We start from the raw sequence: 54,402 nt of genomic DNA on the forward strand, positions 1-54,402 counted from the left end.
CGCGATCGGCAAGGGATTCCAGCGCATCGGCATCGGAATGCTCTTCGAACTCCTCCGCTACCGCTACGGCGAAGCGACGCGAGGCGATGAGTTCCGGCTGAACAACGACTTCCGCAGCCGCTACGTGCGCGAGCTCATCGGCGCCCGCCCCGACTGGGCGGACCTCTTCGAGACCCGCGCGCTGCGCGCTGCCTAACCCACCACGACCTCTTGGAGAGACGTGTCCCAGCAGCAGGCGCCGGCACGACCGGCGTCCCCCACGCTCAAGACCCGCAAGCCGACCGGCCAGGTCCCATACCCTCTCGTCCTCATCGAGGGCGAGGAAGGGAGCGGCAAGTCCTACTCCGCCGCCAAGTTCTCGGCCTCCCCGCTCACCGGGCAGACCTACTGGATTGACCTGTCCGAAGGGTCCGCCGACGAGTACGCCGCCATCGACGGCGCCGACTACTTGGTCATCGACCATGACGGCAGCTACCGCGACATCCTGGAGCAGGTAGAGGCCGTCCACGCAGAGGCTTGCCGTGCGGCCGGAGCTGGTGAGCCGCCCGTGGTCCTCGTCATCGACTCCGGATCCGCGCTGTGGCGCATGCTCACCAACTGGACCCAGGAGAGGGCCAGGCGGACGCGGAAGAACAAGGTCGTGCTTGCCTCGGACCCCGACGCCGGCATCGACATCCCCATGAACTTGTGGAACGACGCCGTGGACCGCTGGGGGCGGGTCATGCACCTCCTCCAGACCCTGCCCGGTATCGCGATCGTGCTTGCTCGCGGCAAGGAAGTCTCTGCCGTAGACGACAACGGCAACCCCATCTCGGGCCGTAAGGAATGGAAGGTCTCCGGCCACAAGGACCTCGGATTCGACTCCACCGTGTGGGTGCGCATGAAGCGCGACGAAGACCCGCACATCATCAAGGCGAGGTCACTTCGCCTCCGAGTCGAAAAGCGCCGCCCGCTGCGGCTGCCTGACTTCTCCATCGAGGACTTGGTCTTCAACCGGCTGGGCTGCTCCGCGAAGTCCCAACCGCGCGTCATGCCCGTGCTCGCCGGCGACAGGCTGGCGCCGTGGCTCAAGCGCGTGGAGGAGACCTCGGCGAAGGAAGCCCTTGCCGAGCTGTGGCGCGAGACGCGGCCGGACACCTCGGGCCTCACCAGGCAGGAGGCATCGACCATACAGGCGGCCATCAGCGACCGACTGGTGCAGATCGAGAACCCCCGCGACGACATGGACCAGGCGCTAGGCGACGACGTCGCCACAAAGCTGCGCGCAGCCGCCGAGCGCGCCAAGAGCGTCGACGGCGCGTCCGAAGGGCAGGCGGCCTGATGACCGCCCAGCCTGTGAGCAGCCCGTCTCTGTGGCCCGCAGCGCACATCCAGGACGCGCGGCGCCCCCGATCGCAACAGCGTCAGCTGGGAGCTTCCGACACCGTATGTGAGCGCCGAGCCGCCTACATCCTGTCGGGCGTCGAACGTACGGACACCTCCGACAAGCGAGCCGCGATCCTGGGTACCTACCTCCACGAGGGACTCCTCGGATCGGCCCGTACGGAGTACGGCTGGCTGGTGGAGACGGCGGTGGCCGACGACAGCATCCGTGGCCACGTCGACGCCGTCCACCTCGACGCGGCCACCGCCGCGCGACTTCCCAAGCGCCTGCGGCCGACGACGCCGGCCGACGTGGTCACCGTCGAGGACATCAAGACGAAGAGCACCTTCCTGTGGGACCGGGTGCTCCGGTACGGCGCCACCGGAGCCGAGATCCGCCAGGCGTACCTGTACGCCGACCTCCTGCGCACGGTGGGCTGGTTGGACATCCACGGGCAGAGGCCGATGGCCAGGCTCGGCCCGATCGACGTCGGCCGCATCCGGTTCCGCTTCGTCAACCGGGACAACGGGGCCGAGTACGTCCAGGAGTTCCCCTTCGACAAGGCCGAAGCCACCCGCGCACGGTGGTGGGTGCAGCGCGTCATGGAGTACGCGAACCCCGAGGAAGCCACCCGGTCGTTCGACGGGCCGGGGCTGGACCCCATCTGCGACAACTGCCCCTTCCGCACGCCCTGCTGGGGAGAGCCCAAGACCCCTGGAGCCGCCGTGCAAACGGTACTCGTCCACGACGACGCGGACCGCGAGACGGCTCTGTCCGAATACGTACGCGGACACGAGATGGAGGCCGAAGGCCAGCGGATCAAGAAGAAAGCCCGCGCGAAGCTCGACGACTCACCGGCGGGCATCTACGGCCCGAACCAGCTGAGATGGACCGGAGGCAACCCGGTCCAGGAAGTCGATCGCGAGGCCATGATCGACACCTTCGACACCCTCGGCGTACCGATACCCGAGAAGACCGGCGCCGACTTCCAGCGCATGGAGACCGTGATGAAGGAAGCCGGGGTCGCGATCCCCATGAGGACGGCCGCGAAGAAGACAACGCGCGCCATCCGGGTCACCGCCGTTCAGCGGTAGTCCAGGCCCCGCCCGCCTTCCAGCCCCGCCACCGCGACTGCCGCGGTGGCGGGGCCCCCCGTCCTGCCAGAAACACCGCCTCCGAGGGGCCCCGTGTCAATCCACCTGATGGTCGTTGCCAGCTACCTGCCGAAGGAAGTGATCACCCAGAGTCAGAAGCTCGCGCTGCAGAAGCTCGCCGACTCCGCCGACGACGAGACCCGTCTGTCCCGTCCGGGCCTGGCGCGGCTGGCCGCGTGGGTCGGCGTCAACGAGAAGCGGGCCATCACCCTGGTAACCGAGCTTGTCGCCAAGGGCCTCGTGGAGCGTGTCCAGACGGGCAAGGCTGGGCGGGCTGCGGTCTACCGCGTCTTCCCGAACGGCATCCCCCCGATCCCCAGCACCGCCGACCTCAAGGCACGCCTGGAGACCCAGCGGGCCGCCCCGAAGAACCCCGCCAAGGCGCGGACGGGCGTCAAACGGGCGGCTCCGGCCAAGCCGGCGATGACCGCCCAGGACGTCGAGGACCGCGTGAAAGACAAGGCGCAGGCCCCGCAGGAGAAGCCTCCACAGGCTGGGTTCCACGAGGGGAACCCTGAGGGAGGCGAGGGTCAGGTTCCACCGGTGGAACCCGGGGAGTTCCAAGCGGGGAACCCTGTCGGTTCCACCGGTGGAACCCCTTCCTTCCTTGGTTCTTCCTCTGTTCTTCCTTTCCCCCCTACCCCCGCGGCTGTCGCCGCAGGGGAGCCTTTCGGCGACGTTGGCACCACCGACCAGCAGGCTGCGCCACAGAAGTCGGGATGCTCCAAGCACGCGGGCAACCCCGCTTCCTCCTGCCGCGCTTGTGGCACGAACCCGCGCGCGGAACGCAAACGGCAGCAAGCCCGGGAGCGCGACGCCGAGCGGCGGGCCAACGATGACCACTGGGACCAGTGGCACCGGGACGCGGACGAGCGTCGGCGTCGCGCCGACCTCGGCGCCGGCACGGTGCTGGAGGCGCGGAGTGCTGCCAGGAGCGCGCTCCGGAACTGGAAGGACGCGGCCCGGGAAGAAGTTCCGTCCCAGGGGCGAAAGTCCCGCAGGAATGTGGACACCCCCACGAATGCCTATAAAATAGAAGAAGCAGGGGAGGGGTTCGGTTCTACGAAGGCGCCCTGAATCGCCTTCAAAGATAGATCCCAACTCTGTACTGTTGGCCACAACGACCTCTTGGAGAGATCATGAACAGCGAGGCTTCCCAGCTCGCCCCGTTGCCCGACCACGGCAACACCGACGACCGGGTGTGGCAGGCCATGTGGTCGGCCTACGAGCCGGTCATCACCCCGCTCCGCCGCATGGGGCTCGTCACCGACGTCGAGCTGGGTGGCGGGATGTACGGCATCACCGCCGAACTGAACGACGGCTCCTACCTGCTCATCACCTCCGAGCACCAGCTGCCCGCCGACCCCGCCGAGGTGGAGGGGTGGCACGTCCAGCGCATCAAGGACGACGTCGCGACGATCCAGGAGATCGTCTACGACTCCACCGAGATCGGAGCGCAGGCCGACCACGGCAATCAGCACCTGCCGCTGTTCGAGGCGATCGCCACCTTCGTCAAGCAGCGCGCCCTCGGGGTCCGCTTCAAGCCCCTCAAGGCGTTCAGCCTCACCGGCCTCAGGAACGACCACTCGACCGTCGAGCCCATCACCGACTTCTTCCCCAAGCCCGAGGGCGCGATCGCCCGGTACGGGCGGGAGGTCGCCGAGCTCCGCTCCATGGGCTGGCGGTGCCTTCACCAGCAGGGCGGCAACGACTGGCCGCTCTCGGTCTGGGCCGGTGACGGAGGCGTCGTCACGGTCGCCGTCGCCCTCATCGGCCAGACCCCGGAATAGGAGAGGGCGACATGACCGAGTCCCAGACTCAGAGTCCCGAGCCCTCCTGCAACCACCTCTTCGCGCACCCGCAGACCCCGGAGCAGCGCGAACGGGTTGAGGCCGCTCTCGAGAACGCGCGCCGGACCGGTGACGCACAGGGCGTGTTGGTCGCGATGGCTCAGCTCCTCGGCCCGTGCGACGTCCGCGACGGGAGGCAGTCGTGACCTGGCTTCTCGCCTTCGCCTGCGGCATCGCTGCCGGGCTCGCCGTGATCGTCGCGCAGGAGCTGCGATACGAGGCCCGCATGAGGGCCCCGCGCTGCATGACCTGCGGCGGACAGCACCGCATGCACGCCGCTCACAAGTAGCACCCCGCCCGGCCGCCACAACGGCGGCCGGGCCCCCATACCTCTTGGAGACCCTGATGACCCAGAACACCGGGCAGAGCTACCAGCTCCCCGACGGCCTGCACCTCGCGCAGGCACTCGACCGTGCCGAGGCACCAGGTGCGGCGAGCGGAGACGTAGCCCGCTCCATGTGCCTGCTGCTCGCGGCCACAGTGCGCGACATCCTCACCGACCACGACCACGACGCCGACTTTGACGCCTCCGCCCTGGAGCTCCACTTCACCCGCGGAGGCGTCAAGGCGAGCGGCTTCTACTGGACCGGCGACGGCAGCCGCCGCGAGTTCACGGGCACCGAGGACACCTACGACCTCGACGGATGGGCCCTGGGCCTCGGCGAGGAGAACCGCGACACGTGGGCCCCGCTGTGCGAAGTCCTCGGCAAGAACGGTCACACGGTCCGCTATCGCCTCGACCTGACCCGCGCCGCCGCGCTCTGACACCCCGCCCGGCCGCCGCGGCGGCCGGGCCCCAGACCTCTTGGAGACAGAACATGGGCTACGACTTCTACATCGTGGGCAAAGACCGGGCCATCAGGGGGACCGGCCCCCGCGACAACCTCAACCTGTCCGCCCTCCAAGGCGCCAGCGTTCTCGACACCATGGCCCACTTCGGCATGACGGTCGAGAAGGACCGGCCGCAGTGGCCGACCCTGGAGGCGTACGGCCTCCAGCTGGCGCACCTCTCGGACACGGCCGACCTCACCGAGGAGCAGCAGAAGGCGAAGGCCGCGTTCGTCGCGGCGTACCAGGGCGTCCGGGAAGCAGCTGACGACCAGCCCGAAGGCATCCCCGCGTACAAGCTCCGCTTCTGCGACGCGTTCTGGACCACACCGGACGAGATCGCCGCCGCCCTCGCCCGATACGAGGCACACCCCCGCTACGACTGCGCCGAACTGCCCTTCGGCGACCAGACCTGGTCACGGTTCATCGCCTTCCTCCGCGCCGCCCAGACCGCCGGCGGACTGCGCACCCTCTGACCGCCGCATCACCCGCCCCGCCCCGGTCCGAACCGGGGCGGGGCCCCCAAAGACCTCTTGGAGCACCACAACCGTGAACCGCGTCATAGATCTTCTGTGCGGCGCTGGCGGCAGCAGCACCGGCCTCACCGAAGCCGGGTACGAGCTCGTCCTCGGCGTCAACCACTGGCAGCTCGCCATCGACAGCCATGCCGCCAACCACCCCAAGGCCGACCACGCCTGCATCGACATCACCGGCTTCCCCATGAAGTACCTGCCGCGCGCAGACGTGCTGTGGGCGTCCGTCATCTGCACCGAGATCAGCCCCGCCGGCGGCCGCCGCCGCGAATCCGAACAGCTCGACATGCTCGACGGCCTCGAAGGCTGGAACTCCCTGCCCAAGGACGCCTTCGAACGGACCCGGGCTACCGCCTGGTGCGTCGTCCGCGCCGCCGAGGCCAAGAAGTTCAAGGCCGTCATCGTGGAGAACGTCGTCGAGTTCGGGCTGGACTGGATCCTCTTCTGGGTGTGGATCGACGCCATGGACAAGCTCGGCTACCGCGCACAGATCGTCTCCGTCTCCAGTGCCCACGTCGGAGACGAAACGAATCTGCGCGCCCCGCAATGGCGGGACCGCATGTACGTGGTCTTCACCCTCAAGACCATGCGTGCGCCGGACGTCGAGCCCCGCCCCCTTGCCTACTGCATGGACTGCGGCGAGGACGTGCACGCTCGCCAGTCGTGGAACAACCAGAACCAGCGCATCGGCAAGTACCGGCGCGACTACATCTATCGCTGCCCCAACACGGCCTGCCACCACGCCATGGTCGAGCCGTACGTCCGGCCAGCCAGCGACATCATCAACTGGGGCGACCTCGGAACCCGCATCGGCGACCGCCGCAGGCCGCTGGTGGAGACGACCATGGCCAGGATCCGCGCTGGCCTGACCAAGTTCCCCTACGAGCCGAGCGCCATCAACCTCGCCCACGGCAAAGACGGAGGCGATCGGGCGTTCGCCGTTGGCCGCCAGCCGCTGCCGACGCGCACCGTCAAGCAGGGCGACGCCCTCCTCGTTCCCACCGGCGGGTCCTGGAACACCGACGCCGCGTCCGTGGACGTCCCCCTGCGTACCCGCCTCACCAGGGAGAGCGAGGCCCTCGTCACCGTGGACCCGTTCATCATCGAGTACCGCAACAACGCCACGGCGTCCCGCGTCACCGACCCTCTGGCGGCCGTCACCGCCCAGGGCAACCACCACGGGCTCGTCGTGCCCGGCGGCGTGGCTCCGGCCATCGCCCGGAACACCCTCGTCATCCCCTACCGGAAGGCCGCCGTAAAGACCGCGGCCGAACCGATCCACACCCTCGCCACCCGCGACTCCGCCGGCCTCGTGCGCACCGCACCCGCCGTCGAGGACTGCTACTTCCGCATGTTGAACCCCCGCGAGCAGCTCCTCGGCCAGCGATTCCCTGAGAAGACCGTCATCTACGGCAACCAGGCCGAACAGACCATGCAGGCCGGGAACGCGGTCTCGGTGAACGTCGCGAAGTGGCTGGGCCAGCAACTGGAGGCCGTCCTGTGACCGGACCCCGGCAGACCACCGACACCCACGTGACCGACCACGCCCCCTGCTTCGGCGACGACGACTTCTCGCCCGCCGCAGACCGCTGGACGGACATCAGCGGCCTCCGCGACATCTGCGACCCGATCCTGTACGTCTGCGGCCGCTGCCCGTTCCGCGCCGCCTGCATCCGCCAGGTCAACCCGGCCAAGGCCGCGTTCGACGGCGTTTGCGGGGGCCGCATCTGGAACGACGGAACCATCCTCGCCGCGGTCGACGGAGCCGACGACAGCGAGCTCCTGCCGCCCGTCAACCGCCAGTCCTGCGGGAGCAAGCAGGGGGTGCGCGCCCACCGACGTGCCGCCGAACGCATGTGCACCAAGTGCGACAACCACCTCAACCGCCACGAGCAGCTCGCCCTCGTCCTCGACGAAGCATCCTGACAGGAGCCACCATGACCGACCTCACCATGCGCGATCTCCTCGCCCCCGTGGCCGCCATAGCCCTGATCGCCCAGGCCAACCCCGACCTGCCCGTCCCCCGGATCGACCTCGGCCCCGTCTACGACGACACCGACGCCCACCGGATCGGCGTTCAGCTCTACTTCGACAGGCCCTCCACTGGCACCTACGAGCGGTGGGCGGCCCTCATAGGCAGTGAGAACCCCGACTCCCACACCAGGCCCTCCAACGCGTACCCCAACGCGATCGTCCGGCGCACCTACGGCACATACGCCGGCGTCGTCATCGAGGCCGTCGCCCACCAGGACGACACCGCAGCAGCAGCCGTTACTGCTGACGCCGCCTGACCTGCTCAACGGCCGCCCCGGGCCAGCCCCGGGGCGGCCACCCGAAGGGGATCCCACCACCGATGACCGAACACGTCGACCCTGTCGCCGACCGGGAGACCAGAACCGTACGGATCTGCGCGGACCGATGCCCCACGTGCATCTTCCGCCCAGGCAACCTGATGCACCTGCCGCCCGGCCGCCTCGCCCAACTCATCGCCCAAGCCATCGCGCAAGAGGGGCACATCGTCTGCCACGACACCCTCGGCACCGGCGCCGGATCCATCTGCGCCGGCTACGCCTCCCACCCCGAGGGCCGGAAACGATCCCTGGCCCTGCGGCTCGTGCGCGCGGGGGCGTTGAGCGCCACCTTCACTGAGGCGGCTACCTCAGCCAGCAGCTGCCCTCCACTCCCGCCCAGCCCGAGTCAGACCCACATAGGCGCAGCCATGCACAAGGAGCAGTCATGACCCCCGCCCTCGTCACCATGATCCCGGCCGACGTCGTGGGATTCGACGGCCGGACCTACCCCGCCCTTGTCAGCGGTCCGGGCATGCACGGAGGCGTCAATCCGTACTTCTCACTCGACACGATGCGCGCCATCGCCGCTGACACGGCGGCCGACGTGGCCCAGTACGGCCATGACCGCGTAGACGCGGTCCACGTCATCGACGGAGGCACTGACTCCAGCGGCAATCCCCAGGCTGTCGTCGTGGCGATCTGCTGGAGCTACTACGACCAGGACGGCCCGGAGGGCATCACACGGGTCATCAACCCCACCGAGCACGGCCTGTACCCCGGCGCGGGCCTCGAATGGGTCTGGGACCTGGCTGACGACCCGTCCACCGAAACCCGCTGATACGCCCCGGGCGGGGGCGGCCGGTCTTCGCCCCCGCCCGGCACCACCACCAGCAAGGAGCTGACCATGACCCACATATGGACCGGCCGGACTTTCGTCTCCTGCCACCCCATGGACCTCGGAGACGTGCAGCTGAGGGTGGTCAGCTACACCGAAGGCGACGCGCGCGCCGTCGTCGTCGACGCCAACACCGGCAAGCGCCGCCGAGAGATCCTCACCGTGTCCCTGCACCCGACCGCACGAACCCGCACCGGCAAGCCGAGGCTGACCGGCTACGCGCCCGCCAGCGAAGACGAAGCCCCGGCCGACCTTCCCGATGCGGGAGCCACGGCGAAGGACTGGTTCGACGGCCTTCCCGGCCGACGCTTCCTCGTCCGCCTCCCGCCGGGCCTGGACCTGCTGAACGCCAACGATCGGCTGCACCACCATCAGCGTGCGCGGAAGACCCGCTCCCTGCGGCAGGCCGCGCGCTTCGCCTCGCGCGGCCTGCCGAAGTTCGATCGGGTCCACGTCATCGGCGTGTTCCACCCGCAGGACCGTCGGCGTCGCGACCCGGCCAACTGGTACCCGAGTTTCAAGGCGCTCCTGGACGGGCTGGTCGACCAGGGCGTGCTCCAAGACGACGACCACACACGGCTCGTCGGCCCCGACATGCGTATCGGAGACGTGGCGGCCGGGTCCAGGCTCGCCCTCCACATTCGGGATCTAGGGGCCTCTGACCTGGGTAAATAGTTCTGTCCCACGGTGAAATTCCTGCCTGGCGATCTTTGTCACCCCATCGAATGCATATAGAATAGAAGTAGAAGGAAGGGGAAGGCCCTTCCGAAAATAGGGGAGGTACGCACGATGATCGGCACCTACGAGCAGTACGACATCGAGGCCAAGCTGATCGCCGACGGCCGGCTCACCCGCCCGGAGGTCGAGGGGCTGCTGGACATCATCTACGAGGTTCTCGCCGAGGCGGCCCAGTGTGTGACCGGCTCCGACGAGGTCGACTGGCCGGGCCTCTTCGCCGACGAGGTCATCGACCTGCTCGTCGCGCTCCTCATCCCCATCGCCGACCGGCCGCACCTCGCCGAGGAGATGCACGCGGCCGCCGTCATCTTCCAGGCCCTGTGCGACACCCTCACCCGCCGCGGCTGACCCCCCACCCCTGGGTGGCCACCGCCGGCCGCCCGGGCCTCCACCCAACCGAAAGGCATCCAATGACCCTCCAGCAGATCGCCCTCGGCCTCCTGGGCTGGATCGGCATCGACATCCTCATTGTCACCGCGTACGCCTGCATCCGGGCCCGCGAACGCTCCTGACGCCCCGCCCCCCCGCATCCTTCCGTACGGCGCCCACCCTCATCCTCAATGCCTATAGAATAGGCATTTGGGCGGGGTGGGCGCCTCACCCACCCAGGAGTCACCGTGAAGCGGCACGAACCCGCCTCCATCCCCACCCACGAGCACCACCTCGGCGCCATGGCCCTGCTCCTCTTCGTTCACCAGCCGGACGAGCACCGCCTGAAGGCCGCACTGGGCAACGTCGAGAAGGCCCTCGACCGCAGCTGGCGAGACCGTCCCGACGACCTGGCAAACCTCCCCCTGGCTCACCACCGGGACCTGCTGCGCTACTTCGCCGCCCCACAACTGCTCGACCTCGCCTTGCAGCTCACCGGCCCCGACGCTGTCCCCCGCCTGGCCGGCGAAGCGCGCTCCCACCTTGCCGCACTCTTGGCCCTCTACCCTCCCCACCCCATCTGGTGGGTCATCTTCCGCGCCAACGGCAACGCCATGCGCCCCGTGACCGTCGAGCGCCCGCCGGTCGGAGAAGCCGCCCATGACAGCCGACTGCGGCAGATCGAGGACGACGGCCTCAGCGTCGCCGCGATCAACGCCGCCACCAATGAAGACGCCCTCCGCGAGATGACCCGCATGTGGGACCAGTTCGTGGCGAACGGAAGCTCCGCTCCCCGCCCCCTCGGCCGCCAGTAACCCCCAAGGGAGGGCGGCCACGGACAGGCCATCCTCCCCCTCATTGAGAGAGACGCCATGCAGCAGCTCGACATGTTCAGCGAAGACCAGCCCCGCAAGGCCCCCGCGCCGACCCCGCCGGCCACCACCCGCCTTGCGCTCGCCGACCTCCCCCCGGCGCCCACCCCCGTCACGATCGCCATTCCACCCAGCCGCCCCCACCAGCCCTCCACCCCCGCCCTGGTCGCACCCCGCCCGGCGAACCGCCGCTACTTCCCCCTCCAGCGCAACCCCCACCGCGCCGCACATGACATTGCCGAAGCCGTCGAGGCCGCCTGGCATGGGGCCCATGGCGGCAACCGAATCGAGATACCCGCAGGTGTTATCGCCGCCCTCGCCCTCTGGCCTCTACGCGGGCCGGATGCATCCCTTGCCGTCGACTGGTGGCTCGACCTCAACGACGAGGACTTCCTCGCTGCGCTCCGGGAGTGCTGGGCCAGGTGGTGGATCCAGCGCCCGGACCTCATCGATCGGGCCACCCCCCTCCATCGTTGGCTCGAAGACGAGCGCCCCGAGCGCACCCGAATCCAGGCCGTGCGCGCGGTGGCGCGCGCCGCCCTGACCGGCGGGCTGCTTCACCTCACCAGCGCCGCACCGGACTTCGGAGGCAACTCCGATGCGGACGTGCTCGGCGCGGTCATCACCGTGATGAGGTCCCGCGGCGCTCACGACGCTCTGGCGGAGATCCACACGCCGCCGGAGCTCAGCGAGCTCATGGCGCGCGTGCTGCTTGCTGATCAGCCGCCGACCCCTGGGATGAAGTTCAACGACCCGGCAAGCGGCACCGGCGGGCTGTACCGTGCCGCGGCTCAATCCCTGCGGGAGCTGGGGCTGAACCCCCACGACTTCGGGTGGGCCATGACCGATGTCGACCCCTTGGCGGCCGCCGGCGCCGCCGTGAATGCCATCCTGTGGGACCTCGGGCCGCACGTTCTGGTGGCGTGCGCCAACACGTTGACAGAAGGCGATCCGTACGTCCGCGCATCGGCGGAGTGGCGGGAGTCGCACGCGCGCCGGGATCGGATGGTGGAAGGTGCCCAGTTCCTGGCGCGCATCCGCCGTCTGGAAGTCAGCCTGAAGGCTGCCGTATAGGGCTCTGACCTGCTGAAACTTCTTCTGGCACGTTCTTGCGGCCCCCGTAAATGCCTATAGAATAGAAGTAGCGAAAGGGAGGGAATCACATGAACCGCAACCAGGCCGTCGCCGTCCAGATCCACGCCGACCGCTACACGATCATCGGCGACAACATCCTCATTACCCCAAGCGATGGCGACGTCCGCCGCGTCAAGGCCCACCTGGCGCCCAACCGAGACGGCGACGTCGCCATGCGCCTCACGCTCATCCACCCCCAGACCGGCCCCATCGACGCCATCGAGGCTGCCTACGGCCGCAACACCCCCGCCAGCCGCTTCGCCGGCATCGTCGACGACTACATCGGCTTCTGGTTCGGCGACCGGACCGGCACCTACCCCGAGCTCTGACCCAACCCGCGGGCCCGCCCCTCCCCGGGGCGGGCCCTCCCGTACGACCTCTTGGAGACCGAAATGCTCATCAACGACGAAGCCACCCGGCAGGTCGCCGAAACCGTCGGCAACGCCCTGGGTATCGGCTTCACCCTCCGCAACGCAGTCCTTGTCGGCGGTGCAGCCGAACTGGGGTACCCGGACGGCCGCGTCCTGGGCTTCCGCCCCATCTTCGGCGGCGCCTTCGTCCAGCTGTGGATCATCGGAAACGCCAAGGCCGCTGGCAAAGGCGAACCCCCCACCCTCGGCCTGCTCGACGGCCAGCTCTACCACGCAGCCATCTCCCTCATCGATGCCAAGGACACCGACCCGGCGGATCTCATCCTCGAGAAGCTCACCAACGACCTCCTGCCCGCCTTCGAGTTCAAGCCCTACTACGTTGGCCACCGCCCCTGGGAGGACGCCTTCAACAACGCACTCGCCGACGCCATCGCGGAGCAGGGCAGCCGCAGCCGCGACGCCGACCAAGGCCCGACCGGTGAGGAGTCGCCGACGGAGCCGCCCATCGACGCCGCCCCCGGCCCTGAGCCGGAGGAATCGGCCCCCGCGTCCACCGATGAACCGACAGCGGTCAGCGAGCCCGCGGCTGGGCCGGATACGTCCGAAGAGGAAGGGCAGGAACCGGCGGCCGAAGAAGCGGTGAAGGCGCCGGCCCGACCTCGCAGGTCCCGTCGCCGGACCCCGGCCGCGCCCAGCGCCAGCTGAGCCGACGGCGCTCGCCACGGGGGAGCCGTCCGAGATAGGCTGACCGAGACGTGAGGCCGAGCAGGCCATGAGGCTCCACCCCCTGGAACTGAGGGGGTGGAGCCTCTGCGCGTTGGAAGCGGAATCCGCTGCTCGGAAGTTTCGGGCCTGTCCCTGACCGTGGACTATCCGAGTTGGGGGTGCGCGGCGCGCCGCGCGAGGACCGTATGGGGACGCCAAGGGGACACAAGGGCAGGAAGAGACCGACAAAGACCGGAGCAGGTAGGACCGTCGCGGGCTATCTGACCTGCGAAAACGTCACAGATGCGCGTCCATGCGCAAGGGCCGCCAAGATCCCGAGAGGACTCATAATCCGTCGGCCGTGGGTTCGAGTCCCACCCGCCCCACCACAGGGTTGGTTTGCAGAAACGTTGCGACCAGCCGGTTCGGTGCCCGCCCGGGTCTCCTGGGCCGGGCACCTCCTCCTTTCCGGCCTTCGACCGCATTGGCCAGCCACACGATGAAGCCCATGGCTACGGCTCTGCTCGCCGTGTCAGCCGCCCTGCTCTGCACCTCGTGCGCGGGACCCCTGCCGCGCAGTGGTCCGGAGCTGAAGGCCGAGAGTGTCGCCGGGACATGGGAGGCCACCGGTTCGGTCTCCCTCGCGGTGCAGGCGGACGGCAGGTTCTCGACGAACGCCGTTCCGGCCTCCGGAGCCCTCGTCACGGGAGACGCGGCGCGCAGCGGCCGCTGGGAGCTCACCGACGACGGCAACGCCGAGCACACCGGTCTGATGCTGAGGTTCGACAGGCCGGAAGGCGAAACCGAGCCGATCCCGGTCCGTCTCGTCTCCCATGAGCAGGAGGGGAAGCTCTCGCTGTGCGTGTTCATCGAACCCGATGATCCGTGCACGGGATTCCTGCTGGTGAAGACCGAGGACTGACGGGGTACCGAGACCAGTTGACGTACGTACATACGTACGCGCATACGACGACGCCCGGCCGGTGTTCACCGGCCGGGCGTCGCCGTACGTGCCGGCCCGGGCTGTCTTCCTGCGGCTTTCGCTCGCTCAGAAGTCCTCCGTTTCGTCCGCGAGGTGGCGCAGTACGTCCGTCAGGTCCTGGCGGCGGGCGAAGGCCACCCGCTGGCGGTGGGCGCCCGAGCCGTCGCGCAGGAGGCCGCCCAGGGTCTTCGCCGCGTGGTCGAGGTCGCCGGAGGCGGCCAGTTCCGGAGCGACCAGGTCCAGCAGGGCCTCCGCGAGGTCGGCCGCGGGGAGTTCGGCCCCCGTGTACGGGTCGAGCCCGAACCCCTCCAGTCCGTCGTGTGCCGCCCGCCAGCGCGCGAGGCGCAGTACGTCGTCCCGTACGGGTGGATCGGGACGCTGCTCCGCGATCTCCCTGAGGGCCGTGGTCACCAGGGCGCGGGCCAGTTCGGCCTGGAGGATCGCCGAGTCGATGTCCGGGGACATGTCGGGCGCCCGGATTTCGAGCGTCGGCCAGTGCCCGGACGGGCGCAGGTCCCAATAGACCATCTTGGTGTCCAGGGCCGCCCCGGAGCCGAGCAGGGTCTGCACCGAGCGCCGGAAGTGGGCCGTGGACGTGAAGTGCGGGGGCAGCCCCGCCGAGGGCCAGCCGGACCAGGCCATCGCCCGCCAGCTCGCGTGACCCGTGTCACGGCCGCCCCAGAACGGCGAGTTGGCGGCCAGCGCGATCAGCGTGGGCAGCCAGGGTCTGATCCGGTTGGACACCGCCACCGCCGTGTCCACGTCGAGCGTGCCGATGTGGATGTGGCGGCCGCAGCTGACCAGCGTGTCGGTCAGCGCGCCGAAGCGGCGGTGCTGCTCGCGCTGGCGCGGTTCGTCGTCGGTCAGGTGCAGCGGCCCCTCCACGGACACGACCGGCGAGGGCGCGGCCAGCAGCCGGCAGCCGTGCGCGCGGGCCGCCCGGCCGAGGGTGCGCCGCAGGGCGGCCAGCTCCGTGCGCAGCGAAGCCGCCGAGTGGGCGATCGGGGTGGAGATCTCCACCTGGTAGCGGGTGCCCTCGGGGTGTATCTCGCCGGGCAGTCCGCCGGCCGTGGCGAGGACGAGCGGGGCGGCGGGGACCACCCGGAAGGTGCGGGAGTCGACGAGCAGGAACTCCTCCTCGACGCCGACGGTGAGGGGGACGGTGGGGCGCACCGTGTTCTGCGCGGTGCCGGTGCTCGTGGTGCTTTTGCCAGGTTCGATCACTACGCCTCCCTGGACATACGAGTCTTTTCATCATGAGCTGAACACGAGGTGAGGAGCGCACGTCGATTCAGTCAAATGTCAGGTGATAGTGGCGGGTTACCGGCAAGCGACCGCCCGCGGCGGGGTCCGGGGGCCGGATGGGGCGACTGTTGCCGGAGTACGGGGCCGCGGAAAATGCCCCGGGGGTCCGGACGGCCGACGGTTATCATCCGACGTGACCCGTACGACCGCGCCCACCCGCCCCCGGCGGCGAATATTCGCCGACCTCACCCCGATGCGCACGTCCCCGGACTACCGGCGCCTGTGGATCGGCGGAACCATCTCCTGGGTCGGCCAGGCGATGACCACCCTCGCGATCTCGCTCCAGGTCTACGACATCACCGACTCCAGTTTCTCCGTCGGGCTCGTCGGACTCTTCTCCCTCGTCCCGCTCGTCGTCTTCGGGCTCTACGGCGGGGCCATCGCCGACACCGTGGACCGGCGCAAGCTCGGCCTCTACAGCTCCATCGGCTCCGCCGGGCTCTCGGTCGCGCTCGCCGCGGCCGCGCTGCTCGACTACCACCGGGTCTGGTTCCTGTACGCCGTCGTCGCGCTCCAGGCGGTGTGCGGGGCGCTCACCGGACCGGCGCGGGCCGCGATGATCCCGAGGCTGCTGCCGGCCGAACAGCTGCCCGCCGCCAACGCGCTGAACTCCGTGACCATGACCTCCGGGACGATGGTCGGCCCCATGCTGGGCGGGCTGATCGTCGGCTGGTGGGGCTACCAGGCGGCGTACCTGATCGATGTGGTCACCTTCACCGCCGCGCTGTACGCGATGTGGCGGCTGCCGTCGATGAAGCCCGACCGGGCCGAGGGCACGCGGGGGAGGGCTTCCGTCGTCGACGGCCTGCGCTTCCTCGGGACCCGGCCCAACATCCGGATGACCTTCTTCTCCGACATGGCCGCGATGGTGCTGGCCCAGCCGAAGGCGGTGTTCCCCGCCGTTGCCGTGCTCTGGTTCGGCGGCGACGCCAAGACCGTCGGCCTGCTGGTGTCCGCGCTCGCCGCCGGGGCGCTGCTGGGCGGGCTGTTCTCCGGCTGGCAGGGACGAGTGCGCAGGCACGGGCTGGCGATCCTGATCTCGGTCGCCGCCTGGGGGCTGGCCATCGCCGTGTTCGGGCTGACCCGGAACCTGTGGCTCGGGCTGTTCTTCCTGGCCCTGGCCGGGTGTGCGGACACCATCTCGATGGTGTTCCGCAGCACGATGATGCAGGCCGCCACCCCGGACGAGATGCGCGGCCGCCTCCAGGGCGTCTTCATCGTGGTCGTCGCGGGCGGGCCCCGGCTCGGGGACTTCTTCGCCGGGACCGTCGCCGACCTGACCTCCCCGACCGTGGCCGTCACGGGCGGCGGGCTGGGGTGCGTGCTGGTGCTGGGCCTGCTCGCGCTCCGGTGGCGGGGCTTCGCCCGGTACGACTCGCGCTCCCCGCAGGCCTGACCGCCGGCCCGTCCTGCTTACGCGTCCACCGGCTCCCGGGTGCGCTCGCCGCCCACGTCACCGGTGTTGGTGGTGCCGGCCGGTTCGAACAGCAGGATCTGGGCCTCCTCGTCCGCCACCGGGCAGTGCTCCACGCCGCGCGGAACGACGTACATCTCGCTGGGCCCGAGGACCACGTCCCCGTCGCGCAGGCGGATGGTCAGGGTGCCGCCGATCACCAGGAAGAGCTCGTCGGTGTCCTCGTGGGTGTGCCAGACGAACTCGCCCAGGAGCCTGGCGACCTTGACCTCGTAGTCGTTGACGCGGGCGATGCGGCGCGGCGCCCACTGCTCGGTGAAACCGGCCAGCTTCTCCGCGATGTTGACCTTGTCGGCCTTCTGTGTCGTCATGCGGACAGACTGACGGGGCGGACGCGGGGCGGTCTTGTACGTTCCTGACATGGCCGCGATACGTCCGCGCAGCACCGTCTCCGCCTGGCAGCCGTCGGTGCCGGGCATCGCCGAGGTCTTCCACGCCCGCTTCACCGAGCACGCGTACCCGGCCCACGTGCACGACACCTGGGCGCTGATGATCGTGGACGGCGGGCGGGTGGACTTCGCCCTCGACCGCGAACGGCACGGCGCCGGGGTGTCGGATTCGGTGGTCCTGCTGCCGCCCGGGGTGGTCCACGACGGGCGGACGGTGACCGAAGGGGGCTTCCGCAAGCGCGTGCTGTACCTGGACACCTCGGTGCTGCCGGAGCGCCTGGCCGGAGCCGCCGTCGACGCCCCGCTGCTGGCCGACCCCGCGCTGCGCGAGCGGGTGCACGGGCTGCACCTGGCGCTCGGCGAGCGGGATCCCTTCGAGGCCGAGTCGCGGCTGGCGTTCGTACGGGAGCGGCTGCGCGGGTGGTTGGCGGGGCGGGGGGCGACGCCGGAGGGCGGGACGCCGGCGGGTGGGACGCCGGCGGGTGGGGCGCCGGTCTCCGGTCCGCCGGGTGCGGGGACCGCCGTACGGCTGCGCGAGCTGCTCGACGCCCGGGCCGTCGCGGGGATCACCCTGGAGGAGGCCTCGGCCGAGCTGGGGCACGTCCATCCCACCCAGCTGATCCGGAGCTTCCGGACGGCGTACGGGCTGCCGCCGCACGCGTATCTGACGGGGCGGCGGGTGGCGGCGGCGCGGCGGCTGCTGCTGGCGGGGATGGGGGCGGCCGAGGCGGCCACGGCGGCGGGATTCTACGACCAGGCGCACCTGACGCGGCACTTCGGGCGGCATGTCGGGATCAGCCCGGCGCGGTTCGCCCGGTCCGGCCGGGTGTGATGCGGTGCGGTGCGGTGTGGGGGGTGCGGTGCGGTGCGGGGGGTGCGGTGCCGCGCCGTTGCCGGGGGCGCTGCCCCGGACCCCCGCGCCTCAAACGCCGGCGGGGCTGAAGATCGGGGCTCCGCCCCGGGCCCGCGCCTCAAACGCCGGCGGGGCTGGGGGGTGTGGTTGGGGGAACGATGCCGCGGGCCAGGCCCAGGGAGACCAGGTCCTGGGGGCGGATGCGGAGTTGGTCGGCCGTGGCCGGGGCCGCCGACGGGGGGCGCTTGAGGATGGCTGCCGCCAGTTCCGGGGCGATCACCGAGAAGTAGCTGTCCGGGGTGACCCAGGTGTTCCCCGGCGCGGCCAGCGCGAGCGCGCCGCCCGAGCCGCCCTCGCCGATGAGGAGGGTGGTCACGGGGACGGCGGCCGCGGCCACCGCCGCGAAGGTGTCGGCGATGGCGGCGCCCGCGCCCGCGTGTTCGGCGGCGGCGTCGTTGGCCGCGCCCGGGGTGTCCACCAGGGTGAGCACGGGGAGGCCGAGCCGGTCGGCGAGGCGGATGACGCGGGCGGCCGTACGGTATCCCGCCGGGCGGGTGGCGGTGCCGCACTGGGCGGCGTACGCCACGGCCCGGCCCCCGCGCAGCCCGAAGCCGCACAGCATGCCGGGGTCGGTGCCGCCCGCGCGGTCCCCGGAGAGGGGCAGGCGGAGGTCGAAGTACGCGTCCAGGTACGCCTCGGCGCGCGGCCGGTCCGGGTGACGGGACTGCTGGACGGCGTCCCATCCGGTCGCGGGGAGCCGTACTCCCCCAGCCACCGCCGGGAGGTGCCCCCAGGCCAGCGCGGCCGGGGGCTCGACGGGCCCGGCGGATCGGGGCGCGGCGAGGACGCGGAGCCAGTCGGCCAGCGTCCCGGGGAGTACGGCCGGGGGGACGACGGCGTCCACGTGCCCGGCGGCGTACTGCCCCTCGGCGCAGTACGCCGCCGGGTCCGCGTCCGCCGGCCGCACCCGGGACCCGGCGAAGCCGACCTGGGCGCCGGGGAGCGCGAGGACGACATCGGCCCCGGCGCCGAGGGTGGCCCAGCCGCCGCCGGTGGTGGGATCGCGCAGGACGGCGACCTGGGGGAGTCCCGCGGCCCGGGTCAGGACGCACTGGCGGGCCACGCGCTGGAGTTGGGTCAGCGCGAGCATGCCCTCCTGCATGCGGGAGCCGCCCGTGGCGATGAGGGAGACGAGGGGGAGGCGGTGCTCGCGGGCGTGCGCGTAGGCGGCTTCGAGCCGGTCTCCGGTGCGTTCGCCGAGGGACCCGCCGAGGAAGCCGAACTCGAAGGAGATCAGGGTGGCTTCGCGGCCGCCGATGCGGGCGGTGCCGGTGACGACGGACTCCTGCTCGCCGGTCCGCTCGGCGGCGCGGGCCCGGGAGTCGTCGTAGCCGGCCCAGGCCAGGGGGCCGTCGGCCGGGGACTCCCGTCGGGGGGAGGGGAGTTCGGCGAAGCTGCCGGGGTCGGTCACGGAGGCGATGGCCGCGCGGGCCGAGAGGCGGGTCGTCGTCACGGGGCCACCCTAGGGGGTGACTTGCCGATCAGGCCGGGCTCGCGACGCCTGCCGCGCACGCTCGCCGCGTTGTCGTCACTCGCCGACGAGACACCTCCTGGGGAGTGCGGTGTCACGGCAACGGCAGGGCGATCTTGACGGCGTAGGCGGCGACCAGGCCGTAGCCGAGGCGGAAGGTCCAGACGCGGGCGGTGTCGGAGATGCGGGTGCCGGCGAGGACGCCGAGCGCGACCAGGGTCTCCTGCCAGAGGAGGGAGGCGCCGCCGAGGCCGAGGAGGAAGGCGGCTCCGGCCGCGCCGGTGGTGAGGGTGGCGCCCTGGGCGGTGGTGAGGGCGGCGAAGTAGAGGGCGGTGGTGGGGTTGATGGCGGTGAGGCCGACGTACCGCGCGAAGGCCTTCGCCGGCCGGGCCGTGGGCTCGGGGCTCCGCCCCGGACCCCGCGCCTCAAACGCCGGCGAGGCTGGATGGTGCGGCGAGGCTGGATGGTGCGGCGAGGCTGGATGGTGTGGCGGGGCCGGATGGTGTGGCGGGGCCGGATGGTGTGGCGGGGCTGGATGGTGTGCCGGAGCCCGGTCTGGGCGGTGGGCCTTTGTCAGGCCGTGGGTGGCGATGGTCAGGAGGATCGCCGCCGAGACCAGGCGGACCCAGGCCTCGACCGGGGAGACGTGGGAGGCCACCCAGGGGCCCAGGGCGGTGGCGAGGGCGGCGTAGCCGAGGTCGACCGTCGCGATGCCCGCGGCCGCGGCCACCGCCGTGCGGCGGTGCCGGATCGCTTCCTGGAGCAGCAGCACGCTCATCGCACCCATCGGCATCGCCACGCCCAGGCCCGCGACCGCGCCCGCCAGGGCCGGTGTCATCAGTTCGCTCATACGGCGAGGCTCGGCCCCCGCCCCCGAGGCACGAGCGTGAATACCGGACCCGGCTGCGAGAATCGCGGTATGGACCGCCTAGACAGGGAAATCCTCGGCATCCTGCAGCAGGATGCGCGGATCTCGTACCGGGACCTCGGCGTCCGCGTCGGGCTCAGCGCCAATGCCACCGCCGACCGGGTGCGACGGATGCGCCGGGACGGGGTGATCCGCGGGTTCACCGTCGTGGTGGATCCGGCGGCCGACACCGCGGGCGGGCTCGTCGTCTTCATCGACCTCACGCTGCGGCAGGACACCACCAACGAGGAGTTCGAGCAGCAGGTGGCCAAGCTGCCGGGGATCACGGAGGTGGTGCACGTGACGGGGCAGTACGACTACCTCGTACGCGCCCGGGCCGCCGACCCCGCCGCCCTCGACTGGCTGCTGCGGCGGCTCAAGCTGGAGGCCGGGGTCGCCCAGTCCAGCACCCGCATCGCCCTGCGCGCCGCCACCCGGCCTGCTCAACGGTGACCCCCACCCCGGCCCCGGCCCCGCCCCCACGAAGCCGGGCCCGGCCGACCGGCGGCCCAGGCCCGTACCGCCACCCCGCCCGGGAGGGCTAAAGCGCCGACTCCCACGTCACCGTCGTGCCCCGCGCCCCCGATTCCGTACGGCCGTCGTCCGCCACCGTCAGGCGGACCCGGGACGGGACCGCGTCCACCTCCACCTCGATCGAGGTGACCTCGCTGCGCCGGTGCGCCGCGGCCAGCGCGCCGCGCAGGGCGGACAGCAGGTCGCCCGCCACCGGCTCCGGGAGCAGGGCGTCCACCGCGCCCGCGAAGTGCACGGAGGGCTGGAAACCGAACAGGACCGCCGCCCCGCCCGTCTCGCGCAGGACCCGGCCCCGGAAGGTCGTCGGGGCGTCGGTCGGCGGCTGCTGGAGGGCGAAGATGGCCGTCCGGACCTCCTGGATGGTGGAGTCCAGCTCGTCGACGGCGCGGCTGAGTTCGTCGCCCACCGTGTCTCCGGACGGGGCGTTCGAGGAGCGCCGCCGGGTGCTTTCGAGCATCATCTCGGTGGCGAAGAGCCGCTGGACCACCAGGTCGTGGAGGTCCCGGGCGATCCGGTCGCGGTCCTCGTACACCGCGAGCTGCTCCCGGTCGTGCTGGGCGTCCGCCAGTACGAGGGCCAGCGCGGCCTGGGAGGCGAACTGCGAGGCGAGCAGCCGGTCCACCGCGTCGTACGGGGGGCCGCCGCGGGTGCGCGGCAGGGCCAGGGTGCCGATCAGCTGGCCGCCGCTCTGGAGCGGGAGCATCATGCTGGGCCCGAACCGCTCCCGGACGTGGGTGGTCATCCGGGGGTCCGTCGCCGAGTCCTCTATGAAGACCGGCTCGCCGCCGAGGAGTTGTTCCAGCACCGGGGAACCGGGGGCGATCGCCGTCCCCACCAGGTCCCCGGGGTCTCCGTGCGTGGAGGCGGCGACGATCTCCATGCCGCCCGCGGGGGTCGGCTGGAGCACCACCCCGGCGGCGGCGTCGGCCAGCAGCCGGGCCCGTTCGGCCACGCACATCAGGGCGTCCGCCGCCGGCCGTCCGGCCAGCAGGGTCGTGGTCACGGCGGCGGCGCCCTCGATCCAGCGCTCCCGGCGGCGCGCGGTCTCGTAGAGCCGGGCGTTGCCGATCGCTATGCCCGCCTGCGAGGCCAGGACGCGGAGCAGGGCGAGGTCCTCGTCCGTGAAGGGGCCGCCCCGCTTCTCGGTGAGGTAGAGGTTCCCGAAGACCTCCGTGTGCACCCGGATCGGGACGCCCAGGAAGCTGCGCATGGGTGGGTGGCCGGGCGGGAGCCCGGCGGCCAGGGGGTCCTGGGTGAGGTCGTCGAGCAGCAGCGGGCGCGGATCGTCGATGAGGACCCCGAGCAGGCCGGAGCGGCCGTCCGGCAGGCGGGGGATCGCGGCCCGCTGGGCCTCGGTCATCCCGGAGGTGAACAGCTCGGTCAGCCGGCCGCGCTCGGGGTCGACGACCCCGAGCGCTCCGTACCGCGCCGCGCACAGCTCGGTCGCCGAGTCCACGACGTGCTGGAGGGTGGCGCGCAGCTCCAGCTCGGAGCCGACGCTGAGCACCGCCTCCAGCAGGACCGGCAGGCTCGCGGTCTCGCCCTCGCCCTCGCCGGTCTCGCCCTCGCCGGTCTCGCCCTCGCCCGTCCCGCCCTCGTCGGTCTCTCCCTCGCCGGGCTGCTGCTCGTCGGGCTGCTGCCCGGCGTCCGTCATTCGGCCAGCGGGTTGAGAACCATGGGGGCGATCTTCCCTTCGAGCATCGCGCCGAGGCCGAGTACGGCGCACACGTCCGGCCGTTCCGCGATGGCGACGGGCATTCCGGTGGCGTCCCGCAGCATCTGGTCCAGGCCCGGCAGCAGGGCGCTGCCGCCCACCATCATGATCCCCTTGTCCGTCAGGTCCGCCACCAGGTCCGGCGGGCAGTCCCGCAGTACCTTGCCGATGCCGTCGAGCACGGCGGTCAGCGGCGTGTGGATGGCGTCCCGTACGGCTGCGGTGTCCACGTGGACGGAACGGGCCAGTCCGGTGGCCACGTCGCGGCCGTGGATCAGGGTGGAGGCCGGCCCCTCGGAGGTGATGCCGTTGCCGTGCAGGGCCAGTTGGAGCGGCCGGACGGCCTGGCTGGGCAGCATCAGCTCGTGCGCGTGGCGCAGGTGCTGGACGACCGCGTGGTCGATGGCCTCGCCGCCGACCGGGATCCGCTCGGCGGTGACGATCGAGCCGAGGGAGAGGACGGCCACCTGGGTGGCGGCGGCCCCGCACACCATGATCATCGTCGCGGTCGGCTGTTCCACGGGCAGGCCGCAGCCGACGGCCGCCGCGATCAGGGTGTCGACCAGTTCGACGCGGCGGGCGCCGAGCCCGACGAGGGTTTCCACGGTCGCCCGCTGGGCCAGCGGGTCCGCGTCGTGCGGGGTGCAGGCGGCGGCCCGCAGCCGCGGCTTGCGGCGCAGGGCCCGGCGCAGCTTCTCGCCGAGCAGGTGGCGCAGCATCCGCTGGGCCATCTCGATGTCGACGACGGTGCCGCCGGAGACGGGGCGCACGACCCGGATGTAGTCGGGTGTGCGGCCGGTCATCCGCTCGGCGAAGGTGCCGACGGCGATGAGCGCGCCGGTCCGGGTGTTCACCGCGGCGACGCTGGGCTCGTCGACCACGAGGCCGGCGCCCTTGACGTACACGCGGGTCCTTGCCGCCCCCAGGTCGACGGCGACGTGGCAGCGGCGCAACTGCTCAAGACTGACGGTCACGGCAGATCCTCCGAGAGCACTGACGCAAGAAGACCGGCGGAACTGCCGGTCGCTTTCATATCATCTCGGGTATTTCGGAGTTATCGCCCGTTGTGCTGCTCCGGTCGGGGGTGGGGCGCGGCTGCATGGGGGTGGATTTCTGTACCGACAGGCAGCACCATGCCCGCACCGCACGCGCTACTCGCGCGTAACAAGGTAAAGGGGACTCGATGCTGACGACCCGCCAGAGGGTGCCGGCGTTCCTGACGCTCTGCCTGGCCCTGCTCGCGCCCTTCCCGGCCCATGCCGCCGACCGGGTCAATGCCGCCACCTCCGAGCAGGCGGCTCCGCGCAATCCGGTGGTCTTCGTGCACGGTTACAACGCCGATCCCGGCGTCTGGGGAGCCCTGCGCGAGGACCTGCGCGCCACCGGGTACGCCGACTCGGAGCTCTTCTCCTTCGGTTACGACACGCACCAGTCGGTCAACGAGGTCCTCGCCGGGCGGCTCGCCTCCTACGTCGAGGACGTCCGCCGCCAGACCGGCGCGGCCAAGGTCGACGTCGTCTCGCACTCCTTCGGCTCGCTGGTCAGCCGCTGGTACGTCAGGTTCGGCGGCGGCGCGGCCACCGTGGACCACTGGGTCTCGCTCGCCGGAACCAACCACGGCACCTCCACCGCGTGGGCCTGCGCCCTGTGGGACCAGGCCTGCCGGGACATGACCCCCGGGTCGTACGTGGTGAAGAACCTGAACGGCGGGGACGAGACCCCCGGCGCGGTGAAGTACGCGACCTTCTGGTCCAACTGCGACGAGGTCGTCAATCCGGACGACAGCGTCCCGCTGGCCGGAGCCGCCAACACGCCGGTCGGCTGCCTCAAGCACAACGACCTGCTCGGCGACGACGCCACCTCGGCCGGCGTACGCGCCTTCCTCGCCGCCTAAGCGCCGTCGCCGCCTAAACGCCGTCGCGGTCGCCGACGCGGTCGCCCTCCTCGAACGAGACCCGCTGGAGCAGGCCGTACGTGAACTCCGCGACGTACGGCCTGCCCCGCGCGGCGAAGGCGAGGCGCCAGCGGGTCGGCGCGGTGCCCTCCATCGGCCGCACCGGCGCGAAGGCCCGCGCCACCTCGTCCACCGTCGCCGACCAGGGCCGCAGGTCCTGCGGCGACTCCAGTACGGGCCCCCGCGCGCCCGGGGCCCGTACCAGCCACTCGTTCCACACCGCCCCGTCGGGCGCGGCCAGCACCTCGAAGCGCAGGTCCGGCCAGAGCGGCACCGGCCACAGCAGGGCCTCGCACTCCAGATCGCCGATCGTGCGGCGCTCGGAGGACTCCGGCGCGCCCAGCACCGAGCGGTAGCGGGCCAGGGCCCCGCGGGAGCGGGGTGACCGCACCATCGCCTGCCAGCGCTTGTTGGCCTCGCGCTGGTCCGCGAGCGAGGCGCCCAGCCGGCGGCGGGCCTCGTCGGCGAGGTCCGGCTGGAAATCAGACATCCGCCGCAACAGCACCAACTGGAAGGCGGCCGGCCCGAAGAAAGTCATGGAGGAAACGATTCCACACAGGATCCTTACGTTCTCGGGATCCGGATGTTGCCGCCGACCACGTAGCCTGCGGGCGCCATGAACTACTGCCACGCGTGCCGGAGGCACCTCAACGGCGCACTGGCGTGCGCCGGGTGCGGAACCCCGGCCGAGTACCTGATGCCCGCCGCGCCCGGCTTCGTGCCCGCCCCGGCGGCGCCGGTCGTCGACGAGCCGCCGGTCGCGCTGGCCGACGTGTTCGCCGACTCGCTCGTCGTGCTGTCCGCCCCGAACGAGCGCAGGGCCGGTGCGCGCCGCCGGGCCACGCACCGCAGGCGCCGCCGGACGCTGCTGACCTTCGGGCTCGGCCTGCTGATCGCGGCCGGGGGCTCGCTGGCCGTGGTCCACATGGCCACCGACGGGCAGCGCACCGACCGGGCCGCCAACGTGGTGCTGACCGACGAAGGTCCGCAGCAGCCCGCCCCGCTGCCCGAACTGCCGACCTCGGGCGCGCCCACGGGCCCGGGGTCCGGGAAGGCCACGGCGAAGGCCACGGCCGCGGGCACGAAGAAGGCCGGAGCCGGGGCGCCTTCCGGGGGCGTCGCGCAGCCGGGATCGATGACGTCGGCCCCCGCCCCGGCGACGTCGGGGCCGGTGTCCGGTAGTCCTGGCCCCGGGTCATCCGTACAGGCGAGCGGGTCGGGCACGCCTTCGCCGGGCGCTTCCGGCAGCGCGCCGCCGCCGCCCCCGCCGTCGCCGTCGCCCACGCCCAAGCCGACGAAGAGCTGCGTGCTCTGGATCTTCTGCTCGTGACCCGCTGCTCGTGATCCGCGGCTCGTGATCCTCTGCCGGTGAGCGGCCGGGTCAGCCCAGCATCCGCCTGAGCAGGTCCCGCAGCACCGCCCGCTCCGCGGGGGACAGACCCGCCAGCGGTTCGCGTGCGAAGTCCAGCGACTCGCGCAGTCGCTCCGCGGTCTGCACGCCCTCCTCGGTGGGGGCGGCCAGTTTCACCCGGCGGTCGGCCGGGTCCGGGCGGCGCTCGACCAGCCCGCGGCTCTCCAGCCGGTCGATGATGCCGGTCACGTTGGAGGGCTCGCACCGCAGCTTCTGCGCGATGCGGCGCATCGGCATCGGCTCCAGGGAGAGCAGGTTCAGCACCTTGGCCTGCGCGCCGGTCAGCTGGTGGCTGGCGGCCGCGTGCTCGTACTCCATGTGGTAGCGGGCCACGACGTCGCCGATGAGCTCGACGACCTCGACGGTGACTGGGTCTGTGCGACGACTGGGCATGGGTCCAGCGTACCCATTTACTTGACAACATGAAATATCTAGGCGCATGGTTGTTTCACCTAGTGAAGCAATTTTCTTCCTTACCCAGGAGCGCCGCATGTCTGTGATCCCCGCCGTCAGCCGCGAGTGGCACCTCGTCCGTCGCCCGCAGGGCTGGCCCGTCGCCGAGGACTTCGCCCTGCGCGAGGTGCCCGTCTCCGCAGAGCCCGCCCCCGGCCGGATCCTCGTGCGCAACCTCCACATGTCCGTGGACCCGTACATGCGCGGCCGGATGAACGACGTGAAGTCGTACATCCCGCCCTTCCAGCTGGAGCAGCCCATGGACGGCGGCGCGGTCGGCGAGGTCGTCGCCTCCGCCGCCGAGGGCTTCGCGGTCGGTGACCACGTCCTGCACGGTCTGGGCTGGCGCGAGTACGCGGACCTCGACGCGAAGCACGCCACCAAGGTGGACGCCTCGCTCGCCCCGCTCTCCGCCTACCTCGGCGTGCTCGGCATGCCGGGCCTGACCGCCTACGCCGGGCTCTTCGAGGTCGCCTCCTTCAAGGAGGGCGACGCCGTGTTCGTCTCCGGCGCGGCCGGTGCCGTCGGCGGCCTCGTGGGCCAGTTCGCCAAGATCAAGGGCGCGTCCCGGGTGATCGGCTCGGCCGGCTCGGACGAGAAGGTGACGCTGCTCACGGAGAAGTACGGCTTCGACGCCGCCTTCAACTACAAGAACGGCCCCGTCGGCGAGCAGCTGAGGGACTCCGCCCCCAAGGGCATCGACGTCTACTTCGACAACGTCGGCGGGGACCACCTGGAGGCCGCCATCTCCTCCCTGAACGTGAACGGCCGCGCCACCCTGTGCGGCGCGATAGCCCACTACAACGACACCGAGGCCGCCCCCGGTCCGCGCAACCTGGTGCAGGTCATCGGCAAGCGGCTGCGGCTGCAGGGCATCCTCGTCAACGACCACGCCGGGCTCCAGCCGCGGTTCGTCCAGGACGTGGCCGGATGGCTGCGTTCCGGGGAGCTGACGTACGACGAGACGGTCGTCGAGGGCGTGGAGAACGCGCCCTCCGCCTTCCTCGGAATGCTGCGCGGCGAGAACACCGGAAAGATGATCGTTTCTTTCACCGGTTAGGCTCACTGCACACCGTCGTGACCGTGGGCGCGAGTCGCGGCGATTACCAGGAGGATTTCCTTACATGTCCATCCAGCAGTCCGACGTCGCGTACACCGCCGTAGCCACCGCCGAGAACGGCCGTGACGGTCGCGTCGCCACCAACGACGGCCAGCTCGACGTCGTCGTGAACCCGCCGAAGGAGCTCGGTGGCAGCGGCGCCGGCACCAACCCGGAGCAGCTGTTCGCCGCCGGCTACAGCGCCTGCTTCCAGGGCGCCCTGGGCGTCGTCGCGAAGAACGTGAACGCCGACATCTCCGGCTCCACGGTCACCGCCGAGGTCGGCATCGGCAAGAACGACGACGGCTTCGGCCTGATCGTCAAGATCTCCGCCGTGATCCCGAACGTGGACGCCGCCACCGCCAAGGACCTCATCGAGAAGGCCCACCAGGTCTGCCCGTACTCCAAGGCCACCCGCGGCAACATCACCGTCGAGCTCGCCGTCTGATCCGGCCCCCGCTCGCCGAAGGCCGCACCCCGCTCCGGGGTGCGGCCTTCGCCGTGAGCGCGCCGGGAACCACCCCCTAAACTGCCCCTCATGCGTGATCTTGCGGGGGGTTTCCGGTATCTGCTGGCCGGACAGCGATGGGTGCTGCGGCACGGCCGGTGGCTGGGCTTCGGGCTGCTGCCCGGGCTCGTCTCGTTCGCCCTCTACGCCGGCGCGCTGGTCGGCCTCGGCTACGGCGCCGACGACCTCACTGCCTGGGCCACGCCCTTCGCCGACGGCTGGTCCTCTCCGTGGCTCGGGCTCTTCCGCGGCTTCCTGACCGCGCTGGTCTTCTGCCTCGGGCTCTTCCTCGCGGTGATCACCTTCACCGCCGTGACCCTGCTGATCGGCCAGCCCTTCTACGAGTCCCTCTCCGAGCAGGTCGACCGCAGCGAGGGCGGCGAGGTCCCCGAGTCCGGGCTCCCGCTCTGGCTGGAGCTGTGGGTCTCGGCCCGCGACAGCGTGAAGGTGCTCGGCCGGGTGCTGCTGTACGGGATCCTGCTCTTCGCCCTCGGCTTCATCCCGGTGATCGGGCAGACCGTGATCCCGGTGCTCGGCTTCTGCGTCTCCGGGTACTTCCTGACCCAGGAGCTGACCGCCGTCGCCCTCCAGCGGCGCAAGGTGGACCTGCCCGACCGGCTGGTGCTGCTGCGCTCGCGCCGGATGCTGGTGCTGGGCTTCGGGGTGCCGCTGGTGCTGGCCTTCCTGGTTCCGCTGGTCGCCGTGTTCCTGATGCCGGGCGCGGTGGCGGGTGCCACGCTGATGGCGCGGGACCTGATGCAGGGTTCCGCGCCGGAGGCGGAGACGGAGGCGGACGGGGGAAACCGCGAGCCGTCCGCGCCAATGGTCAACGGCTTCGGTCCGCCGCCGGTGTACTAGCCGGGGACTTCGCAGCCCGGGAATCCGGACCCGCCCGGCCAGGTCTCGTCACCGCCCGGCCCGCAGTAGCGTGATGGCGCCCGCCGTGTCCTCCCCGCCGTGGGCGGCCGGGTCCGCGGCCAGCCGGCGCCGCAGCAGGTCCACGTACGGGGAGATCAGCTCGGTGCTGACGCCCTGCTCCTCGGCGGTGCGCAGCATGGTGCCGCTGCCCGCGACCTGCATGGCCAGGTTGGACACCACCCCCGAGGTGAAGTCCCGCGAGGTCAGCCGCTCGGCGGCGTTGCCGACGAAGAAGCCCATCGCGCCGAGCCACTCGGACAGCAGCGGAGCCAGGTCCTTCGGGGCGATGTCCTCGCCCTCGGTCAGCGCGTAGGCCTGCGAGACACCGGCGAACATCCCCCACATCGCGCTGAGCAGCGCCACGTCGTGCAGCGCGGCGTGCCCGGGGTCCTCGCCGACGAAGCGGGCCCCGGCCGGGACCTCCAGGGCCGCCCGGTGGGCGTCGAAGAGCGGGCGCGAGCCGCTGTAGAAGACGTACCCCCCGGCTTCGGGGACGCCGATCATCGTGGGCGTGGCCATGATCCCGCCGTCCACGAACCGGGCCCCGCGCTCCTTCGCCCAGGCCGCCCGGGCGCGCCCCTCGGCCGGGGTGCCGGTGGTGAGGTTGACCAGGTCCTTGCCGGTCAGGTCGATGCCGTCCAGGGCGGAGCCGACGGTGGCGTCGTCCAGCAGGCAGACCACCACCAGCGCGCTCGCGGCGACCGCCGCGGCGGGGCTCGCGGCGACGACGGCTCCTTCGGCGGCCAGTGCCTCGGCCTTGGCGGCGGTGCGGTTCCAGACGGTGAGGGGGTGCCCGGCGGCGAGCCAGGTGCGGGCGAGGGCGGTGCCCATGTCGCCGAGTCCGAGCAGGGTGAGCGGGATTCGCGGTGTGTTGTCGGTCATGGCGTTTAGCCTGGTGGCAGGCCGTGAGGCACTCAAGTACGCACTTCGGAGTGGGTGGTTACCCCGAAGTGAGCGAGCAGGTGGGGAGGGGTGGCCCGATGGCGCTGACACGGAGGCCCGGTGCGGATCACTGCGGGATCGCGGCGGCGATGTCCGTGATCGACGGCAAATGGAAGGTCTCGATCCTGTGGGAGCTGAACCAGCGCCCGCGCCGCTTCGGCGAGCTGCGCCGGCTGGTGCCGGGCGTCTCGGAGAAGGTGCTCGCCGCGCAGTTGCGCGAGCTGGAGGCGGACGGCATGGTCCACCGCGAGGTCTATGACGAGGTCCCGCCGCGCGTCGAGTACTCCCTGACCCCGCTCGGCCAGGACTTGAACACGGCCTTGGAACCCCTGGGCGAGTGGGGGGTCAAGCACCTCCTCCCCGACACCGCCTGAGCGGCGGTCAGGCGGCGTCGACCTCCACCGTCACCACGCAGGGCGTACGGTCGTCCGCCGCGGCGAGCAGGGCACCGCCGGGCGCCCACACGGCCGCGCCCCCGCAGCCCGTCCAGGGGCCCGCCGGGCCGACGTGGTTGGCGAGGACCACGTACAGGCCGTGCTCCTCGGCGATGCCCGGGTGGATGGTGTCGCGCTCACGGATCCCGTCGCCCGTCCCGTACAGGGAGCTCGCGAGGTGGACCCGGCAGCCGTCGGCCGCGCCCCGGCCGGGCAGCTCGGGGAAGTGGTTGTCGTAGCAGACGCCCAAGGAGAAGCGGATCCCGCCGAGTTCGAAGCGCCCGTCGCCCTCGCCGGGCCGGAAGACCTGCTGCTCGTGCCGGAAGAGGTGCTGCTTCGCGTACGTCGTCACGTGCGAGCCGTCCGCGTCGTGGACCAGCGTGGCGATGGCGGGGAGCGGGCCGCCGGTGGGCAGGGCGACATTGACCGCGGTGGCGATGCCGGCCGAGCGCAGCGGGTCCAGCCGGGGGTCGTCGGCGCCCGTCCACAGGCCGGGGTCGGCGGCCAGCGCGTCCAGCTCGTAGCCGGTGAGCGTGAACTCGGGGAACACCACCAGCTCGGCGCCCTGTTCGCGGGCCCGGCCGGCGAGGGCGGCGGCCCGCGCGGCATTGGCGCGGACATCGGCGGGGACACAGGTCATCTGCGCTGCGGCGATCTTCACCCGGCTCAGGATGCCAGCCGGCCGGCGACCTCCTTCAACAGGGTCAGGAAGGCCAGGGCGGCGGGGGAGGGGGCGATCCCGCGCGGGGTGGCGGCGTAGACCTGGCGGCGCGGGGTGTCGTCCGGGTGCAGGGGGACGAGCGCGAGATCGGCCCGGGCCGAGGAGGCGGCGAGCGCCGGGATCAGGGTGACGCCGAGCCCGGCCGCGACGAAGCCCTGCTTGGCGATCCAGTCGGCGGCGACGAAACCCGTACGCGGGCGGAAGCCTCCGGCCAGCGCGGAGTGCATGAGGGTCTCCTCGGGCCGGGTGCCGGCCGCGATCCACTCCTCGTCGGCCAGTTCGGCCAGCCGTACGTCGGCGCGCCCGGCGAGCCGGTGGCCGCGCGGGAGGGCCACGTACATCCGCTCGTCGAGCAGGTGGTGCGCGGTGCAGTCCCGAGGCGGCTGCCCGGAGGTGTCGGCGACGACGGCGAGGTCGAGCTCCCCGGCGGCGAGGAGGGCCAGGTGCTTGGCGGAGGGGCCCTCGGCGCGGGTGACGGTGACGGCGGGGTGGCGGGTCCGGAAGGCGGCCAGCGCGCGCGGCAGCAGCGCGGCGTCGGCGGTGGAGAAGGCGCCGATCCGCAGCCGCCCGGCGCCGAGGGTGCGCAGCGCGTCGAGTTCGGCGCGGGCGGTGCGCAGCCGCTCGCCGACGGCCTCGGCGTGCGGGAGCAGGATCCGTCCGGCCTCGGTCAGGCGGACCCCGCGCGGGAGGCGGTCGAAGAGCGCGGTGCCCCACTCGTCCTCCAAGGTCTGGATCTGCCGGGAGACCGCGGACTGGGTGTAGCCGAGGGACCGTGCGGCGGCCGTGAAGGAGGCCAGGCGGGCCACGTGCAGGAAGACCTCGTACAAGCCGTGCGGAGTGGGCATGGCAGCCATGCTAGACATTCGCTTGTCGCATGCCGGGGCCGCATCTAGCGTCGGGGACATGGACACAGCACAGAAGATCGCCTTCCTCGGCCTCGGTCACATGGGAACCCCGATGGCCCGTCATCTGCTGGCCGGGGGACATGACGTGACGGTGTGGAACCGGTCGCCGGGCAAGGCGGAAGCGCTGGTGGAGGCGGGTGCGGCGGTCGCGGCCACGCCCGCCGGGGCGGTCCGCGAGGCGGACCTCGTCATCACGATGCTGGCCGGCCCCGAAGCCCTGCGGGCCGTCGCCGAAAGCGTGCTGCCGGCCCTGCGGCCCGGCGTCCACTGGATCGACACCTCGACGGTGGGTCCGGAGGCGGTGCGGGAGCTGGCGGGGCGGCTGCCGGCGGGGGTGACGCTGACCGACGCGCCCGTGATGGGCAGCGTGGACCGGGCGGCCACGGGGCAGTTGTGGGTGCTGGCGGGCGGCGACCCGCTGCCCGGCCCGGTCCGCGAGGTGCTGGAGGCGCTCGGTGAGGTCACCGAGTGCGGACCGGCGGGCGCGGGCGCCGCGCTCAAGCTGGTGCTGATCAACGCGGTGGTCGGCGGGGTCGGCCTGGTGGCCGAGGCGCTGAGACTGGGCCGGGAGCTGGGCCTGCCGCAGGAGCTGGTCCGCGCCGAACTGGCCCGCGGACCGCTGGCGGGCGCGGTAGCCCGTACGTACGCCGACGCGTCCCACTTCCCGGTGGCCCTGGCTGCGAAGGACGTGGCCCTGGCCACGCGGTGCGCCCCGCTACCGATCCTGGAGGCGGTGCACGCCACGCTCACCGCGCGGCCGGAGCTCGCGGACCTGGACCTCTCCCGCATCCGGCCGGACGGTGGCGCCGCCGCCTGACGGCCGGACGGCGGCGCCGCCGTCTGACCGTCAGGCGGTGACGGCCAGGGACTCCAGCATGACGTGGTGGTCGGAGAAGGCCGAGTCGGCCACCGAGCACCAGCGCCGGGGCTCACTGCCGAACAGGTAGTCGATCTTCGCGCCGGAGGAGTGCGTGGCCCGGCCGGTGCGGGAGGCGCCCGTCTGGTCGCACTCCTGGTAGCCCTCGGTGCCGGGGCCGGTCGAGTAGAGGCCCGCGGGCCACACCCAGGCGGCCGAGTTGTTCGGGGCGTCCGGGGAGAGCGAGTTGAAGTCCCCGCCGAAGACCGTCTTGGGGAACGTGTTCACGATGGCCTTGATCTCCGCGAACTGCTCGTCCCGGTAGTCCCAGGTCGGGTGGTCCGGGTTGCTGCCCAGCGGCGAGGCGTGGACGTTGCAGAGCCGGACGTCCCAGTACACCGCCGTCGCGCACTGGAAGGGGCGCTGCTGGCCGACGTACGGCTGCGTCAGCGGGTACTCCTGGGCGTCCGCCATCTGGCCCTTGATCACGATCGCGGTTCCGATGCGGTCGGCCCGCCCGTCGTCCTCACCGCAGCGGCTGTTCCACTTCCCGGCGGCTCCCTGCGACCACTGGTACGCGGCGAAGCTCTTGTTCCAGCCCGGCCCCAACTGGCTCATCAGCGCGGTGAGGTCGTCCTCGCACACCTCCTGGAGCAGTGCGACGTGGACGTAGTTGTTCTGGACGTGGTACTTGACCACGTCGATCTTCTGCTGCGGAGTGCCGGTGCCCTCGCAGTGCCAGGTGGAGCGCTGCGAGCCGCACATGTTCCAGGACATGACCTGGAGGTTCTTCGTTTCGGCGGCCACGGCCGACGGCGTTCCCAGGCCGGCGGCGAGCAGGAGCGCGATCAGCACCCCCGCGGTTCTCTTCAGCAATCCGGACGTTCCCACGAGCTAGCCACCCCTTTGGTCGGACCTTGTCGACGATCAAGGTATCCGGCGGGTCGGCCCGGCTCAGCCGGGGGTCCCGGGGCCTCGCAGCAGGGTCAGGAAGGAGCGGAACGCGGCGGGCATGTCCACCGATTCGGGGGCGAGCAGCCACTGGTACTGCAGGCCGTCCATGACGGCGGTCAGCAGCGGGGCCGCCTGCTCCGGAGTGAGGCCGGAGGGCAGGCGTTCGCCGAACTCGGCGCGCAGCACCGCCGCCATCTCGCCGCGGACCTGGGCGTAGCGCTCGGTGAAGAACTCCCGCGCGGGGTGCCCCTCGGTGACGCTCTCGCCGAGCAGCGCCGAGAAGGTCTGCACGATGCCCGGGCGCATGGCGTTGTACTCCACCAGGGAGGCCAGCAGGTCCAGGCGCCAGGAATCGGCCGAGGCGCGCGAGCCGCCGCCCGTGTCCCAGCGGTCGCGCTCCTCCAGCACCGCGACCAGCAGGGCCTCCTTGGTCGGGAAGTAGTGCAGCAGGCCCTGCTGGGTCAGGCCCACGCGTTCGGCGACCGCCCCGAGGGACGCGCCCCGGTAGCCGCGCTCCGCGATCACTTCCAGGGCCGCGCGGACGATCTCCCCGCGGCGTTCCTCGCTCCTCGCCCTGACCATCGCCCCGGCGCCCCTTCCGTTCACAGCTGCCAGCAGGACCGTACGCCATTCATATGTCACGAAGAGATTACGAACCCTACCGCTTAACAGGTAACGGGTCCACGATGGGGGCACCGCACCCCACCGCACCCGCACCCGCACCCAACGAGGAGGCACGGCCGTGACCGATGCCGATCAGGCCCGCGAGAACGCCGTCGAGGCGGCGCTGGGCAAGCTGGATCTCGACACCAAGGCCCGGCTGCTGGCCGGCCAGGACATGTGGTCCCTGCCCGCCGTCCCCGAGATCGGGCTGGAGTCCCTGGTCATGTCCGACGGCCCCATCGGGGTCCGCGGCGTGCGCTGGACCGCCGACGACCCGTCCATTGCCCTGCCCTCCCCGACCGCGCTCGCCGCCGCCTGGGATCCCGCCCTCGCCCGCCGGGCCGGCCGGCTCCTCGCCCAGGAGGCCCGCCGCAAGGGCGTCCACGTCCTCCTCGCGCCCACCGTCAACCTGCACCGCTCCCCGCTCGGCGGCCGGCACTTCGAGTGCTACTCCGAGGACCCGTACCTCACCGGCGCCATCGGCACGGGCTACGTGAACGGCGTCCAGGACGGCGGGGTCGGCACCACCGTCAAGCACTTCGTCGGCAACGACGCCGAGACGGAACGCTTCACCGTGGACTCCGTCATCGCCCCGCGCCCGCTGCGCGAGCTGTACCTGGCGCCCTTCGAGGCCATCGTCGCCAATGCCCACCCCTGGGGCATCATGACCGCCTACAACCAGGTCAACGGCACGACCATGACCGAGCACCAGTACCTGGTGAACGAGGTCCTGCGCGGCGAATGGGGCTTCGACGGCTACAACGTGTCCGACTGGATGGCCGCCCGCTCCACCACCGGCGACATCCAGGGCGGCCTCGACGTGGCCATGCCCGGCCCCACCACCGTCTACGGCCCCGCTCTCGCCGAGGCCGTCCGCGCCGGGGAGGTCCCCGAAGCCGCCGTCGACGCGGCCGTGCGCAACGTCCTGCGCCTCGCCGCCCGCGTCGGCATCCTGGAGGGCGCCCCCGCCGTGGTCGACGCGCTCCCGGCGCAGGTCGACGGCCAGGCCCTGGCCCGCGAGCTCGCCGCCCGCGGCTTCGTCCTCGTCCGCAACGAGGCCGTGCCCAAGAGAAGCGCCGCCCTGCCGCTGGACGCCGCCGACGGCCGCACCGTCGCCCTCATCGGCGCCGCGGCCCGTGACGCCCGCGTCCTCGGCGGCGGCTCCGCCACCGTCTTCCCCGAGCGGATCGTCTCCCCGCTCGACGGCCTCACCGCGGCCCTTCCGGACGGCACGCTCACCTTCTCCGTCGGCGCCGACCCCTCCGACGAACTCACCCCCGCCGACAAGGGCTTCGAGCTCCGCGCCGTCTGCCGCGACGCCTCCGGCGCCGTCCTCGGCGAAGGCAGCCTGCCGTCCGGCCAGGTCCAGTGGATCGGCGACGACCTGCCCGCGGGCGCCACGTACGAGACCATGGCGAGCATCGAGGTCTCCGGTACGTTCGTGCCGCGCGAGAGCGGCGAACACGCCTTCGGCACCCGGGGGCTCGGCGCCTTCGCCCTCGCCGTCGGCGGGCGGACCCTCTGGGAGGGCGTCCAGGAGATGGGCAACGAGGCCGACCCCTTCGAGGCCTTCTTCGGCGCCCCCAGCGAGCGCGCCCGCATCGACCTCACCGCCGGGGAGCCCGTGGCGGTGTCGCTGACCTACCAGGTCCCCGACGTGTCCGCGCTGCCGCTCAAGGCCGTCATGTTCTCGCTGCTCCACCTCGGCCCGCAGCGCGACGCCGACGAGCTGATCGCCGAGGCCGTGGCGGCCGCCCGGGCCGCGGACACCGCCGTCGTGGTCGTCGCCACCACCGAGCGCGTGGAGTCCGAGGGCTTCGACCGGCGCGACCTCACCCTGCCGGGCCGCCAGGACGAGCTCGTGCGCGCCGTGGCCGCCGCCAACCCGAACACCGTGGTCGTCGTCAATGCCGGCTCCCCGGTGGAACTCCCGTGGCGCGAGGAGGTCGCCGCCGTGCTGCTGACCTGGTTCCCCGGGCAGGAGGGAGGGGCCGCGCTGGCCGACGTACTCCTCGGGGACGCGGAGCCGGGCGGGCGGCTGCCCACGACCTGGCCCGCGCGGTTCGCCGACGCGCCCGTCACCGAGGTCGTCCCCACCGAGGGGCGACTGGAGTACCGCGAGGGGCTCTTCATCGGCTACCGGGCCTACGAGAAGCACGCCGTCGTCCCGGCCTTCCCCTTCGGGCACGGACTCGGCTACACCGACTGGGCCTACGAGTCCCTGGAGGTCACCGCCGACAAGGTCCGGGTCCGCGTGACCAACACCGGCTCCCGGCCCGGCCGCGAGGTCGTCCAGGTCTACCTGGCGCCCGTCTCCGCCTCCGACGGTGTCGAGCGCCCGGCGAGCTGGCTGGCCGCCTTCGCGGGCGTCGAGGCGGGCCCCGGCGAGAGCGTCGAGGCCGAGATCGCCCTGCCCGCCCGGGCCTTCGAGATCTGGGACGAGCAGGCCCGCGGCTGGCGGCGGATCGGCGGCACCTACGAGGTCCGCGCGAGCCACTCGCACGGTGACACGCGCCTCACGGCCGCGCTCGAGATCGCGTAACACACCGTAACCACCGCAATGGCCGGAAATCACCCCTGAAAGCCGGTCCGGGGGCGGGCCCTGACACTCGCCCCCGGACCTTCCGTGCACGCCGGCGTCAACGCGGCGGTTCGGCCGCCGTCACCTGGCGGTGCGCCAGTTCCGCCAGCCGTGCCTGCCCGTCCTTGCCCGGATGGAACCAGTCCCAGCGGCTCAACTGATCCGCCGCGAAGGGGTACTGGAACACCGCGCCGCCGTCGTAACGGCACAGCTCGTCCTTCGCGCAGACCTCGCGCAGCACCTCGTTGTACTCGACCACCCGCGCCCGCACCTGCTCGCGCCGGGCGGTCGCCCCCGAGGCCGCCGACAGCGGATCGGCGAGCATCGACTGACAGATGCCCAGCTTCCAGATCTGCCGGACCATCGGGCTGTCCTTGCCCTGCTCCCACAGCCGTTGGAGGTCCGGAACGCTGGAGACGTACACCTGGGAGGCGGGGGACGCGGCCCGCAGATCCTTGAGGGCCTTCTCGAATCCCGCCCGGAATTCCGCGACCGGAGTCATCGACGAAGCCGTGGGCCGGCAGGCGTCGTTCGAGCCCACCATGACCGTGACCAGGTCGGGCTTGTGCGCGGCGGCCCCGGCCAGCTGCCCCGGCAGGTCCGCCATCCGAGAGCCGGTCACCGCGTAGTTCCAGCTGCGGGCGGGCGCCTCGGTGTCCCCGAGGAGCCGCGCGGCGAGGGAGCGGACCGCGGGGTCGTTGCCGGTGGCCCAGGAGACTTCCGGGCAGTCGGCCAGCACCGAACAGGCGTCGAAACCACGTGTGATGGAGTCGCCCACCGCCGCGATCGAGGCCGGCGCGGTGTTCCAGCGCGGCGCCGCCTGGGCCCCGCGTTCGCCCCTGTCCTGCGACCCGCCCGAGCTGCACCCGGTGACCGCCGCGGCCAGCAGCACGACCGCCGTACCCGCGCCCGCGAGAGTCCGGCGCGCGCGGGTGCGCGGAGCGGTGGTGCGCATCGGAAGGACGCCTCCTTGTCGCCCCCACATCGTTCGGGGGGTCCTGCTGAGTGAAAGCTCTGTGTTTACGGGCCTTGGAGCGACCGTACGTCACACCATGACCCCTGGCGCACGGTAGCTTTTTCCCGTGGCGTTTCGGCCGCAGGTCCCGTAGCGCAATGTCAAATAATTTCCGTTACATTACATCACGTCACATACTGTCCGTTTTCTGGAGTTTATTCCCGACCTCGTCCCACACTGGAGGTCCCGGTGACGACACGTGGAGTTCTGTACGTGCATTCCGCACCGCGCGCGCTCTGCCCGCATGTGGAATGGGCTGTTGCGGGCGTGCTCGGGGTGCGGGTGAACCTCGACTGGATCAGACAGCCCGCCTCCCCGGGCACCTGGAGAGCCGAGTTCTCCTGGCAGGCCGAAGCGGGCACCGCATCGAAACTCGCCTCCGCACTGCGTGGCTGGCACCTGTTGCGCTTCGAGGTGACCGCGGAGCCCTGTCCGACCGCCGAGGGCGAGCGCTACAGCTCCACCCCGGAGCTCGGCATCTTCCACGCCGTCACCGGCATGCACGGCGACATCCTGATCCCGGAGGACCGGCTGCGCGCCGCCCTCGCCCGCTCTGCGCGCGGCGAGACCGACCTGGAGGCGGAGATCGCCAAGCTGCTCGGCAAGCCCTGGGACGACGAACTGGAGCCCTTCCGCTACGCGGGCGAGGGCGCCCCGGTCCGCTGGCTCCACCAGGTGGTTTGAGCTTCGGCCCAACACGAAGGGCCCCGCACGGCAGTCGCCGTGCGGGGCCCTTCGTGCGTACGGAACTCAGACGCTTCGGAACGCCAGGGTCACGTTGTGGCCGCCGAAGCCGAAGGAGTTGTTGATCGCGGAGATCGGGCCGTCGGCCGGCAGCTTGCGGGGCTCGCCACGGACGATGTCCGCGTCGATGTCCTCGTCGAGGTCGTCGAGGTTGATCGTCGGCGGGGCCAGCCGGTGGTAGAGCGCCAGCACGGTCGCGACGGTCTCGATACCACCCGCGCCACCCAGCAGGTGACCGGTCATCGACTTGGTCGCGGAGATCGCGATGTGGTCGAGGTCGTCGCCCAGCACCTTGCGCAGGGCCTTCAGCTCGGCCGTGTCACCCTGCGGGGTCGACGTGGCGTGCGCGTTCACGTGGACCAGCTCGGCCGGGTCGAGACCCGTGTTGTCGAGCAGGTTCTGCACCGCGGCCGCGACACCGCGGCCCGTCGGCTCCGGCTGCGCGATGTGGTGGCTGTCCGCGGACAGACCCTGGCCCAGCACCTCGCAGTAGACCCGGGCACCGCGCGCGGCGGCGTGCTCGGCGGACTCCAGGACGACGACGCCCGCGCCCTCGCCCAGTACGAAGCCGTCACGGGCCTTGTCGTACGGGCGCGAGGCCTGCTCGGGGTTCTCGTTGTTCTTGGACATCGCCATCATGTTGGCGAACGCGGCGATCGGCAGCGGGTGGATCGCCGCCTCGGTGCCGCCCGCGACGACCACGTCGGCGCGGCCGGTACGGATCATCTCGACGGCGTAGCCGATGGCCTCGGCGCCGGAGGCGCAGGCGCTGACCGGAGTGTGCACGCCCGCGCGGGCGTTGACCTCGAGGCCGACGTTGGCCGACGGGCCGTTCGGCATGAGCATGGGGACGGTGTGCGGGGAGACCCGGCGCACACCCTTTTCCTTCAGTACGTCGTACTGGTCGAGCAGGGTGGTGACGCCGCCGATACCGGAGGCGATCACGGTGCCCAGGCGCTCGGGGACGATGGACTCGTCCTCGCCGGCCGGGGCGGTGTAGCCGGCATCGGCCCACGCCTCACGGGCGGCGATGAGGGCGAACTGGGCCGAGCGGTCCAGCTTGCGGGTCAGCGGGCGGGGCAGAACCTCGCTCGGGTCCACGGCGACCCGGGCGGCGATCCGGACCGGGAGTTCGGCGAAGCGCTCGCCCTCCAGGGGCTTTACGCCGGAACGGCCGGCCAGCAGACCTTCCCAGGTCGAAGCGCTGTCGCCACCCAGCGGAGTGGTTGCGCCGATACCGGTGACGACCACGGTGCGATTGGTCGGGCTCACAGGAATTCTTTCTCCACGTCTCAAGGGTGCTGAATTGTCACGGCGCCACCGCCAGGTGGCGACAAACGCTCGTCAGGCTCAGGCCTGGTGCTTCAGGATGTAGCTCGCGGCGTCGCCGACCGTCTTGAGGTTCTTGACGTCCTCGTCCGGGATCTTGACGTCGAAGCGCTCTTCGGCGGCGACGACGACCTCGACCATGGACAGGGAGTCGACGTCCAGGTCGTCCGTGAAGGACTTGTCGATCTCGACGTCCTCGACGGGGATGCCGGCGATCTCGTTGACGATCTCGGCGAGACCGGCGACGATCTCTTCCTGCGTGGCGGCCATGTGGCGCTCCTTCTGTGGGTAACTGGGTAAATCAGACCGGGATGTGGATCCCGGCCCTAGGGGAGGGTAACGACCGTCGCGGCGTAGACGAGTCCCGCCCCGAAGCCGATGACGAGCGCGGTGTCGCCGCTCTTCGCTGCTCCGGTCGCCAGGAGCCGCTCCATAGCGAGCGGGATCGAGGCGGCCGAGGTGTTGCCGGTGGTCTCCACGTCACGGGCGACCGTGACGTGCTCCGGCAGCTTGAGAGTCTTCACCATCGAGTCGATGATCCGCATGTTTGCCTGGTGCGGAATGAAGACGTCCAGGTCGTCCGCGGTGATTCCGGCGGCGTCGAGCGCCTGCTGGGCCACCTTGGCCATCTCGAAGACGGCCCAGCGGAAGACCGCCTGACCCTCCTGCGTGATGGCCGGAAACTTCTCGCCGCCGTCCTTGCCGAGGTACTCGTCCCACGGCACGGTCTGCTTGATGGTGTCGGACTTGTCGCCCTCCGAACCCCACACCGTGGGGCCGATGGCCGGCTCGTCCGAGGGGCCGACGACCACGGCGCCGGCGCCGTCACCGAACAGGAAGGCCGTCGCGCGGTCCTCCAGGTCGGTCAGGTCCGAGAGCCGCTCCACGCCGATGACCAGGACGTACTCCGCCGAGCCTTCCACCACCATGCCCTTGGCCAGGGTCAGGCCGTAGCCGAAACCGGCGCAGCCGGCGGAGATGTCGAAGGCGGCGGGCTTGACCGCGCCGATCCGGTGCGCGATCTCGGTCGCGACGGCGGGGGTCTGCTTGAAGTGCGAGACCGTCGAGACGATCACGGCACCGATCTGCTCCGGGGAGACACCGGAATCGGCCAGCGCCTTGCCCGAGGCCTCCACCGACATCGCGGCGACGGTCTCCTCGGGCGAGGCCCAGTGCCGGGTCGCGATGCCGGAGCGGGAGCGGATCCACTCGTCGGACGAGTCGATGGTCTCGAGGATGACCTCGTTGGGCACCACACGGGTCGGGCGGTAGCCACCGACGCCGAGGATGCGGGCGTACGGGGAGCCCTTGGCCGGCTTGATCTTGGACATGCTGTGTGGGCTCCTTCTCTCAGGCCGTCAGTTCGGCGACGAGCGCCGCGGCCTTGTCGAGATCGTCCGGGGTCTTCAGGGCCACGCTCGGTACGCCCTTCAGCGCGCGCTTGGCCAGACCCGTCAGGGTGCCACCGGGGCACAGCTCGATGATCCCCGTGACGCCCAGCTCGGCGAACGTCTCCATGCACAGGTCCCAGCGGACCGGGTTCGCGACCTGGCCGACCAGGCGGGCGACGACGTCGGCACCCGTGGCGACGACGAGGCCGTCCTTGTTCGAGACGTACTTCAGCGCCGGGTCGGCCGGGGAGAGGGCCTCGGCGGCCTTCTCCAGCGTGGCGACCGCGGGGGCCATGTGGTGCGTGTGGAAGGCACCCGCGACCTTGAGGGCGACGACCTTCATGGAGCCTTCGGGCTTCTCGGCCTCCAGGGCAGCGATCTGCTCCATGGTGCCGGCGGCCACGATCTGGCCCGCGCCGTTGATGTTGGCCGGGGTCAGACCCAGCTTCTCCAGGTGTGCGACGACCACGTCCTGGTCACCGCCGAGGACCGCGGCCATGCCGGTCTCGGTGACGGCGGCGGCCTCGGCCATGCCCAGACCGCGGGTCCGGACGAACGACAGCGCGTCGGCCTCGGACAGGACGCCGGCGATGGCGGCGGCGGTGATCTCGCCGACGCTGTGGCCGGCGACGGCGCCGAAGGCCGTGGAGCCGGACGCGGTCTCAAGGGAAGTGGTCAGTGCCGAAGCGGAGAGCAGACCTGCGGCGACCAGCAGCGGCTGGGCCACCGCCGTGTCACGGATCTGGTCGGCGTCGGCGGTCGTGCCGTAGTGGGCAAGGTCCAGCTCGATGGCGTCCGACCACGCGGCGACGCGGTCAGCGGCACCGGGCAGGTCGAGCCAGGGAGTCAAGAAGCCGGGCGTCTGAGCGCCTTGGCCGGGAGCGACGAGTACGAGCACCCTCACACTCTCTCTTGTGGATGGTCCCTGCCGCCCGTGGGGACAGGGACGAAGAACCGTCGGGGTAATTGTTGATGTCCGACAAAAGTCTAGGACTGAGCATCTCCGTCGGCCAGACGCCCCAGGATCAGGGCGATCCGCAGCGTGAACGCCGAGCGGACATCAGAAGGAGACCATCCCGTGACGTCGGTCACACGTCGCAGCCGGTAGCGCACCGTGTTGGGGTGCACGAAAAGCATCCGTGCGGCCCCTTCGAGGCTGCTCGCCTGCTCCAGATAGACGCTCAGGGTCTCCAGCAGCGCCGACCCCGCCTCTTCCAGCGGTCTGTAGATCTCCTCCACCAGTTGTTCCCTGGCTGCGGGATCCGAGGCGATGGCCCGTTCCGGCAGGAGATCGTCCGCCAGGACCGGTCGCGGAGCATCCTGCCAGGCCGTGCAGGCCTTCAGTCCGGCGGCCGCGGCCTGCGCCGACTTCGTCGCGTTGAGCAGGTCGGACACCACCGGGCCGGCCACCACCGGACCGGCCGCGAAGGGCCCGATCAGGGACTTGGCGACCTGCATCGGATTGTCGCTGCCGCCCGCGATGACGACCAGACGGTCCCCCAGTACACCGGTGAGGACCTGGAGCTTGTGGTGGCGGGCCGCCCGGCGGATCGCCTCCACCGTCAGCTCGCTGTCCCCCTCCGGCGCGGTGCCGAGCACCACGCACACGTGCTCCGGGGAGTTCCAGCCCAGCGCCGCCGCCCGGGACAGCGCGCCCTCGTCGGCCTCACCGGACAGCACCGCATTGACGACCAGCGACTCCAGCCTGGCGTCCCACGCCCCGCGCGCCTCGGCGGCCTGCGCGTACACCTGGGCGGTCGCGAAGGCGATCTCCCGGGCGTACACGAGCAGCGCCTCGCGCAGGATCTGCTCGTCGCCCGGGGCCGCCACCTCCTCGATCGCGGTCTCCATGACCTCGATCGTGGTGCGGACCATCTCGACGGTCTGGCGCAGGGTGATAGCCCGGGTCAGCTCGCGCGGAGCCGTCCCGAAGACGTCGGTGGAGATCGCCTGCGGGGTCTCCGGGTGCCGGAACCACTCCGTGAACGCGGCGATGCCGGCCTGGGCGACCAGGCCGATCCAGGACCGGTTCTCCGGGGGCATCGCCCGGTACCACGGCAGGGTCTCGTCCATCCGCGCGATCGCGTTGGCCGCGAGCCGGCCGGAGGACTTCTCCAGTCGGCGCAGCGTCGCGGCGTGCGGATGGGCCGGAGCGGGATGCGCGGCGTGGGTGGCGGGCGAATGCTCACGTTCGGGTTGGGGCACGGGACAAGACTGCCTTATCGGGAAGGCTGTGCGGAGTCCGGTCCCGTTCCCGTTTCACGGCCGGCGGCTACGGTGACCCCCATGATTGATGTACGCCGAGCCGCCGACCGGTACGAGGGCGGGGACCTGCCCGCCGGGATCACCACCCGGCACGCCTTCTCCTTCGGGTCCTTCTACGACCCGGACAATCTGCGCTTCGGTCCCGTCCTGGCCTGCAACGAGGAGTTGCTCGCCGCGGGCGCCGGCTTCGACGAGCACCCGCACAGCCACACCGAGATCGTGACCTGGGTGGTCGAGGGCGAGCTCACCCACCAGGACAGCACCGGCGAGAAGGGCCTGGTCCGGCCCGGGGACGTCCAGCGGCTCAGCGCCGGATCCGGGGCGCGGCACGTGGAACGCAACGACGGCGAGGTGCCGCTGCGGTTCGTGCAGATGTGGCTCGCGCCGCTCACCGCGGGCGGCGAGCCCTCGTACGAGGTGGTCACGGGCATCGCCGACGGCACGCCCTACGAGGTCCCGGCGGCCGGCGCCGTCCTGCACGTCCGGCGGCCCGGCGCGGGCGAGCGGGTCGCCGTACCGGCGGCGGAGCGGGTGTACCTGCACGTGGTACGCGGGGACCTGCGGCTGGACGGGGCCGAACTGGGCCCCGGGGACTCGGTACGGATCACCGCCGAGCGGGACCTGGAGATCACCGCCGGATCCCCCGGGGAGCTGCTGATCTGGGAGCTGCCCGCCTAGGTCCTGTCAGGGACAGGGCCGTCACGGGCAGGGCTCAGCGCGAGCGCAGCTCGGCCAGGACCGCGTCGGTGAACGGGGTCCAGGCCTGGGCCGCCCACGGGCCGAAGGTGCGGTCCGTCAACACCACGCACGCGGCGCGCGCGTCCGGGTCCACCCACAGGAAGGTGCCGGCCTGGCCGAAGTGCCCGAAGGTGCGGGGCGAGGACGTGGTGCCCGTCCAGTGCGGGGACTTGCCGTCGCGGATCTCCAGGCCGAGCCCCCAGTCGTTGGGGGACTGGTGCCCGTAACCCGGCAGGACGCCCTTGAGCCCGGGGTGGACGACGGAGGTGGCCTCCGCGACCGTGCGCACGTCCAGCAGCCGGGGCGCCTGGAGTTCGGCGGCGAAGCGCAGGAGGTCGGAGACGGTGGAGACGCCGTCCTTGGCGGGCGAGCCCTCCAGGGTGGTCGAGGCCATGCCCAGCGGCTCGAAGAGCGCCTGGTGCAGGTACTCCGCGAAGGGGATTCCGGTGGCCTTGGAGATGTGGTCGCCGAGCACCTCGAAACCGGCGTTCGAGTACAGCCGGCGCTCCCCGGGCGGGGCCGTCACACGGTGCTCGTCGAAGGCCAGGCCACTGGTGTGCGCGAGCAGGTGACGGACCGTCGACCCCTCGGGCCCGGCCGGCTCGTCCAGCTCGATGGCCCCTTCCTCGTACGCGACGAGGGCGGCGTACGCGGTGAGCGGCTTGGTGACCGAGGCCAGGGCGAAGCGGTGGTCGACGGGCCCGTGGGAACCGGCCAGGCTCCCGTCGGCGCGTACGACGGCCGCCGCGGCCGTGCCCACCGGCCAGGTCTCGATGATCCGCAGGCTTTCCAGGGTCTGAGCGCTCTCCATGCCGCCGAGCCTACTTGCTTGGAGTGCACTCCAGGGTTTTAGCGTGGGGCCATGAGCCAGAGCCTGACGCAGACGCGGTACACGATCAGCGAGGTCGAGGCCCGGACCGGTCTGACCCAGCACACCCTGCGCTGGTACGAGCGGATCGGCCTGATGCCGCACGTGGACCGCTCGCACTCGGGACAGCGGCGGTTCACCGACAAGGACCTGGAGTGGCTGGCCTTCGTGGGCAAGCTGCGCGCCACCGGGATGTCGGTGGCGGACATGGTCCGGTACGCCGAACTGGTCCGCGAGGGCGAGCACACCGTCGAGGAGCGCCGCGAGCTGCTGGAGCGGACGCGACGCGATGTGCGGGCCAGGATCGCGGAGCTGGGCGACGCACTCGCCGTTCTGGACTACAAGATCGGCATCTACTCGGGGAAGGCACGGTCATGACGGAACCCAAGAAGCTCGAACAGGCCGAACTCGGCAAGGGCGGCCCGCTGGTCGGCGTCCAGGGCCTCGGCTGCATGGGCATGAGCGAGTTCTACGGCGACACCGACGAGGCGGCCGCCCGGGAGACCCTGGACGCGGCGCTGGCCGCCGGGGTCACCCTCTTCGACACCGCGGACGTCTACGGGCGGGGGCGCAACGAGGAGTTCCTCGCCCCGTTCGTGGCCGCGCACCGGGACGAGATCACCCTGGCGACGAAGTTCGCCATAGAGCGCACCGACGACCCCGTCTACCGGGGCGTCCGCAACGACCGCGGGTACCTCCGCCAGGCCGTCGAGGACAGCCTGCGCCGGCTCGGCGTGGACGTCATCGACCTGTACTACATGCACCGGCGCGACCCGGCCGTGCCGCTCGCCGAGTCGGTCGGCGCCATGGCGGAGCTGGTGCGGGAGGGGAAGGTGCGCCACCTCGGGCTCAGCGAGGTCACCGGCGCGGAGCTGCGCGAGGCGCACGCCGTGCACCCGATCGCGGCGCTCCAGTCGGAGTGGTCGCTGTTCAGCCGGGACGTGGAGCGCAGCGCGGTGGGCGCGGCGGCCGAGCTGGGCGTGGCCTTCGTGCCGTACTCCCCGCTCGGCCGGGGCTTCTTGACGGGGGCCTTCGCGGACGCCTCCGCGGACCTCTCGGAGGGAGACTTCCGGCGCCACCAGCCGCGGTTCACCGGCGACAACGCGAAGGCGAACGGGGCGCTGCTGGCCCCGGTGCGGGAGATCGCGCAGGAGCTGGGGGCGAGCCCGGCGCAGGTCGCCCTGGCCTGGGTGCAGCAGCGGGCCCAGGTGCACGGCCTGACGGTGGTCCCGATCCCGGGCACCCGCAAGCCGGGCCGCCTGCGCGAGAACACCGCGGCCACCCGGATCACCCTGACACCGGCGCAGCTGGCCCTGCTGGACCCGATCGCCGCTCAGGTCACGGGAGACCGCTACCCGGACATGAGCTCCACCTCGGCGGCCCGGGAGGCCTGAACGTTTCCATGTGCGGCGCCGCTGCTGGGGCTCCGCCCCAGTCCCCGCGCCTCAAACGCCGGCGAGGCTGGAAGTCCAGCCCGTCCGGCGTTTGAGGACCGGGGTCCGGGGCGGAGCCCCGGGGAAACGGTGAAAGGGCGGGGCGGGGACCGGCTCCGCGCAGCGGCTACGCCTCCGCGGCGAAGCGGTCCCGCAGCGCCGCGTACTCGGTGTCGGTCAGCAGGCCCGCGCTGTGAAGCTCGCTCAGGTGCCGCAGCCGGTCGTCGCCCGAGCGGGCACGGGGAACCGCGGCAACCGACGCGCGGGCGCGCACGGCGGCGAGCACGGCCGCGGCGAACGGCAGCGACTCGTGCACCGCCCCGTACCCCACGCCGAAGACGGCCGCCGCGAGGTCGTGGTCCGGGCGCGGGTCCCCGCTCGCGTCCCGCAGCAGCAGCCGCAGGTGGCCGCCCGGGCCCGCGGGGGAGCGCCACTCCACGCCGGTGAGGGCGGAGAGGGGGTAACGCTGGTCGCACGCCTTCCATTTGGTGCTGGTGGCGCCCGTACGGGACCACCGGAAGGTGACGGCCGAGCCGTCGAACTCCACCCGGGCGTCGTACGCCTTCAGCTGGACCGGCGGCTGTGGCACGCCGACCAGGAAGCGCGTCGCCGGCTCGGCGGCATCCGGCCCGAGCCGGGAGCGCAGGGCGTCGGCGAACGCCTCGGCGTGCGGCGCCCGCTCGCCCGGCAGCACCAGCCGGTACGGGTCGCAGTTCTCCTTCAGCTGCCCGGCGGCGGCCTCCATCAGCGGATCCGCGCCCGCCCGGGGAAGGACACGGAGCACCACCGTGTCCCGCTTCCCGGCGGTCACGGTCACCCCCGACACCGCTTCCAGGGGGATCCGGCGTGCGCCCAGCGCGTGAAAGAGCCTTGGCAGCCTCGGCGTTCTTATCCCCCGTGCGAAGCGGATGAGCACCGAGTCCGAGTCGAACTCCCAGACGGCATGGTTTCCGGCCAGTACGTCACCCATGCGCCACATCGTAAAGGGCGCCGCCCCCGCGCGTCCCCCTCGCTGCGGAGCCCGTTTTTCGCGCCTCTACGCGCGTCAGTCCTGGTCCGCCCCGGAAATTCCACCGCGACACGCGTCGTCGCCGGTCGCACAGACAACGGAAGCGAACGCACCGGTTCCGATCCTGGCGAAGTTCTCCAGCGAGTCCGTCTCTGGCGCGAAATAGCCGGTGTGGCTCTTGGCCCTCGCCGAGGACAGCAGCCGCGCGCCGAAGTCCGGGTCCACCGGATCGGCGCCGTGGCCCACTCCGCCGACCTCCAGGTGCGGTACGTCCGCGATCCAGTCGCCCTCGTCCCGCGTGGCCCAGACCCGCGCCGAGGTGCGCAGCCCGTCGACGTTTTCCGCCCGCATGCCCGGGCTGCCCGCCACCACCACGTCCGTCACCCGGTCGGGCAGCTCGTGCGCGGCGACCCCGCACACCACCGATCCGTAGCTGTGGCAGAACAGCGCCACGTCCGCGTCCCCGGGCAGGGCCACCGTCAGCGACTTCAGCCGGACCGCGCCGTCGACGGCCATGCGGCCGGTGGCCGCGTCCATGCCGACCCCGGTGGGCGCGGTGTAGCCGGCCCACGCGATGACCGCCGTACGCCTGTCCGGCTCGGCCGCGCGCTCGGCCGCGTACAGGGACTCGGCCATCCCGACGGGGGAGGTCAGGCGGCGCTGGGTGCGCTCGAAGGTGATCGCGTCGGTGTCGACACCGGGGACGATCACCGAGACCCGGCGGGCCCGGTCGAGGTCGCCGAAGACCTCGGCCACGCGGCCGCCGCCGGTGGGGTCGAAGGCGAGGATCTGCCGGCCGGGGGTGGCGAGCGAGGCGAAGCGGTGGGAACGGCGGGTGGCCATGGCGCGGTCGGCCGGGGTCAGGGCCACGTCCCCGCTGCGGGCCTCCTCGACCCGGCCGGCCTGCTCCAGACCGTGCAGGTTGGCCTGGTAGCGGGTGGCTACGGGGACCCCGTCGAGGTTGCCGACGACGAGGGGGTAGCCCTCGGCGAGCCGGGCGCGCTGGGCGCCGTCGAGCCCGGCGAAGAAGCGGGCCACCGTCCGTACGGGGGCGTCCGCGGGCGGCACGGGGCGGCCGTCGATCCGGGCCTTGGCCCAGGCGGCGAGCGCGGTGGCCCGCAGCGGGGTGCCCCCCTCGGGGCGGTGCACGGCCGTCCAGCCGGTGGTCGCCAGCAGGATGAAGACCACCGCCAGCGCGAGCAGGGTGCGCAGGGTGGCAGGGCGCGGGTCGGCGCCGAAAGCGGTGGGGTGGGCAAGGCCGGGCACGTTCACTGTGACCAGCGTATGAGACGCCTTCCCTGCCGAGCGCGCCGGGTGACGCGCCTCACGCCCGACCGTGGGACGGTGTGAGGCGCGGCGCGGGGCCCCCGGGTCAGCCCGCGCGCACCCGGTCGGCGTCGGCCGGCGGGCGCCATTGCGCGGCCAGCGCAGGGCCGATCCGGTCGAGGTACGCCTCGGTCATCCGCCGGATCGCGGCCACGCTGGTGTCCTCGCCCTGCCCCCAGAGCCGCCCGGTGAGCCGCATCACCCCGCAGAACGCGGCGACGGCCACCCGCGGCCGCGGATCGGCGTCCACGTCCAGTCCCTCGCGGGCGGCGATCAGCCGGGAGATCCGCTCCTCCAGTTCGGTGGAGCGGCGCAGGTGCAAGGCGAGCAGGGCCGGGGTGGACTCGATCAGCCGGTAGCTGCGCATGTAGAGGTCGACGGGGACCACCTCGGAGATGGCCTCCTCGACGCCGTCCCAGGCGGCGAGCGCGGCGCCGCGCATGGCTTCGAGGGGGCACTCGGCGGCCGGCCGGGCGTGCAGTTCGGCGAGGAAGTGCGACTCGACCAGGTCCTGGACGGCGAAGGCGACCTCCTCCTTGTTGGCGAAGTAGCGGAAGAAGGTGCGCTGGGACACGTCCACGGCGTCGGTGATCTCGTCGACGGTGGTGTGGTCGTACCCCTGGGAGATGAAGAGCAGGAGTGCCGCGCGCAGCAGCGCGCTCCGGGTGCGCCGCTTCTTGCGTTCGCGCAGTCCGGCCACCGGCGCGGGCGGCGCCGACCGCTCGTCGGTCCTCACCGGGGGGCTCCTCTCTGACGCCGAGTGGGCGGTCAGAGTACCGGTGCGCGGCGCCGCGGCGACCGTCCCGTTAAGCCGTTTGCGAAGAGCCGGCCGCCGCCTTCGGAGGGTTCGCACGTCCGCTCGCGCATGACACGTTCGGGGTTCCCCCGTCCGGCCCACGCACCTCGTACGGGGGCCGGTGCGGGCCCGGTCCGAGGGACTGCGGAAGCGTCAACTCCGTGCGTACGACAGCCCTGCCGGAGGGTCGGCGCCGGGACCTCGCCTATCCGGGTGGACCCCTCCCGGGCCTCTTCCGCCCGCCCGTCGCCGCAGGTCAGCGTGGTGTCGGCGGAGCCCCGGAAACGGTCCGGGCGCCCGCCGTCCACAAGGAGTTGACCCGTCATGCGTACGTGTAACACCACCCGCGTGAGCACCACCCGCGTGAGCGCCACCCGCCTGAGCACCACCCGCGTGAGCACCGTCCTCGCCGCGACCGTCCTCGCCCTGACCGCCCTCATCCCGAGTACGGCCACCACGGCCCACGCGGCGGGCCCGCCGGCCCTCGGGGCCTGTGCGACCGGGCAGCTGTGCCTGTGGGCGAAACCGGACTTCAAGGGCGCCCGGCAGACCCACGAGCTGAGCACCCTGGACGTCAACAGCTGCACCGCGCTGCCGGCCGGGACCACCGCCCAGTCGCTCACCAACCGCACCGGGCGCCCGGTGACCACCTACCAGTCGGACGTCTGCGCGGAGACGGGCGAGTTCCAGACCTACCCGGGCGACGGGGTCTGGCTGCCCCAGTCGCCCTACCAGGTGCGGGCGTTCAAGGTGTGGGAGAGCTAGCCTCCCGCGGCGTGGGGGGCGTGGTGGCCGGGGCCTCGGCCGCCACGCCGCCCAGCCGGGCGACCTCGCCGCGCAGCGCCCGTACCTCTGCCTGGAGTTCCTGGATGGCCGCCAGCTGAAGCCGTTCCACCTGGTCGTCGCGCTCGAAACGGGCGATGAACCAGGCGGCGATGTTGGCGGTCACCACACCGAGCAGGGCGATCCCGGACAGCATCAGGCCGACGGCGAGCACCCGGCCGAGGCCGGTGGTGGGGGAGTGGTCCCCGTATCCGACCGTCGTCATGGTGGTGAAGGACCACCACACGGCGTCGCCCAGGTTCTTGATGTTCCCGTCGGGGGCGTCGCGCTCCACGCTCAGCACCGCCAGCGAGCCGAACATCAGCAGACCCACGACGGCCCCGGCCACGTAGGTCGTCAGCTGGATCTGCGGAGCCATCCGGGCCCGCCGGCCCACCAGCATCAACGTGGCGACCAGCCGCAGCAGCCGCAGCGGCTGCACGAGCGGCAGCACCACGGCGGCCAGGTCCAGCCAGTGCGTCCGTACGAAGTGCCTGCGGTCCGCCGAGAGGCCGAGCCGTACGAGGTAGTCGAGGGCGAAGGCCCCCCACACCACCCACTCCACGTGGGTGCACGCCCGGTGCACGTCGGCGCTCGCGTCGGGCAGGACGATCGGCACGGCGTACGCCACGGCGAAGGCCATGGCGAGGAGGAGCAGCGGGGTCTGGCTCCGCCGCTCCCACAGCAGCTGGCGGGATGGTTCCTTCATGCCCGCATCGTAAAGAACGCGTAAGGGGCGCTGGGACAAGGTGTCCCGGCGCCCCACGCAAGGGTGACGGCTACGCGTCGCCGCCCGCCGCGCCCGGGTCCGCCGCCGCGACGTCCAGCAGCTGGTACCGGTCGACGGCCTGCTTCAGCACCGAACGGTCGACCTGACCGGTCTTGGCGAGCTCGGTGAGCGTCGCCAGGACCACCGACTGCGCGTCGATGTGGAAGAAGCGCCGGGCCGCACCGCGCGTGTCCGCGAAGCCGAAGCCGTCCGCGCCCAGCGAGGTGTACGGGCCGGGCACCCACCGCGAGATCTGGTCCGGAACCGCCCGCATCCAGTCCGAGACCGCCACGAACGGCCCCTGGGCACCCGACAGCTTCCGCGTCACGTACGGAACGCGCTGGTCCTCCTCCGGGTGGAGCAGGTTGTGCCGCTCCACGTCGACGGCCTCGCGCCGCAGCTCGTTCCAGGAGGTCGCCGACCAGACGTCCGCCCTGACGTTCCAGTCCTCGGCGAGGATCCGCTGCGCCTCCAGCGCCCACGGCACCGCCACACCCGAGGCCAGGAGCTGCGCCCCGATGGTGCCGGCAGTGCCCTGCGACACCCGGTGGATGCCCTTGAGGATCCCGTCCACGTCGACGTCCGCCGGCTCGGCCGGGTGCTGGATCGGCTCGTTGTAGACGGTCAGGTAGTAGAAGACGTCCTCGGCCTCGGGCCCGTACATCCGCCGCAGACCGTCCTTGACGATGTGCGCGATCTCGTAGCCGTAGGCCGGGTCGTACGCGACGCAGCCCGGGTTGGTCGAAGCCAGCAGCTGGGAGTGACCGTCGGCGTGCTGGAGGCCCTCACCCGTGAGGGTGGTCCGTCCCGCGGTCGCGCCCAGGACGAAACCGCGCGCCAGCTGGTCGGCCATCTGCCAGAACTGGTCACCGGTGCGCTGGAAACCGAACATCGAGTAGAAGACGTAGACCGGGATGAGCGGCTCGCCGTGCGTCGCGTACGCCGAACCCGCGGCGATCAGCGAGGCCGTGCAGCCCGCCTCCGAGATGCCGTCGTGCAGCATCTGGCCGGTCGGCGACTCCTTGTACGCCAGCAGCAGGTCGCGGTCGACCGCCTCGTACTGCTGCCCCAGCGGGTTGTAGATCTTGGCGCTCGGGAAGAAGGCGTCCATGCCGAAGGTGCGGTACTCGTCGGGCGCGATCAGCACGAACCGCTTGCCGATCTCCTTGTCCCGCATCAGGTCCTTCAGGATGCGGACGAAGGCCATCGTGGTGGCGATCGACTGCTGGCCCGAGCCCTTCTTGGCGGCCGCGTAGGTCGCGTCGCCCGGCAGCTCCAGCGGCTTCGCGCGCACCACACGGGTCGGCACGTAGCCGCCGTGCGCGCTGCGCTGGTCGTGCATGTACTGGATCTCGGGCGAGTTGCGGCCCGGGTGGTAGTACGGCGGGGCGCCGCTCTCCAGCTGCGCGTCCGTGATCGGGATGTGCAGGCGGTCGCGGAAGCGCTTGAGGTCGTCGACCGTCAGCTTCTTCATCTGGTGCGTCGCGTTGCGGCCCTCGAAGTTCGGGCCGAGCGTCCAGCCCTTGACCGTCTGCGCCAGGATCACCGTCGGCTGGCCCTTGTGGGCCTTGGCCGCCGCGTACGCCGCGTAGACCTTCTTGTGGTCGTGGCCGCCGCGGCCCAGGTGCTGGATCTGGTAGTCGGTCATGTTCTCGACCATCGCGCGCAGCCGCTGGTCGCCGCCGAAGAAGTGCTCGCGGATGTACGCGCCCGACTCGGTGGCGTACGTCTGGAACTGCCCGTCCGGGGTGGAGTTCATCTTGTTGACCAGGATGCCGTCGCGGTCCTGGGCCAGCAGCGGGTCCCAGGAGCGGTCCCAGATCAGCTTGATGACGTTCCAGCCGGCGCCGCGGAAGATCGACTCCAGCTCCTGGATGATCTTGCCGTTGCCGCGCACCGGGCCGTCGAGGCGCTGGAGGTTGCAGTTGACGACGAAGGTCAGGTTGTCCAGGCCCTCGCGGGCGGCGATGGACAGCTGGCCGAGCGACTCCGGCTCGTCCATCTCGCCGTCGCCGAGATACGCCCATACGTGGGACTTGGAGGTGTCCGCGATCCCGCGCGCCTCCATGTACCGGTTCATCCGGGCCTGGTAGATCGCACCGAGCGGGCCGAGACCCATCGAGACGGTCGGGAACTCCCAGAAGTCCGGCATCAGCCGCGGGTGCGGGTAACTCGAAAGGCCGTACGGGGCCTTCGACTTCTCCTGGCGGAACGCGTCGAGCTGCTGCTCGGAAAGCCGGTCCAGGAGGTAGGCGCGGGCGTAGATACCGGGAGAGGCGTGGCCCTGGAAGAAGATCTGGTCGCCGCCGTCGCCCTCGTCCTTGCCCCGGAAGAAGTGGTTGAAGCCCACGTCGTAGAGGGAGGCGGAGGAGGCGAAGGTGGCGATGTGGCCGCCGACGCCGATCCCGGGACGCTGGGCGCGCGAGACCATGACGGCCGCGTTCCACCGGGTGGCGTTCAGGACCTTGCGCTCGATCTCCTCGTTGCCGGGGAAGAACGGCTCGTCCTTGGTGGCGATCGTGTTGACGTAGTCCGTGCTGCGCATCTCGGGAACGGCCACGCGCTTCTCGCGGGCCCGCTCGATCAGCCGCAGCATCAGATAGCGGGCGCGCTCACGGCCCCGCTCGTCGACCGCTGCGTCCAGGGAGTCGAGCCACTCCTGCGTCTCCTCCGGATCGAAGTCCGGGACCTGACTCGGGAGGCCGC

62 protein-coding genes (2 of these 62 running past the window's edge) are annotated in these 54,402 nt (G+C 71.8%); 37 read left to right on the plus strand and 25 right to left on the minus strand.

Annotation, left to right across the window (positions count from 1 at the left end; all coding sequences use genetic code 11):
• From ACZ45T_RS05715 to ACZ45T_RS05815, 21 genes are all read left to right on the plus strand, one after another.
• Nucleotides 1-196: the 3' portion of a hypothetical protein gene (locus tag ACZ45T_RS05715; RefSeq protein WP_327413849.1), read on the plus strand. The gene continues 155 nt to the left of window position 1, outside the view; the window shows 196 of its 351 coding nt (coding positions 156-351); its start codon lies beyond the left edge, outside the window; the stop codon is at nt 194-196.
• Between the two features lie 24 nt (nt 197-220).
• Nucleotides 221-1,321, plus strand: a complete 1,101-nt coding sequence (locus ACZ45T_RS05720; protein WP_468437804.1) for an AAA family ATPase — start codon at nt 221-223, stop codon at nt 1,319-1,321.
• Complete coding sequence (locus ACZ45T_RS05725; RefSeq protein ID WP_468437806.1) at nt 1,321-2,457, plus strand: PD-(D/E)XK nuclease family protein; 1,137 nt, start codon at nt 1,321-1,323, stop codon at nt 2,455-2,457. The genes ACZ45T_RS05720 and ACZ45T_RS05725 overlap by 1 nt, the downstream gene beginning before the upstream one ends.
• Nucleotides 2,458-2,550: 93 nt before the next feature.
• Nucleotides 2,551-3,594 carry a hypothetical protein gene (locus ACZ45T_RS05730; protein ID WP_468437808.1) on the plus strand — a complete coding sequence of 348 codons (1,044 nt, stop codon included), beginning with the start codon at nt 2,551-2,553 and terminating at the stop codon, nt 3,592-3,594.
• Nucleotides 3,595-3,656: 62 nt separating this feature from the next.
• Nucleotides 3,657-4,307 carry a hypothetical protein gene (locus tag ACZ45T_RS05735; protein WP_468437810.1) on the plus strand — a complete coding sequence of 217 codons (651 nt, stop codon included), beginning with the start codon at nt 3,657-3,659 and terminating at the stop codon, nt 4,305-4,307.
• A gap of 11 nt (nt 4,308-4,318) precedes the next feature.
• Nucleotides 4,319-4,513, plus strand: coding sequence for a hypothetical protein (locus ACZ45T_RS05740; RefSeq protein ID WP_468437812.1), 195 nt, complete (start codon nt 4,319-4,321; stop codon nt 4,511-4,513).
• Nucleotides 4,510-4,656: a hypothetical protein gene (locus ACZ45T_RS05745; RefSeq protein ID WP_328925551.1), complete on the plus strand. Its 147-nt coding sequence runs from the start codon at nt 4,510-4,512 to the stop codon at nt 4,654-4,656. Before ACZ45T_RS05740 ends, ACZ45T_RS05745 begins: the two co-directional genes overlap by 4 nt.
• A 56-nt stretch (nt 4,657-4,712) precedes the next feature.
• Complete coding sequence (locus ACZ45T_RS05750; RefSeq protein WP_468437814.1) at nt 4,713-5,132, plus strand: hypothetical protein; 420 nt, start codon at nt 4,713-4,715, stop codon at nt 5,130-5,132.
• Nucleotides 5,133-5,185: 53 nt separating this feature from the next.
• The gene (locus ACZ45T_RS05755) at nt 5,186-5,671 is read left to right on the plus strand and encodes a hypothetical protein (RefSeq protein ID WP_468437816.1); all 486 of its coding nucleotides are present in this window, start codon (nt 5,186-5,188) and stop codon (nt 5,669-5,671) included.
• Between the two features lie 73 nt (nt 5,672-5,744).
• Nucleotides 5,745-7,232, plus strand: a complete 1,488-nt coding sequence (locus ACZ45T_RS05760) for a DNA cytosine methyltransferase (RefSeq protein ID WP_468437818.1) — start codon at nt 5,745-5,747, stop codon at nt 7,230-7,232.
• On the plus strand, nt 7,229-7,654 hold the full coding sequence (locus tag ACZ45T_RS05765; RefSeq protein ID WP_468437820.1) for a hypothetical protein: 426 nt from the start codon (nt 7,229-7,231) through the stop codon (nt 7,652-7,654). Before ACZ45T_RS05760 ends, ACZ45T_RS05765 begins: the two co-directional genes overlap by 4 nt.
• Nucleotides 7,655-7,665: 11 nt before the next feature.
• The gene (locus ACZ45T_RS05770) at nt 7,666-8,019 is read left to right on the plus strand and encodes a hypothetical protein (RefSeq protein ID WP_406738595.1); all 354 of its coding nucleotides are present in this window, start codon (nt 7,666-7,668) and stop codon (nt 8,017-8,019) included.
• A 62-nt stretch (nt 8,020-8,081) separates the two neighbouring features.
• Complete coding sequence (locus tag ACZ45T_RS05775) at nt 8,082-8,468, plus strand: hypothetical protein (RefSeq protein ID WP_468437823.1); 387 nt, start codon at nt 8,082-8,084, stop codon at nt 8,466-8,468.
• Entirely contained in the window at nt 8,465-8,857 is a 393-nt protein-coding gene (locus ACZ45T_RS05780) for a hypothetical protein (RefSeq protein WP_468437825.1), read from the plus strand. The genes ACZ45T_RS05775 and ACZ45T_RS05780 overlap by 4 nt, the downstream gene beginning before the upstream one ends.
• Nucleotides 8,858-8,923: 66 nt before the next feature.
• Complete coding sequence (locus tag ACZ45T_RS05785; RefSeq protein ID WP_468437827.1) at nt 8,924-9,589, plus strand: hypothetical protein; 666 nt, start codon at nt 8,924-8,926, stop codon at nt 9,587-9,589.
• Between the two features lie 114 nt (nt 9,590-9,703).
• Complete coding sequence (locus tag ACZ45T_RS05790) at nt 9,704-10,000, plus strand: hypothetical protein (protein ID WP_468437829.1); 297 nt, start codon at nt 9,704-9,706, stop codon at nt 9,998-10,000.
• Between the two features lie 269 nt (nt 10,001-10,269).
• Nucleotides 10,270-10,836 (plus strand): hypothetical protein, encoded by a 567-nt coding sequence (locus ACZ45T_RS05795; protein WP_468437831.1) that lies wholly within the window; start codon nt 10,270-10,272, stop codon nt 10,834-10,836.
• Between the two features lie 57 nt (nt 10,837-10,893).
• Nucleotides 10,894-11,967: an N-6 DNA methylase gene (locus ACZ45T_RS05800; protein WP_468437833.1), complete on the plus strand. Its 1,074-nt coding sequence runs from the start codon at nt 10,894-10,896 to the stop codon at nt 11,965-11,967.
• Between the two features lie 89 nt (nt 11,968-12,056).
• Nucleotides 12,057-12,356, plus strand: coding sequence for a hypothetical protein (locus tag ACZ45T_RS05805; protein ID WP_468437835.1), 300 nt, complete (start codon nt 12,057-12,059; stop codon nt 12,354-12,356).
• 63 nt (nt 12,357-12,419) lie between these two features.
• A complete protein-coding gene (locus tag ACZ45T_RS05810; protein ID WP_468437837.1) occupies nt 12,420-13,103 on the plus strand; it encodes a hypothetical protein in 684 nt (227 codons plus the stop codon).
• A gap of 508 nt (nt 13,104-13,611) precedes the next feature.
• Entirely contained in the window at nt 13,612-14,025 is a 414-nt protein-coding gene (locus ACZ45T_RS05815) for a hypothetical protein (protein ID WP_468437839.1), read from the plus strand.
• A 126-nt stretch (nt 14,026-14,151) separates the two neighbouring features.
• On the opposite strand, the gene ACZ45T_RS05820 is transcribed toward ACZ45T_RS05815, so the two are convergent.
• Nucleotides 14,152-15,309, minus strand: a complete 1,158-nt coding sequence (locus ACZ45T_RS05820) for a carboxylate-amine ligase (protein ID WP_468437841.1) — start codon at nt 15,307-15,309, stop codon at nt 14,152-14,154.
• 214 nt (nt 15,310-15,523) lie between these two features.
• On the opposite strand from ACZ45T_RS05820, the gene ACZ45T_RS05825 reads away from it, so the two are divergent.
• On the plus strand, nt 15,524-16,786 hold the full coding sequence (locus ACZ45T_RS05825; protein ID WP_468437843.1) for an MFS transporter: 1,263 nt from the start codon (nt 15,524-15,526) through the stop codon (nt 16,784-16,786).
• Between the two features lie 17 nt (nt 16,787-16,803).
• Here the strand turns inward: ACZ45T_RS05825 and ACZ45T_RS05830 are convergent, their stop codons facing one another.
• Nucleotides 16,804-17,175: a cupin domain-containing protein gene (locus ACZ45T_RS05830; RefSeq protein ID WP_468437845.1), complete on the minus strand. Its 372-nt coding sequence runs from the start codon at nt 17,173-17,175 to the stop codon at nt 16,804-16,806.
• A gap of 49 nt (nt 17,176-17,224) precedes the next feature.
• Here ACZ45T_RS05830 and ACZ45T_RS05835 point away from each other — a divergent pair, with 49 nt between their 5' ends.
• Nucleotides 17,225-18,085 (plus strand): AraC family transcriptional regulator, encoded by an 861-nt coding sequence (locus ACZ45T_RS05835; RefSeq protein ID WP_468437847.1) that lies wholly within the window; start codon nt 17,225-17,227, stop codon nt 18,083-18,085.
• A 139-nt stretch (nt 18,086-18,224) separates the two neighbouring features.
• Here the strand turns inward: ACZ45T_RS05835 and ACZ45T_RS05840 are convergent, their stop codons facing one another.
• Together ACZ45T_RS05840 and ACZ45T_RS05845 are read right to left on the minus strand one after the other, a co-directional pair.
• On the minus strand, nt 18,225-19,619 hold the full coding sequence (locus ACZ45T_RS05840) for a carboxyl transferase domain-containing protein (protein ID WP_468437849.1): 1,395 nt from the start codon (nt 19,617-19,619) through the stop codon (nt 18,225-18,227).
• Between the two features lie 112 nt (nt 19,620-19,731).
• Complete coding sequence (locus tag ACZ45T_RS05845; protein ID WP_468437851.1) at nt 19,732-20,487, minus strand: LysE family transporter; 756 nt, start codon at nt 20,485-20,487, stop codon at nt 19,732-19,734.
• 69 nt (nt 20,488-20,556) lie between these two features.
• Between ACZ45T_RS05845 and ACZ45T_RS05850 the strand changes: the two genes are divergently transcribed.
• Entirely contained in the window at nt 20,557-20,997 is a 441-nt protein-coding gene (locus ACZ45T_RS05850; protein ID WP_468437853.1) for an Lrp/AsnC family transcriptional regulator, read from the plus strand.
• 88 nt (nt 20,998-21,085) lie between these two features.
• Here ACZ45T_RS05850 and ACZ45T_RS05855 read toward each other — a convergent pair whose 3' ends face one another.
• Together ACZ45T_RS05855 and ACZ45T_RS05860 are read right to left on the minus strand one after the other, a co-directional pair.
• Nucleotides 21,086-22,732: a sensor histidine kinase gene (locus tag ACZ45T_RS05855; RefSeq protein ID WP_468437855.1), complete on the minus strand. Its 1,647-nt coding sequence runs from the start codon at nt 22,730-22,732 to the stop codon at nt 21,086-21,088.
• Complete coding sequence (locus ACZ45T_RS05860) at nt 22,729-23,766, minus strand: rod shape-determining protein (RefSeq protein WP_468437857.1); 1,038 nt, start codon at nt 23,764-23,766, stop codon at nt 22,729-22,731. Before ACZ45T_RS05860 ends, ACZ45T_RS05855 begins: the two co-directional genes overlap by 4 nt.
• 209 nt (nt 23,767-23,975) lie before the next feature.
• Between ACZ45T_RS05860 and ACZ45T_RS05865 the strand changes: the two genes are divergently transcribed.
• Entirely contained in the window at nt 23,976-24,686 is a 711-nt protein-coding gene (locus tag ACZ45T_RS05865; protein WP_468437859.1) for an esterase/lipase family protein, read from the plus strand.
• A gap of 13 nt (nt 24,687-24,699) precedes the next feature.
• On the opposite strand, the gene ACZ45T_RS05870 is transcribed toward ACZ45T_RS05865, so the two are convergent.
• Entirely contained in the window at nt 24,700-25,284 is a 585-nt protein-coding gene (locus ACZ45T_RS05870) for a hypothetical protein (protein WP_468437861.1), read from the minus strand.
• Between the two features lie 78 nt (nt 25,285-25,362).
• On the opposite strand from ACZ45T_RS05870, the gene ACZ45T_RS05875 reads away from it, so the two are divergent.
• Nucleotides 25,363-26,076 carry an SCO2400 family protein gene (locus ACZ45T_RS05875; protein ID WP_468437863.1) on the plus strand — a complete coding sequence of 238 codons (714 nt, stop codon included), beginning with the start codon at nt 25,363-25,365 and terminating at the stop codon, nt 26,074-26,076.
• Between the two features lie 51 nt (nt 26,077-26,127).
• Here the strand turns inward: ACZ45T_RS05875 and ACZ45T_RS05880 are convergent, their stop codons facing one another.
• Nucleotides 26,128-26,550: a MarR family winged helix-turn-helix transcriptional regulator gene (locus ACZ45T_RS05880; RefSeq protein WP_468437865.1), complete on the minus strand. Its 423-nt coding sequence runs from the start codon at nt 26,548-26,550 to the stop codon at nt 26,128-26,130.
• Between the two features lie 97 nt (nt 26,551-26,647).
• Here ACZ45T_RS05880 and ACZ45T_RS05885 point away from each other — a divergent pair, with 97 nt between their 5' ends.
• The 3 genes from ACZ45T_RS05885 to ACZ45T_RS05895 all read left to right on the plus strand — a co-directional run bounded on the left by ACZ45T_RS05885 (nt 26,648) and on the right by ACZ45T_RS05895 (nt 29,075).
• Complete coding sequence (locus ACZ45T_RS05885) at nt 26,648-27,670, plus strand: NADP-dependent oxidoreductase (RefSeq protein ID WP_468437867.1); 1,023 nt, start codon at nt 26,648-26,650, stop codon at nt 27,668-27,670.
• 64 nt (nt 27,671-27,734) lie between these two features.
• The gene (locus ACZ45T_RS05890; protein ID WP_468437869.1) at nt 27,735-28,157 is read left to right on the plus strand and encodes an organic hydroperoxide resistance protein; all 423 of its coding nucleotides are present in this window, start codon (nt 27,735-27,737) and stop codon (nt 28,155-28,157) included.
• A gap of 90 nt (nt 28,158-28,247) precedes the next feature.
• Nucleotides 28,248-29,075, plus strand: a complete 828-nt coding sequence (locus ACZ45T_RS05895) for an EI24 domain-containing protein (RefSeq protein WP_468437871.1) — start codon at nt 28,248-28,250, stop codon at nt 29,073-29,075.
• A gap of 48 nt (nt 29,076-29,123) precedes the next feature.
• On the opposite strand, the gene ACZ45T_RS05900 is transcribed toward ACZ45T_RS05895, so the two are convergent.
• Nucleotides 29,124-30,017: an NAD(P)-dependent oxidoreductase gene (locus ACZ45T_RS05900; protein ID WP_468437873.1), complete on the minus strand. Its 894-nt coding sequence runs from the start codon at nt 30,015-30,017 to the stop codon at nt 29,124-29,126.
• Between the two features lie 98 nt (nt 30,018-30,115).
• On the opposite strand from ACZ45T_RS05900, the gene ACZ45T_RS05905 reads away from it, so the two are divergent.
• Nucleotides 30,116-30,451 carry a winged helix-turn-helix transcriptional regulator gene (locus tag ACZ45T_RS05905; protein ID WP_468437875.1) on the plus strand — a complete coding sequence of 112 codons (336 nt, stop codon included), beginning with the start codon at nt 30,116-30,118 and terminating at the stop codon, nt 30,449-30,451.
• Nucleotides 30,452-30,458: 7 nt separating this feature from the next.
• Here the strand turns inward: ACZ45T_RS05905 and ACZ45T_RS05910 are convergent, their stop codons facing one another.
• Both ACZ45T_RS05910 and ACZ45T_RS05915 read right to left on the minus strand, forming a co-directional pair.
• Complete coding sequence (locus ACZ45T_RS05910; RefSeq protein WP_468437877.1) at nt 30,459-31,172, minus strand: carbon-nitrogen hydrolase family protein; 714 nt, start codon at nt 31,170-31,172, stop codon at nt 30,459-30,461.
• Nucleotides 31,173-31,177: 5 nt separating this feature from the next.
• Nucleotides 31,178-32,086, minus strand: a complete 909-nt coding sequence (locus ACZ45T_RS05915; RefSeq protein ID WP_468437879.1) for a LysR family transcriptional regulator — start codon at nt 32,084-32,086, stop codon at nt 31,178-31,180.
• Nucleotides 32,087-32,135: 49 nt separating this feature from the next.
• Between ACZ45T_RS05915 and ACZ45T_RS05920 the strand changes: the two genes are divergently transcribed.
• Nucleotides 32,136-32,954 (plus strand): NAD(P)-dependent oxidoreductase, encoded by an 819-nt coding sequence (locus tag ACZ45T_RS05920; protein WP_468437881.1) that lies wholly within the window; start codon nt 32,136-32,138, stop codon nt 32,952-32,954.
• A gap of 30 nt (nt 32,955-32,984) precedes the next feature.
• Here ACZ45T_RS05920 and ACZ45T_RS05925 read toward each other — a convergent pair whose 3' ends face one another.
• Together ACZ45T_RS05925 and ACZ45T_RS05930 are read right to left on the minus strand one after the other, a co-directional pair.
• Entirely contained in the window at nt 32,985-33,869 is an 885-nt protein-coding gene (locus ACZ45T_RS05925; protein ID WP_468437883.1) for an endonuclease/exonuclease/phosphatase family protein, read from the minus strand.
• 78 nt (nt 33,870-33,947) lie between these two features.
• Nucleotides 33,948-34,529 (minus strand): TetR/AcrR family transcriptional regulator, encoded by a 582-nt coding sequence (locus ACZ45T_RS05930; RefSeq protein ID WP_468438023.1) that lies wholly within the window; start codon nt 34,527-34,529, stop codon nt 33,948-33,950.
• Nucleotides 34,530-34,689: 160 nt separating this feature from the next.
• Here ACZ45T_RS05930 and ACZ45T_RS05935 point away from each other — a divergent pair, with 160 nt between their 5' ends.
• Nucleotides 34,690-37,152, plus strand: a complete 2,463-nt coding sequence (locus tag ACZ45T_RS05935) for a beta-glucosidase (protein WP_468437885.1) — start codon at nt 34,690-34,692, stop codon at nt 37,150-37,152.
• 97 nt (nt 37,153-37,249) lie between these two features.
• Here ACZ45T_RS05935 and ACZ45T_RS05940 read toward each other — a convergent pair whose 3' ends face one another.
• Nucleotides 37,250-38,146, minus strand: coding sequence for an SGNH/GDSL hydrolase family protein (locus tag ACZ45T_RS05940; RefSeq protein ID WP_468437887.1), 897 nt, complete (start codon nt 38,144-38,146; stop codon nt 37,250-37,252).
• A gap of 249 nt (nt 38,147-38,395) precedes the next feature.
• On the opposite strand from ACZ45T_RS05940, the gene ACZ45T_RS05945 reads away from it, so the two are divergent.
• Complete coding sequence (locus ACZ45T_RS05945; RefSeq protein WP_030160508.1) at nt 38,396-38,890, plus strand: DUF3145 domain-containing protein; 495 nt, start codon at nt 38,396-38,398, stop codon at nt 38,888-38,890.
• A gap of 66 nt (nt 38,891-38,956) precedes the next feature.
• Here the strand turns inward: ACZ45T_RS05945 and fabF are convergent, their stop codons facing one another.
• From fabF to ACZ45T_RS05970, 5 genes are all read right to left on the minus strand, one after another.
• The gene (gene fabF, locus ACZ45T_RS05950; RefSeq protein ID WP_468437890.1) at nt 38,957-40,222 is read right to left on the minus strand and encodes a beta-ketoacyl-ACP synthase II; all 1,266 of its coding nucleotides are present in this window, start codon (nt 40,220-40,222) and stop codon (nt 38,957-38,959) included.
• A gap of 78 nt (nt 40,223-40,300) precedes the next feature.
• Nucleotides 40,301-40,549, minus strand: a complete 249-nt coding sequence (locus ACZ45T_RS05955) for an acyl carrier protein (protein WP_360899160.1) — start codon at nt 40,547-40,549, stop codon at nt 40,301-40,303.
• 56 nt (nt 40,550-40,605) lie between these two features.
• The gene (locus ACZ45T_RS05960) at nt 40,606-41,610 is read right to left on the minus strand and encodes a beta-ketoacyl-ACP synthase 3 (RefSeq protein WP_468437892.1); all 1,005 of its coding nucleotides are present in this window, start codon (nt 41,608-41,610) and stop codon (nt 40,606-40,608) included.
• A gap of 19 nt (nt 41,611-41,629) precedes the next feature.
• Complete coding sequence (locus tag ACZ45T_RS05965; RefSeq protein ID WP_468437894.1) at nt 41,630-42,568, minus strand: ACP S-malonyltransferase; 939 nt, start codon at nt 42,566-42,568, stop codon at nt 41,630-41,632.
• Nucleotides 42,569-42,657: 89 nt separating this feature from the next.
• Nucleotides 42,658-43,875 (minus strand): PucR family transcriptional regulator, encoded by a 1,218-nt coding sequence (locus tag ACZ45T_RS05970; RefSeq protein WP_468437896.1) that lies wholly within the window; start codon nt 43,873-43,875, stop codon nt 42,658-42,660.
• A gap of 81 nt (nt 43,876-43,956) precedes the next feature.
• Here ACZ45T_RS05970 and ACZ45T_RS05975 point away from each other — a divergent pair, with 81 nt between their 5' ends.
• Nucleotides 43,957-44,613: a pirin family protein gene (locus tag ACZ45T_RS05975; RefSeq protein ID WP_468437898.1), complete on the plus strand. Its 657-nt coding sequence runs from the start codon at nt 43,957-43,959 to the stop codon at nt 44,611-44,613.
• 34 nt (nt 44,614-44,647) lie between these two features.
• On the opposite strand, the gene ACZ45T_RS05980 is transcribed toward ACZ45T_RS05975, so the two are convergent.
• Nucleotides 44,648-45,466, minus strand: a complete 819-nt coding sequence (locus ACZ45T_RS05980; RefSeq protein WP_468438025.1) for a serine hydrolase domain-containing protein — start codon at nt 45,464-45,466, stop codon at nt 44,648-44,650.
• A gap of 69 nt (nt 45,467-45,535) precedes the next feature.
• On the opposite strand from ACZ45T_RS05980, the gene ACZ45T_RS05985 reads away from it, so the two are divergent.
• Both ACZ45T_RS05985 and ACZ45T_RS05990 read left to right on the plus strand, forming a co-directional pair.
• Complete coding sequence (locus ACZ45T_RS05985; RefSeq protein WP_468437901.1) at nt 45,536-45,919, plus strand: MerR family transcriptional regulator; 384 nt, start codon at nt 45,536-45,538, stop codon at nt 45,917-45,919.
• Nucleotides 45,916-46,935, plus strand: a complete 1,020-nt coding sequence (locus tag ACZ45T_RS05990; protein ID WP_468437903.1) for an aldo/keto reductase — start codon at nt 45,916-45,918, stop codon at nt 46,933-46,935. Before ACZ45T_RS05985 ends, ACZ45T_RS05990 begins: the two co-directional genes overlap by 4 nt.
• Before the next feature lie 166 nt (nt 46,936-47,101).
• On the opposite strand, the gene ACZ45T_RS05995 is transcribed toward ACZ45T_RS05990, so the two are convergent.
• The 3 genes from ACZ45T_RS05995 to ACZ45T_RS06005 form a co-directional block, all read right to left on the minus strand.
• Entirely contained in the window at nt 47,102-47,944 is an 843-nt protein-coding gene (locus ACZ45T_RS05995; RefSeq protein WP_468437905.1) for a DUF4429 domain-containing protein, read from the minus strand.
• Between the two features lie 75 nt (nt 47,945-48,019).
• Nucleotides 48,020-49,255: an alpha/beta hydrolase gene (locus tag ACZ45T_RS06000; protein WP_468437907.1), complete on the minus strand. Its 1,236-nt coding sequence runs from the start codon at nt 49,253-49,255 to the stop codon at nt 48,020-48,022.
• A 100-nt stretch (nt 49,256-49,355) separates the two neighbouring features.
• Nucleotides 49,356-50,045, minus strand: a complete 690-nt coding sequence (locus ACZ45T_RS06005; RefSeq protein ID WP_468437909.1) for a TetR/AcrR family transcriptional regulator — start codon at nt 50,043-50,045, stop codon at nt 49,356-49,358.
• A 384-nt stretch (nt 50,046-50,429) separates the two neighbouring features.
• Between ACZ45T_RS06005 and ACZ45T_RS06010 the strand changes: the two genes are divergently transcribed.
• Nucleotides 50,430-50,870 carry a peptidase inhibitor family I36 protein gene (locus tag ACZ45T_RS06010; protein WP_468437911.1) on the plus strand — a complete coding sequence of 147 codons (441 nt, stop codon included), beginning with the start codon at nt 50,430-50,432 and terminating at the stop codon, nt 50,868-50,870.
• On the opposite strand, the gene ACZ45T_RS06015 is transcribed toward ACZ45T_RS06010, so the two are convergent.
• Both ACZ45T_RS06015 and aceE read right to left on the minus strand, forming a co-directional pair.
• Nucleotides 50,851-51,636 carry a potassium channel family protein gene (locus ACZ45T_RS06015; RefSeq protein ID WP_468437913.1) on the minus strand — a complete coding sequence of 262 codons (786 nt, stop codon included), beginning with the start codon at nt 51,634-51,636 and terminating at the stop codon, nt 50,851-50,853. The two genes, ACZ45T_RS06010 and ACZ45T_RS06015, sit on opposite strands and share 20 nt — an antisense overlap.
• A gap of 70 nt (nt 51,637-51,706) precedes the next feature.
• Nucleotides 51,707-54,402, minus strand: partial view of a pyruvate dehydrogenase (acetyl-transferring), homodimeric type gene (gene aceE / locus ACZ45T_RS06020; RefSeq protein ID WP_468437916.1) — the 3' portion only. 37 nt of this gene lie beyond the right edge of the window; 2,696 of the gene's 2,733 nt are visible here — the last part of the coding sequence; its start codon lies beyond the right edge, outside the window; the stop codon is at nt 51,707-51,709.

It is taken from the genome of Streptomyces sp. NPDC030995 (assembly GCF_055571215.1).

Coding starts and splice junctions, on each gene's coding strand:
- ACZ45T_RS05880 (WP_468437865.1), bottom strand. CDS start 26,550: ATGCCCAGTCGTCGCACAGACCCAGTCACCGTCGAGGTCGTCGAGCTC.
- ACZ45T_RS05780 (WP_468437825.1), top strand. CDS start 8,465: ATGACCCCCGCCCTCGTCACCATGATCCCGGCCGACGTCGTGGGATTC.
- ACZ45T_RS05845 (WP_468437851.1), bottom strand. CDS start 20,487: ATGAGCGAACTGATGACACCGGCCCTGGCGGGCGCGGTCGCGGGCCTG.
- ACZ45T_RS05770 (WP_406738595.1), top strand. CDS start 7,666: ATGACCGACCTCACCATGCGCGATCTCCTCGCCCCCGTGGCCGCCATA.
- ACZ45T_RS05975 (WP_468437898.1), top strand. CDS start 43,957: ATGATTGATGTACGCCGAGCCGCCGACCGGTACGAGGGCGGGGACCTG.
- ACZ45T_RS05755 (WP_468437816.1), top strand. CDS start 5,186: ATGGGCTACGACTTCTACATCGTGGGCAAAGACCGGGCCATCAGGGGG.
- ACZ45T_RS05895 (WP_468437871.1), top strand. CDS start 28,248: ATGCGTGATCTTGCGGGGGGTTTCCGGTATCTGCTGGCCGGACAGCGA.
- ACZ45T_RS05800 (WP_468437833.1), top strand. CDS start 10,894: ATGCAGCAGCTCGACATGTTCAGCGAAGACCAGCCCCGCAAGGCCCCC.
- ACZ45T_RS05885 (WP_468437867.1), top strand. CDS start 26,648: ATGTCTGTGATCCCCGCCGTCAGCCGCGAGTGGCACCTCGTCCGTCGC.
- ACZ45T_RS05855 (WP_468437855.1), bottom strand. CDS start 22,732: ATGACGGACGCCGGGCAGCAGCCCGACGAGCAGCAGCCCGGCGAGGGA.
- ACZ45T_RS05805 (WP_468437835.1), top strand. CDS start 12,057: ATGAACCGCAACCAGGCCGTCGCCGTCCAGATCCACGCCGACCGCTAC.
- ACZ45T_RS05850 (WP_468437853.1), top strand. CDS start 20,557: ATGGACCGCCTAGACAGGGAAATCCTCGGCATCCTGCAGCAGGATGCG.
- ACZ45T_RS05810 (WP_468437837.1), top strand. CDS start 12,420: ATGCTCATCAACGACGAAGCCACCCGGCAGGTCGCCGAAACCGTCGGC.
- ACZ45T_RS05920 (WP_468437881.1), top strand. CDS start 32,136: ATGGACACAGCACAGAAGATCGCCTTCCTCGGCCTCGGTCACATGGGA.
- ACZ45T_RS05995 (WP_468437905.1), bottom strand. CDS start 47,944: ATGGGTGACGTACTGGCCGGAAACCATGCCGTCTGGGAGTTCGACTCG.
- ACZ45T_RS05735 (WP_468437810.1), top strand. CDS start 3,657: ATGAACAGCGAGGCTTCCCAGCTCGCCCCGTTGCCCGACCACGGCAAC.
- ACZ45T_RS05725 (WP_468437806.1), top strand. CDS start 1,321: ATGACCGCCCAGCCTGTGAGCAGCCCGTCTCTGTGGCCCGCAGCGCAC.
- ACZ45T_RS05905 (WP_468437875.1), top strand. CDS start 30,116: ATGGCGCTGACACGGAGGCCCGGTGCGGATCACTGCGGGATCGCGGCG.
- ACZ45T_RS05870 (WP_468437861.1), bottom strand. CDS start 25,284: ATGACTTTCTTCGGGCCGGCCGCCTTCCAGTTGGTGCTGTTGCGGCGG.
- ACZ45T_RS05955 (WP_360899160.1), bottom strand. CDS start 40,549: ATGGCCGCCACGCAGGAAGAGATCGTCGCCGGTCTCGCCGAGATCGTC.
- ACZ45T_RS05740 (WP_468437812.1), top strand. CDS start 4,319: ATGACCGAGTCCCAGACTCAGAGTCCCGAGCCCTCCTGCAACCACCTC.
- ACZ45T_RS05875 (WP_468437863.1), top strand. CDS start 25,363: ATGAACTACTGCCACGCGTGCCGGAGGCACCTCAACGGCGCACTGGCG.
- ACZ45T_RS05990 (WP_468437903.1), top strand. CDS start 45,916: ATGACGGAACCCAAGAAGCTCGAACAGGCCGAACTCGGCAAGGGCGGC.
- ACZ45T_RS05940 (WP_468437887.1), bottom strand. CDS start 38,146: ATGCGCACCACCGCTCCGCGCACCCGCGCGCGCCGGACTCTCGCGGGC.
- ACZ45T_RS05835 (WP_468437847.1), top strand. CDS start 17,225: ATGGCCGCGATACGTCCGCGCAGCACCGTCTCCGCCTGGCAGCCGTCG.
- ACZ45T_RS05915 (WP_468437879.1), bottom strand. CDS start 32,086: ATGGCTGCCATGCCCACTCCGCACGGCTTGTACGAGGTCTTCCTGCAC.
- ACZ45T_RS05960 (WP_468437892.1), bottom strand. CDS start 41,610: ATGTCCAAGATCAAGCCGGCCAAGGGCTCCCCGTACGCCCGCATCCTC.
- ACZ45T_RS05775 (WP_468437823.1), top strand. CDS start 8,082: ATGACCGAACACGTCGACCCTGTCGCCGACCGGGAGACCAGAACCGTA.
- ACZ45T_RS05830 (WP_468437845.1), bottom strand. CDS start 17,175: ATGACGACACAGAAGGCCGACAAGGTCAACATCGCGGAGAAGCTGGCC.
- ACZ45T_RS05815 (WP_468437839.1), top strand. CDS start 13,612: ATGGCTACGGCTCTGCTCGCCGTGTCAGCCGCCCTGCTCTGCACCTCG.
- ACZ45T_RS05890 (WP_468437869.1), top strand. CDS start 27,735: ATGTCCATCCAGCAGTCCGACGTCGCGTACACCGCCGTAGCCACCGCC.
- ACZ45T_RS05790 (WP_468437829.1), top strand. CDS start 9,704: ATGATCGGCACCTACGAGCAGTACGACATCGAGGCCAAGCTGATCGCC.
- ACZ45T_RS05985 (WP_468437901.1), top strand. CDS start 45,536: ATGAGCCAGAGCCTGACGCAGACGCGGTACACGATCAGCGAGGTCGAG.
- ACZ45T_RS05865 (WP_468437859.1), top strand. CDS start 23,976: ATGCTGACGACCCGCCAGAGGGTGCCGGCGTTCCTGACGCTCTGCCTG.
- ACZ45T_RS05750 (WP_468437814.1), top strand. CDS start 4,713: ATGACCCAGAACACCGGGCAGAGCTACCAGCTCCCCGACGGCCTGCAC.
- ACZ45T_RS05785 (WP_468437827.1), top strand. CDS start 8,924: ATGACCCACATATGGACCGGCCGGACTTTCGTCTCCTGCCACCCCATG.
- ACZ45T_RS06010 (WP_468437911.1), top strand. CDS start 50,430: ATGCGTACGTGTAACACCACCCGCGTGAGCACCACCCGCGTGAGCGCC.
- ACZ45T_RS06015 (WP_468437913.1), bottom strand. CDS start 51,636: ATGAAGGAACCATCCCGCCAGCTGCTGTGGGAGCGGCGGAGCCAGACC.
- ACZ45T_RS05900 (WP_468437873.1), bottom strand. CDS start 30,017: ATGACCGACAACACACCGCGAATCCCGCTCACCCTGCTCGGACTCGGC.
- ACZ45T_RS05930 (WP_468438023.1), bottom strand. CDS start 34,529: ATGGTCAGGGCGAGGAGCGAGGAACGCCGCGGGGAGATCGTCCGCGCG.